The sequence below is a fragment of the Kitasatospora sp. NPDC058048 genome (assembly GCF_042885555.1).
GTDB classification, from domain to species: Bacteria; Actinomycetota; Actinomycetes; order Streptomycetales; family Streptomycetaceae; genus Kitasatospora; species Kitasatospora lactacystinica.
Genome location: NZ_JBHVRT010000035.1, coordinates 1 through 56079, shown reverse-complemented (window position 1 = coordinate 56079; position 56079 = coordinate 1). Strand labels below are relative to the sequence as shown.

50 protein-coding genes, 1 rRNA gene and 2 pseudogenes (1 of these 53 only partly in view) are annotated in these 56079 nt (G+C 72.3%); 39 read left to right on the top strand and 14 right to left on the bottom strand.

Annotated elements, in window-relative coordinates:
- The 9 genes from hisC to ACFVVA_RS30575 form a co-directional block, all read left to right on the top strand.
- Window positions 1–1041 carry the 3' portion of a histidinol-phosphate transaminase gene (gene hisC, locus ACFVVA_RS30615; protein WP_359905131.1) on the top strand. 39 nt of this gene lie to the left of the window's left edge, so only the last 1041 of its 1080 coding nucleotides appear in the window; the start codon falls outside the window, past its left edge; its stop codon occupies window positions 1039–1041.
- A gap of 309 nt (window positions 1042–1350) precedes the next feature.
- The gene (locus ACFVVA_RS30610) at window positions 1351–2733 is read left to right on the top strand and encodes an efflux RND transporter periplasmic adaptor subunit (RefSeq protein WP_387694005.1); all 1383 of its coding nucleotides are present in this window, start codon (window positions 1351–1353) and stop codon (window positions 2731–2733) included.
- An 8-nt stretch (window positions 2734–2741) separates the two neighbouring features.
- Complete coding sequence (locus ACFVVA_RS30605) at window positions 2742–3566, top strand: ABC transporter ATP-binding protein (protein WP_387694004.1); 825 nt, start codon at window positions 2742–2744, stop codon at window positions 3564–3566.
- Complete coding sequence (locus tag ACFVVA_RS30600; RefSeq protein ID WP_387694003.1) at window positions 3563–4774, top strand: ABC transporter permease; 1212 nt, start codon at window positions 3563–3565, stop codon at window positions 4772–4774. The genes ACFVVA_RS30605 and ACFVVA_RS30600 overlap by 4 nt, the downstream gene beginning before the upstream one ends.
- 12 nt (window positions 4775–4786) lie before the next feature.
- Window positions 4787–5473, top strand: coding sequence for a hypothetical protein (locus tag ACFVVA_RS30595; protein ID WP_387694002.1), 687 nt, complete (start codon window positions 4787–4789; stop codon window positions 5471–5473).
- Window positions 5474–5652: 179 nt separating this feature from the next.
- Window positions 5653–6414, top strand: coding sequence for a Scr1 family TA system antitoxin-like transcriptional regulator (locus ACFVVA_RS30590; protein ID WP_387694045.1), 762 nt, complete (start codon window positions 5653–5655; stop codon window positions 6412–6414).
- A complete protein-coding gene (locus ACFVVA_RS30585) occupies window positions 6407–6613 on the top strand; it encodes a DUF397 domain-containing protein (RefSeq protein ID WP_387694001.1) in 207 nt (68 codons plus the stop codon). Before ACFVVA_RS30590 ends, ACFVVA_RS30585 begins: the two co-directional genes overlap by 8 nt.
- 102 nt (window positions 6614–6715) lie before the next feature.
- Entirely contained in the window at window positions 6716–6919 is a 204-nt protein-coding gene (locus ACFVVA_RS30580) for a DUF397 domain-containing protein (protein ID WP_387694000.1), read from the top strand.
- An 88-nt stretch (window positions 6920–7007) separates the two neighbouring features.
- Entirely contained in the window at window positions 7008–7595 is a 588-nt protein-coding gene (locus tag ACFVVA_RS30575; RefSeq protein ID WP_387694044.1) for a GNAT family N-acetyltransferase, read from the top strand.
- A gap of 63 nt (window positions 7596–7658) precedes the next feature.
- On the opposite strand, the gene ACFVVA_RS30570 is transcribed toward ACFVVA_RS30575, so the two are convergent.
- Entirely contained in the window at window positions 7659–8045 is a 387-nt protein-coding gene (locus tag ACFVVA_RS30570) for a hypothetical protein (protein WP_387693999.1), read from the bottom strand.
- A 134-nt stretch (window positions 8046–8179) separates the two neighbouring features.
- A pseudogene (locus ACFVVA_RS30565) lies at window positions 8180–8434 on the bottom strand (VOC family protein); the annotation flags it as partial.
- Window positions 8435–8680: 246 nt separating this feature from the next.
- Here ACFVVA_RS30565 and ACFVVA_RS30560 point away from each other — a divergent pair.
- The 3 genes and pseudogenes from ACFVVA_RS30560 to ACFVVA_RS30550 all read left to right on the top strand — a co-directional run.
- Window positions 8681–8884, top strand: a complete 204-nt coding sequence (locus ACFVVA_RS30560) for an EF-hand domain-containing protein (RefSeq protein WP_387693998.1) — start codon at window positions 8681–8683, stop codon at window positions 8882–8884.
- 218 nt (window positions 8885–9102) lie between these two features.
- Window positions 9103–9504 (top strand): hypothetical protein, encoded by a 402-nt coding sequence (locus ACFVVA_RS30555; protein WP_387693997.1) that lies wholly within the window; start codon window positions 9103–9105, stop codon window positions 9502–9504.
- A 516-nt stretch (window positions 9505–10020) separates the two neighbouring features.
- Window positions 10021–10668 (top strand): annotated as a pseudogene (locus tag ACFVVA_RS30550) (alkyl/aryl-sulfatase); the annotation flags it as partial.
- Between the two features lie 69 nt (window positions 10669–10737).
- On the opposite strand, the gene ACFVVA_RS30545 reads toward ACFVVA_RS30550, so the two are convergent.
- Window positions 10738–12975: a transglycosylase domain-containing protein gene (locus ACFVVA_RS30545; protein WP_387693996.1), complete on the bottom strand. Its 2238-nt coding sequence runs from the start codon at window positions 12973–12975 to the stop codon at window positions 10738–10740.
- Window positions 12976–13215: 240 nt separating this feature from the next.
- Window positions 13216–13821 carry a YceI family protein gene (locus ACFVVA_RS30540; RefSeq protein WP_387693995.1) on the bottom strand — a complete coding sequence of 202 codons (606 nt, stop codon included), beginning with the start codon at window positions 13819–13821 and terminating at the stop codon, window positions 13216–13218.
- Window positions 13822–14058: 237 nt separating this feature from the next.
- Here ACFVVA_RS30540 and ACFVVA_RS30535 point away from each other — a divergent pair, with 237 nt between their 5' ends.
- A complete protein-coding gene (locus tag ACFVVA_RS30535; protein ID WP_387693994.1) occupies window positions 14059–14412 on the top strand; it encodes a UBP-type zinc finger domain-containing protein in 354 nt (117 codons plus the stop codon).
- Between the two features lie 262 nt (window positions 14413–14674).
- A complete protein-coding gene (gene aspS, locus ACFVVA_RS30530; protein ID WP_387693993.1) occupies window positions 14675–15982 on the top strand; it encodes an aspartate--tRNA(Asn) ligase in 1308 nt (435 codons plus the stop codon).
- 111 nt (window positions 15983–16093) lie between these two features.
- Here the strand turns inward: aspS and ACFVVA_RS30525 are convergent, their stop codons facing one another.
- Window positions 16094–16807, bottom strand: a complete 714-nt coding sequence (locus ACFVVA_RS30525) for an IclR family transcriptional regulator (RefSeq protein ID WP_030246527.1) — start codon at window positions 16805–16807, stop codon at window positions 16094–16096.
- Window positions 16808–17088: 281 nt separating this feature from the next.
- Window positions 17089–17205 (bottom strand): 5S ribosomal RNA (gene rrf / locus ACFVVA_RS30520).
- A 410-nt stretch (window positions 17206–17615) separates the two neighbouring features.
- Between rrf and ACFVVA_RS30515 the strand changes: the two genes are divergently transcribed.
- The 17 genes from ACFVVA_RS30515 to ACFVVA_RS30435 all read left to right on the top strand — a co-directional run bounded on the left by ACFVVA_RS30515 (window position 17616) and on the right by ACFVVA_RS30435 (window position 42026).
- The gene (locus tag ACFVVA_RS30515; protein WP_359914346.1) at window positions 17616–18404 is read left to right on the top strand and encodes a response regulator transcription factor; all 789 of its coding nucleotides are present in this window, start codon (window positions 17616–17618) and stop codon (window positions 18402–18404) included.
- 12 nt (window positions 18405–18416) lie between these two features.
- Window positions 18417–19916: a sensor histidine kinase gene (locus tag ACFVVA_RS30510; protein ID WP_387693992.1), complete on the top strand. Its 1500-nt coding sequence runs from the start codon at window positions 18417–18419 to the stop codon at window positions 19914–19916.
- A 237-nt stretch (window positions 19917–20153) separates the two neighbouring features.
- Entirely contained in the window at window positions 20154–21059 is a 906-nt protein-coding gene (locus tag ACFVVA_RS30505; RefSeq protein WP_387693991.1) for an LAETG motif-containing sortase-dependent surface protein, read from the top strand.
- 521 nt (window positions 21060–21580) lie between these two features.
- Window positions 21581–23125, top strand: coding sequence for a cytochrome ubiquinol oxidase subunit I (locus tag ACFVVA_RS30500; RefSeq protein WP_387693990.1), 1545 nt, complete (start codon window positions 21581–21583; stop codon window positions 23123–23125).
- A 33-nt stretch (window positions 23126–23158) separates the two neighbouring features.
- Window positions 23159–24184 (top strand): cytochrome d ubiquinol oxidase subunit II, encoded by a 1026-nt coding sequence (cydB, locus tag ACFVVA_RS30495; RefSeq protein WP_387693989.1) that lies wholly within the window; start codon window positions 23159–23161, stop codon window positions 24182–24184.
- A gap of 4 nt (window positions 24185–24188) precedes the next feature.
- On the top strand, window positions 24189–27725 hold the full coding sequence (cydD, locus tag ACFVVA_RS30490) for a thiol reductant ABC exporter subunit CydD (RefSeq protein ID WP_387693988.1): 3537 nt from the start codon (window positions 24189–24191) through the stop codon (window positions 27723–27725).
- 93 nt (window positions 27726–27818) lie between these two features.
- A complete protein-coding gene (locus ACFVVA_RS30485) occupies window positions 27819–29633 on the top strand; it encodes a GAF domain-containing protein (protein WP_387693987.1) in 1815 nt (604 codons plus the stop codon).
- Window positions 29634–29855: 222 nt separating this feature from the next.
- Window positions 29856–30269 carry a hypothetical protein gene (locus tag ACFVVA_RS30480; protein ID WP_387693986.1) on the top strand — a complete coding sequence of 138 codons (414 nt, stop codon included), beginning with the start codon at window positions 29856–29858 and terminating at the stop codon, window positions 30267–30269.
- Complete coding sequence (locus ACFVVA_RS30475) at window positions 30259–30663, top strand: hypothetical protein (RefSeq protein ID WP_359914327.1); 405 nt, start codon at window positions 30259–30261, stop codon at window positions 30661–30663. The genes ACFVVA_RS30480 and ACFVVA_RS30475 overlap by 11 nt, the downstream gene beginning before the upstream one ends.
- A gap of 423 nt (window positions 30664–31086) precedes the next feature.
- On the top strand, window positions 31087–32130 hold the full coding sequence (locus tag ACFVVA_RS30470; RefSeq protein ID WP_387693985.1) for a PstS family phosphate ABC transporter substrate-binding protein: 1044 nt from the start codon (window positions 31087–31089) through the stop codon (window positions 32128–32130).
- Window positions 32131–32369: 239 nt separating this feature from the next.
- Entirely contained in the window at window positions 32370–32963 is a 594-nt protein-coding gene (locus ACFVVA_RS30465) for a hypothetical protein (RefSeq protein ID WP_387693984.1), read from the top strand.
- A 385-nt stretch (window positions 32964–33348) separates the two neighbouring features.
- Complete coding sequence (locus ACFVVA_RS30460) at window positions 33349–35829, top strand: hypothetical protein (RefSeq protein WP_387693983.1); 2481 nt, start codon at window positions 33349–33351, stop codon at window positions 35827–35829.
- Window positions 35830–35941: 112 nt separating this feature from the next.
- A complete protein-coding gene (gene pstC / locus ACFVVA_RS30455) occupies window positions 35942–36973 on the top strand; it encodes a phosphate ABC transporter permease subunit PstC (protein WP_387693982.1) in 1032 nt (343 codons plus the stop codon).
- Between the two features lie 109 nt (window positions 36974–37082).
- The gene (pstA, locus tag ACFVVA_RS30450) at window positions 37083–38321 is read left to right on the top strand and encodes a phosphate ABC transporter permease PstA (RefSeq protein ID WP_359898080.1); all 1239 of its coding nucleotides are present in this window, start codon (window positions 37083–37085) and stop codon (window positions 38319–38321) included.
- Window positions 38322–38359: 38 nt separating this feature from the next.
- Window positions 38360–40177: a phosphate ABC transporter substrate-binding protein PstS gene (locus ACFVVA_RS30445; RefSeq protein WP_387693980.1), complete on the top strand. Its 1818-nt coding sequence runs from the start codon at window positions 38360–38362 to the stop codon at window positions 40175–40177.
- Complete coding sequence (locus tag ACFVVA_RS30440; protein ID WP_387693979.1) at window positions 40174–41085, top strand: sortase; 912 nt, start codon at window positions 40174–40176, stop codon at window positions 41083–41085. Before ACFVVA_RS30445 ends, ACFVVA_RS30440 begins: the two co-directional genes overlap by 4 nt.
- Window positions 41086–41108: 23 nt before the next feature.
- Window positions 41109–42026, top strand: coding sequence for a phosphate ABC transporter ATP-binding protein (locus ACFVVA_RS30435; protein ID WP_387693978.1), 918 nt, complete (start codon window positions 41109–41111; stop codon window positions 42024–42026).
- 103 nt (window positions 42027–42129) lie between these two features.
- Here ACFVVA_RS30435 and ACFVVA_RS30430 read toward each other — a convergent pair whose 3' ends face one another.
- Window positions 42130–42972 (bottom strand): HAD family hydrolase, encoded by an 843-nt coding sequence (locus tag ACFVVA_RS30430; RefSeq protein ID WP_387693977.1) that lies wholly within the window; start codon window positions 42970–42972, stop codon window positions 42130–42132.
- 161 nt (window positions 42973–43133) lie between these two features.
- Here ACFVVA_RS30430 and ACFVVA_RS30425 point away from each other — a divergent pair, with 161 nt between their 5' ends.
- Window positions 43134–43322: a hypothetical protein gene (locus ACFVVA_RS30425; RefSeq protein WP_387693976.1), complete on the top strand. Its 189-nt coding sequence runs from the start codon at window positions 43134–43136 to the stop codon at window positions 43320–43322.
- 103 nt (window positions 43323–43425) lie between these two features.
- On the opposite strand, the gene ACFVVA_RS30420 is transcribed toward ACFVVA_RS30425, so the two are convergent.
- From ACFVVA_RS30420 to ACFVVA_RS30410, 3 genes are all read right to left on the bottom strand, one after another.
- Window positions 43426–44103 carry a hypothetical protein gene (locus ACFVVA_RS30420; RefSeq protein ID WP_387693975.1) on the bottom strand — a complete coding sequence of 226 codons (678 nt, stop codon included), beginning with the start codon at window positions 44101–44103 and terminating at the stop codon, window positions 43426–43428.
- A 94-nt stretch (window positions 44104–44197) separates the two neighbouring features.
- Complete coding sequence (locus ACFVVA_RS30415) at window positions 44198–44770, bottom strand: hypothetical protein (protein ID WP_387693974.1); 573 nt, start codon at window positions 44768–44770, stop codon at window positions 44198–44200.
- Between the two features lie 272 nt (window positions 44771–45042).
- A complete protein-coding gene (locus tag ACFVVA_RS30410; protein WP_387693973.1) occupies window positions 45043–45588 on the bottom strand; it encodes an RNA polymerase sigma factor in 546 nt (181 codons plus the stop codon).
- Window positions 45589–45673: 85 nt separating this feature from the next.
- Here ACFVVA_RS30410 and ACFVVA_RS30405 point away from each other — a divergent pair, with 85 nt between their 5' ends.
- The 3 genes from ACFVVA_RS30405 (at window position 45674) to ACFVVA_RS30395 (ending at window position 48267) form a co-directional block, all read left to right on the top strand.
- Window positions 45674–46585 carry a serine/threonine-protein kinase gene (locus ACFVVA_RS30405; RefSeq protein WP_387693972.1) on the top strand — a complete coding sequence of 304 codons (912 nt, stop codon included), beginning with the start codon at window positions 45674–45676 and terminating at the stop codon, window positions 46583–46585.
- A gap of 87 nt (window positions 46586–46672) precedes the next feature.
- The gene (locus ACFVVA_RS30400) at window positions 46673–47560 is read left to right on the top strand and encodes an LLM class flavin-dependent oxidoreductase (RefSeq protein ID WP_387693971.1); all 888 of its coding nucleotides are present in this window, start codon (window positions 46673–46675) and stop codon (window positions 47558–47560) included.
- Between the two features lie 92 nt (window positions 47561–47652).
- Window positions 47653–48267 carry a hypothetical protein gene (locus ACFVVA_RS30395; RefSeq protein WP_387693970.1) on the top strand — a complete coding sequence of 205 codons (615 nt, stop codon included), beginning with the start codon at window positions 47653–47655 and terminating at the stop codon, window positions 48265–48267.
- Between the two features lie 27 nt (window positions 48268–48294).
- Here the strand turns inward: ACFVVA_RS30395 and ACFVVA_RS30390 are convergent, their stop codons facing one another.
- Genes ACFVVA_RS30390 through ACFVVA_RS30375 form a run of 4 tightly spaced genes read right to left on the bottom strand, consistent with a single transcriptional unit; the run spans window position 48295 to window position 52157 of the window.
- Window positions 48295–48822, bottom strand: coding sequence for a hypothetical protein (locus ACFVVA_RS30390; protein WP_387693969.1), 528 nt, complete (start codon window positions 48820–48822; stop codon window positions 48295–48297).
- Entirely contained in the window at window positions 48819–49424 is a 606-nt protein-coding gene (locus ACFVVA_RS30385) for a hypothetical protein (RefSeq protein ID WP_387693968.1), read from the bottom strand. The genes ACFVVA_RS30390 and ACFVVA_RS30385 overlap by 4 nt, the downstream gene beginning before the upstream one ends.
- A complete protein-coding gene (locus ACFVVA_RS30380) occupies window positions 49421–51703 on the bottom strand; it encodes a hypothetical protein (RefSeq protein ID WP_387693967.1) in 2283 nt (760 codons plus the stop codon). The genes ACFVVA_RS30385 and ACFVVA_RS30380 overlap by 4 nt, the downstream gene beginning before the upstream one ends.
- Before the next feature lie 13 nt (window positions 51704–51716).
- Entirely contained in the window at window positions 51717–52157 is a 441-nt protein-coding gene (locus tag ACFVVA_RS30375) for a hypothetical protein (protein WP_387693965.1), read from the bottom strand.
- Window positions 52158–52372: 215 nt separating this feature from the next.
- Between ACFVVA_RS30375 and ACFVVA_RS30370 the strand changes: the two genes are divergently transcribed.
- From ACFVVA_RS30370 to ACFVVA_RS30355, 4 genes are read left to right on the top strand one after another with little or no spacing between them, the layout of a single operon-like run.
- Complete coding sequence (locus ACFVVA_RS30370; protein WP_387693964.1) at window positions 52373–53350, top strand: ABC transporter ATP-binding protein; 978 nt, start codon at window positions 52373–52375, stop codon at window positions 53348–53350.
- Window positions 53334–54233, top strand: a complete 900-nt coding sequence (locus ACFVVA_RS30365) for an ABC transporter permease (RefSeq protein ID WP_387693963.1) — start codon at window positions 53334–53336, stop codon at window positions 54231–54233. The genes ACFVVA_RS30370 and ACFVVA_RS30365 overlap by 17 nt, the downstream gene beginning before the upstream one ends.
- Before the next feature lie 30 nt (window positions 54234–54263).
- Window positions 54264–55181, top strand: coding sequence for an ABC transporter ATP-binding protein (locus ACFVVA_RS30360; RefSeq protein WP_387693962.1), 918 nt, complete (start codon window positions 54264–54266; stop codon window positions 55179–55181).
- A 58-nt stretch (window positions 55182–55239) separates the two neighbouring features.
- Complete coding sequence (locus ACFVVA_RS30355; protein ID WP_387693961.1) at window positions 55240–55956, top strand: ABC transporter permease; 717 nt, start codon at window positions 55240–55242, stop codon at window positions 55954–55956.
- Window positions 55957–56079: the final 123 nt, after the last annotated feature.

Here is a 56079-nt window from a genome sequence, read left to right as displayed (position 1 = left end):
CCGACCCTCGACGGCATCCCCACGTACAAGCCCGGCAAGCCGGCCGGCGCCGACGCCTACAAGCTGTCCTCGAACGAGAACCCCTACGAGCCGCTGCCCGGTGTCCTGGAGACCGCGGTCAAGGCGGCCGGTTCGCTCAACCGCTACCCCGACATGGGGGTCACCGAGCTGACCTCGGTGCTGGCCGAGCGCTTCGGGGTGCCCGCCGAGCACATCGCCACCGGCACCGGCTCGGTCGGCATCGCCCAGTCGCTGGTGCTCGCCACGGCCGGCCCGGGCGACGAGGTGGTCTTCGCCTGGCGCTCCTTCGAGGCGTACCCGATCGTCGCCACGGTCTCCGGGGCGACGCCCGTCCCGGTGCCGCTCAAGGCGAACGGCGACCACGACCTGGACGCGATGCTCGCCGCGGTCACCCCGAACACCCGGCTGATCTTCGTCTGCAACCCCAACAACCCCACCGGCAACGTGATCCATCGCGCCGAGCTGGAGCGCTTCCTGGACGCCGTCCCCGGCGACGTCCTGGTCGTGGTGGACGAGGCCTACATCGAGTTCATCCGCGACCCCGAGGTGCCCAACGGCATCGACCTCTACCGGGACCGCCCGAACGTGTGCGTGCTGCGCACCTTCTCCAAGGCGTACGGCCTGGCGGGCCTGCGGGTCGGATTCGCCATCGCGCACGAGCCGGTGGCGGCCGCGCTGCGCAAGGTCGCCACCCCCTTCGGCGTGAGCCGGATCGCCCAGGACGCCGCCATCGCCTCGCTGCGCGCCGAGGAGGCGCTGCTGGAGCGGGTCGAGGCGCTGGTCGAGGAGCGCACCCGGGTGGTGGCCGGACTGCGCGCCCAGGGCTGGGAGATCCCGGACTCGCAGGCCAACTTCGTCTGGCTCTGGCTCGGCGAGCGTTCGCCGGAGTTCGCCGCCGCGTGCGCCGAGGCCGGCGTGATCGTGCGGCCGTTCCCGGAGGGCGTGCGGGTGTCGATCGGCGAGGCCGAGGGCAACTCGATCTTCCTGTCGGTGGCGGAGGCCTTCCGCAAGTCGCTCTGACGTCCTGCTGGTGATCGCAGGGGCGTGCCGGTCTTCCGGCGCGCCCCTGCGGCGTTTCCGCGCCCCTGGGGTGTCCCGGGCGGCCGCCGCAGGCCCGGCCCGACTCCGTGAGAACGCCCTCAGAACGTCCTGCCGGATGCCTGGAGGTCGCTGGGAGCCCGCTGGGAGTTGCGCCAACGGCCTCCCACGGGGCGGCCAAGGCGCCCGCACGGGAGGGGCGCTCTGTCCGCAATGCCCGGATCCGGCCGGTCAGGTTTCTCCCAGCCGGCGTCCAGGACGACGCAAGAGGGCCCCGGGAAGCTGTCCGGCATGAAGGTGCTCCCACGGCGGCGAGGCGCCGTCCTCGTCAATTCCGCGCTCGGCGTGGCCCTGCTGGGCGGTGCCGCCCTGGTGTACGCCACGGTCAGCGGCAGTTCCGGCCCGGCTTCCGCGAAGCCCGTGGCCCGTACCGCGACGGTGTCCAAGGGCACCGTCCTGGCCACCGTGTCCGGATCCGGCACCCTGGTCTCACCCACCGACGCGGCCCAGGACTTCACCACCGGTGGCAGGCTCACCGCGGTCGAGGTCGCGGTCGGGGACGCCGTGAAGAAGGGTCAGGTGCTCGCCACCGTCGACACCGCGGCGGCCCAGCAGCAGGTGGACGCGGCCCGGTCCGCGCTCACCACGGCCCAGGCCAACCTCACCAAGGCCCAGGCCGGGGTCACCACCACGACCACCGAACAACTGCCGGGCGCCACCTCCGCCGCCTCTCCGGGCGCCGGGGCCGGCAGCGGTGGCCGCGGGGCGGGCGGGAGCAGTACGCCCGCCCCGCAGACCACCACCATCACCACCACCAAGGTCGACGACGCGGCCGTGGCCCAGGCCCAGCAGCAGGTCGCCACCGCGCAGACCGGCCTCGCCAACGCCCAGGCGGCGCTGACCGGCACCACCCTGACCGCCTCGGTGGACGGCACGGTCGCCTCGGTCTCCGGCAAGGTCGGCGACACCGTCGGGGCCACCGGCTCCGGCTCCTCCTCGTCCTCCTCCACCAAGTCCACGGGCAGCGGCGCGAGTTCGACGTCCGCTCCGAGCGGCTTCATCGTGCTCACCAACCCGACCGGGATGCAGGTCACCGCGAACTTCTCCGAGCTCGACTCGCTCAAGCTGAAGAAGGGCGAGGCGGCCACCGTCACCCTGAACGCCCAGTCCGACACCAAGCTCAACGCGACGGTCCTGTCGGTCAGTTCGCTGCCCACCAGCAGCGGCTCCGGTGGCGCGGCCGGCTCCGCCGCCGTCCAGTACGCGGCCACGCTCCAGATCACCGGCGACACCAGCACGCTGCGCACCGGCCTCAGCGCCACCGTCCAGGTGATCACCGGCGAGGCCGACAACGCGCTCTCGCTGCCCACCTCCGCCCTGTCCGGCACCGGAACGTCGCGCACCGCGACCCTGGTGCAGCCGGACGGCGCCTCCGAGCGGGTCACCGTCGGCGTCGGGGTCGAGGGCGACAGCACGGTGCAGGTGGTCTCCGGGCTGAAGGAGGGCGACAAGGTCGAACTCCCCACCACCAGCGGCGGAAACGGCTTCCCGAACGCCTCCTTCCCGGGCCTCGGCGGCAACCGGGGCGGGGCCGCGGGCGGCGGGGTCTTCCCGGGCGGCGGCTCCGGCGGCGGTGGCGCCGGTGGCGGGGCCGGTCGCGGCGGCAAGGGCTGAGACCGGTCATGCGTCACGTCATCGACAAGCGCGTCCCCGCGCATCCCGTCCCGGTGATCCGGATCCGCCGGCTCACCAAGGCGTACGGGCACGGCGACGCCACCGTGCACGCGCTGCGCGGCCCCTCCGACCCGGAGACCGGCGAGCCGCAGGGCGTCGACCTGGACATCGAGCAGGGCGACTTCGTCGCCGTGATGGGCAGCTCCGGCTCCGGCAAGTCCACCCTGATGAACATCCTCGGCTGCCTGGACGTCCCGACCGCCGGCCGCTACCTGCTGGACGGCACCGACGTCGGACACCTGGACGAGCAGCAGCTCGCACTGGTGCGCAACCGCAAGATCGGCTTCGTCTTCCAGTCCTTCAACCTGGTGCCCCGCACCACCGCCCTCGCCCAGGTCGAGCTGCCGCTCGCCTACGCGGGCGTCCGCACCGCCGAACGGCGCCGCAGGGCGATGGCCGCGCTGTCGCTGGTCGGGCTCGCCGAACGGGCCGGGCACAAGCCCAACGAGCTCTCCGGCGGCCAGCAGCAGCGCGTCGCGGTGGCGCGGGCGCTGGTGACGGCGCCCGCGATGCTGCTCGCCGACGAGCCGACCGGCAACCTCGACAGCCGCTCGACGGAGGAGGTGCTCGCCCTGATCGACGGGCTCAACGCCACCGGCCGCACGGTCGTGCTGATCACCCACGAGGACGAGGTCGCCCGGCACGCCAAGCGGGTGCTGCGGCTGGTCGACGGGCAGATCGTGAGCGACCTGAGGCAGGCGCCCGTGGAGGGGCCGCCGCCCTTCCTGGACGCGGCGTTCGCGCAGACCGCGGTCGCGGAGGTGTCGGCGTGATCCTCTGGCAGACGCTCCGCTTCGCGGTCGGCGGCCTGGCCGCCAACAAGGTGCGCTCGGCGCTCACCATGCTCGGGGTGCTGATCGGCGTGGCCTCGGTGATCCTGCTGCTGGCGGTCGGCAACGGCTCGTCCGTGGCGGTCAAGGACTCGATCACCTCGCTCGGCACCAACTCGCTGACGGTCAGCTCCGGTTCGGCGAACGGCGGCTCCCGGGCCACCTCCGCGGTCAAGAAGCTCACGGTCGCCGACGCCAAGGCGCTGGCGAGCGACGGCGACTCGGGCGCCATCAAGTCGGTCGCCCCGGTGGTCACCACCAGCGGGACGGCGCTGTACGGGAACATCTCGTACAGCCCCGGCTCGATCGTCGGCACCTACCCGTCGTACTTCGAGACCGCCAACCAGAAGGTCGCCCACGGCGAGTACTTCACCGACGACGACGTGCTCAACTCGCGCAAGGTCGCGGTGCTCGGCGCGACGACCGCCAAGCAGCTGTTCGACACCGAGAACCCGGTCGGCAAGTCCGTCGTCCTCGGCGGCACGCCGTTCACCGTGGTCGGCGTGCTCCAGGCCAAGGGCGGCAGCGGCTTCACCGACCCGGACGACGTGGTCGTCGCCCCGCTCCCGACGGTGCAGAACGCCTTCACCGGCTTCGGCTCGGTCAACCAGATCCTGGTGCAGGCCTCGAACGCCGACAGCACCACGGCGGCCCAGTCCGAGATCACCCGGGTGCTGCTCGGCACGCACGCCATCGCCGACCCCGCCAAGGCGGACTTCCGGATCACCAGCCAGGCCTCGCTGCTCACGGCGCGGGAGAGCACCACCAAGACCTTCACCGTGCTGCTCGGCGCGGTGGCGGCGATCTCGCTGCTGGTCGGCGGGATCGGCATCACCAACATCATGCTGGTGACGGTCACCGAGCGGACGCGCGAGATCGGCATCCGCAAGGCGCTCGGCGCGCCGCGCGCGGTCATCCTCGGGCAGTTCCTCACCGAGTCGACGCTGCTGTCGGTGATCGGCGCGGGGCTGGGCGTGGCGGCCGGGATCGCCGGCTCGCACTTCAGCATCGTCGGCATCAAGCCGGTGGTGATCCCCGAATCCGTGCTCGGCGCGTTCGCCATCGCCGTCGCCATCGGGCTGTTCTTCGGCAGCTACCCCGCCAACCGGGCCGCCTCGCTGCGGCCGATCGACGCCCTCCGGCACGAGTAGGACTCCACTGTCATGAGCAAAGAGATCGCCACGGTCAGCCCGGACACCGGCACTCCGGCCGAGCAGGTCGCCCTGCTCGCCACCCCGCCGGACGCCCGCGACGTGAGCGCCGAACTGGCCGCGCCGCCCCGCCGGAAGCTGCCCTGGCTCAGCCTGGTGCTGGCGGGCGGCGTGATCGCCACCGGGGCCTTCGCGGGCGGGGTCTGGTACCAGCAGAACAACGGGACCCCGGGCGGCGGGAAGTCCTCCGCCCGGCCGGCCGCCGCCGCGGCGGCTCCGGGCGGCGGCTACGGGCAGGGGCAGAACGGCTCCCGCCGTGGCGGGCAGGGGCAGGGGCAGGGTGCGGGCCAGGGCGGCCAGGGCCAGGGCGGGCAGGCCGGCTTCGCCCGGGGCACGGTCAAGGCCGTCGACGGCAACACGGTGTACCTGACCGACACCAACGGCAACACCATCAAGGTCACCACCGGCGACGCGACGAAGGTCCAGCTCAACAAGGAGGGCAAGGTCGGAGACCTGCAGCCCGGCCAGAGCGTGACCGTCGTCGGCACCCCCGACGCCAGTGGTGGCTACACGGCCAGCCAGCTCGTCGAAGGCGCCGCCGGCGCGGGCGGCTTCGGAGGCTTCGGCGGTGGCGGTGGTGGCTTCGGCGGCGGTGCCGGGGCCGGTGGCGGCGCTCCCAGGAACCCGTCCGGCGGCTGACCCGGAACCGACGGACGACCGCGAGGCCCTCGCCCCTTCGGTGGGCGGGGGCCTTCGCATGTGCTCAGCGCGGTTCGAGGCGCCTCACCGGTTCCACACCGATTCCCGGTCCAGGTCCCGGAGCAGGTGGAGGAGGTTGAGGAGAGCAGGCTGGCTTCGGCGGCAGCCACCTCGCCAGCCTGCTCGGGGTGACGCCCGCCCTCGTGACCCAGATGGAGAACGGGAAGTCCGCGGTCAGTCCGGAGCGCCTGAGCGAGATCGCGGAAGCCTGCATGTGCCTCAACGAGCCCTCGGTCTCCACGCTCGCCGGCATGGCCAGTGAGCGCGAGGCGGCCTGGTGGGAGGAGTATCGAGGGGTGCTCGTTGCGGCTCCGATCGATCTGGCAGAGATCGAAGGCCATGCGAGACGGCTCAGGAGCTTCACCATTGGCTTCATCCCTGGATTGCTGCAGACAGCTGCCTACGCCACCGCCGTGTTCGCGAAGGGCTACACACCCCTTGCTGATCACGAGGTCGCTCGAAGGGTGAACTTCCGCCTGCGTAGGCAGCGGATTGTTCGATCCGGCGATACGCCGTACTTGGCGCTCATTCACGAGGCAGCACTACGTATCCAATACGGCGGCCACGCGGTTCTCAGGGAACAACTTGAGTCACTCATCGAGGATGCCGAGCTTCCGGGGGTCTCGCTACGAGTCGTGCCGTTCGACACAGCAGACTTCCCCGGGCCCAGCGAGAATCTGGCCTACGCGGAGGGGCCGGTGCCAGAGCTGGACACCGTCCAGGCCGACTCGTCCCACGGCTCTCATATCTTCGATTCTCCCGCCCAGCTGGCGGGCTATCGCGCAATCTTCGGGCGCATCGAAGCCGTTGCTCTGGAGGAGAGCGAGTCGCGAGACTACATCCGCTCGATCATGAAGGAAATGAACGACAGGTATGCATAGCTCAGAGTGGCAGAAGTCCAGCTTCAGTGAGGCGAACAACAACTGCGTCGAGATGCGGGCCATCGATGGAGTGATCGAACTCCGCGAGTCCGACGAGGGTGACGTCATCGTCCGCACCACCGCCCCCAACTTCGCGGCCTTCCTTCAGGGCGCGAAGGCGGGCGAGTTCGACCGCCTAATCACCGACACTGTCCAGTGAACCGTGCGGGCGGCCCCTTGCTCTTCCGTAGGGGGCCGCCGGAAGATGGAGTGGTGCTTGCTCCTGCTTCCCTTCAGCCATCCGTAGACAGATCGTGTCATCATGCGTAACTCCACCTGGCGGAAGTCCAGTTACTCTGGCGCGAACTCCGAATGCGTAGAGGTGCGGATTGTCGCTGGTGTGATCGAACTCCGCGAGTCCGACGAGGGTGACGTCATCGTCCGCACCACCGCCCCCAACTTCGCGGCCCTCCTCCAGGGCGCGAAGGCGGGCGAGTTCGACCGCCTGGCCACCTCCCGCGCTTAGCGAACCGTTCCGGCGGCCCCTTGCTCCTCCGCAAGGGGCCGTCGGAAAATCGATGGCCGGTTCGGCGGCACCCGATGAAGATCGCTGGATGCATCCCTTCCTGCAGACCGAGCGTCTCCTCCTGCGGCCGTTCACCGAGGCCGACGTCGACGACCTCTTCGCGCTGGACAACGATCCCGAGGTCATGCGCTTCATCAACGGTGGCAAGCCGGCGGACCGCGAGGCGATCCGTACGCGGACCCTGCCCCGCCTCCTCCACGTCCACCCGTGTTCGGGCACCCGGGGCTTCTGGGCGGCCCAGGAGAAGACCACCGGGACGTTTCTGGGCTGGTTCGAGCTCCGCCCGCTCGACGACCACGATCCGGCCGTGGTCGAACTCGGCTACCGGCTGAACCGGTCGGCCTGGGGCAGGGGTTGTGCCACGGAGGGTTCGCTGGCCCTGATCGACAAGGGGTTCGCCGACCTCGGGGTGGAGCGGGTCACCGCGAACACCATGGCGGTGAACACGGGCTCCCGGCGGGTGATGGAGAAGTCGGGCCTGTCGTTCCTCCGCAGCTATTTCGGGGACTGGCCGGAGTCGATCCCGGGGTCCGAGCACGGCGAAGTCGAGTACGAGCTCCTCAAGGAGACCTGGGAAGCGCGGGAAGTCGGCCGGTCCGACTTTCCGCGCGCGTAGCGGTAGTTCGTGCCGGTGGCCCCTCGCGCCTCGCGAGGGGCCACCGGTCGATGCGGGCGGTGCCTACGGCTGGATCACGAAGTACACCACCATGCCCGCGGTCAGGCACAGGAAGAGCTGCACCATGAAGCCCCAGGTGAGCGGCACTTCGTCCGTGTCGCCGGCCTTGTCGGCCGCGAGCTGCCGGCGCGCGAGCTTCCCGAGGTGCCCGGCCGTCCCGAGGGCCATCGACAGCATCGCCAGCGAGTACATGGACAGCGCACCGGCCGGGTTCATCCCGTTCGTGTGGTAGCGGCCGATCAGGAAGAGCGCTCCGGCCAGCGGCGCCAGGGACACCATGATCCGGTACGTCCGCGTCGGCTGCGGCGGTACCGCCAGCGCCCAGAACAGCACCGTCGTCAGCGCGACGATCCACCACCAGGTGGCCACGCTCAAGCCCAGTGGAGTCATTCCCCCACCCCCCAGGTCACGGACGTTCGTTCACGTCCACTCCCGAGCAGAGTAGCCACGCCTCCCAGGGCCCTGCGCCGACCGAATCCCGCAAGATCCCGGCCGAGTTGCTTGCCGGATCCCGGCAAGAACGCTCAGTCGAGGCAGAACTCGTTGCCCTCGACGTCCTGCATCGCGAGGCAGGACTCGTTCTTGTCGTCGGCGACCAGCAGTTGCACCCGTGTCGCGCCGAGCGCGACCAGCCGGGTGAATTCGGCCTCCAGCACCGCCACGCGCTCCTCGCCGAGGAGTCCGGTGCCCACCCGCACGTCGAGGTGCACCCGGTTCTTCACGGCCTCGCCCTCGGGGACGCGCTGGAAGTACATGCGTGGGCCCGCGCCCGCGGGCTCCCGCCGCTCAATTTCCGCCGTGGATCCGCAGGTTGTGGGGGCTCTGGGGCTCCTGATCCCCGGTCTCCAGCAGCCCTGGTGCTGGCTTTCGCCGCGCGGCCGAGCCTCGTGAGGTTGGAGCGATCCGAACACGGAAGCAATTATCAAGTTATGGCAATTAAATATCCGTAATTCACTTCGGCGGAACTCGTGGATTTGTGCTCTATGCTTCGGAATCGCGGAAGAATCTCCTCTCAAAGGAATCCCATGAGCAGCGCGGACAACAAGAAGTCCCAGTTCGACGAGATTGACACCGACGGCGACGGCTACATCAGCGCCGTGGAGCTCAAGGCCCACCTCCAGGAGAACCCCAAGGTGAGCGACGCCAACGCCAAGGCGCTCTTCAAGTTCGCGGACGACAACGGCGACGGCCGGATCAGCTTCGAAGAATTCGCCGCGATCGTCAGGTAGTCGCTTTATTGGACGGTCGCTCCATGCGCAGGAAGTCGGCCATGCCGACTTCTCGCGCGCGGCAGTCGCGTCGGCGGCTCCTTGTTTCCCGCAAGGGGCCGCCGGTGTTCCCTCCGGGGGGTGGGTCCAGCCCCACCCCGTTGTGGGGCTGGACCCATACCCGGCCGCCCGTCCGCTCCGTAGCGTCGTTCCCACAACGACACGGAGGGGAAAGAACCATGGCGACCACGACCGACCAGGACACCTTCACCACGGTGAAGAAGTGCATCGGGCTCTTCGGCGCAGCCGGCGCCGTCGTCCTCGGCACAGTGGCCGTGATGGCGGCCACCGGCCACCCGACGACCCCGTTCATGTGGATCCGCGGGGTGATCTTCCTCGCCATCGCCCCGATCCTCCACCGGCTGGCCACCCGCGCCGCCGGCGGCTCCTTCAAGGCCTTCGACCGGGTCCGCACCCTGTCCACCGTCATGCCGATCGCCATCATCGCGGTCGACGCGATCCCCGGCCTCTGCCCGGTCTGGTACGCGGTCCTCCAGGGCCTCTCCGCCCTCGCCCTGGTCGCCGTCGCCGTCCTCACCCGCACCCCCGCCCTGCGGGCCGCCTTCCCCAAGGCGGGCTGACGCCCCGCCCACCAACTCGGCGCAGGAAGTCGGCCGTTCCGACTTCCCGCGCCGAAGCTTCTCCCCACGGTCGTCGACGTCCAGCAGATCATCGCCGCGGTGGGCATGGACGCTCACCGCACGGGAAGTCGGCGGCATGGACTTCCTGTGCGCGCGGATGCGGCATTGCACCGGGTTCCGGCCGTTCTGGTCCGGATAGTGGCTCGATCGGCGCGCTTGTGAGTGACCAGGTGCGTGCATAGCGTGACCAGGTCGCACTGCGACGCTCGCACACAGCGATGTGGAGGTGGCTTCGCCATGCCCGAAATGCTCGAGTACACCGAGCCCGTCGAGCCACGGCCGCCGTCGCCGCGGCGAACCGGAAGTCCGCGGAGGAGTCCCGGGCCGCCGATGGGAAGGACGGCCGGGACTTCGCCAACGCCGGCCGGTTCATGATCGCCCAGCCGGACGTCCCGGTCATCGTGTCCCGCAAGAGCGGAGAGAAGGTCGTCCGGGAATTCACCACGTACGAGTTCCGTCGTCGCGCCGGAGGGCTTTCTTGAGCACGCCGTCAGCGAGAACATCTGTGCCGGCCCGGCGATGGCGCGGCGCGCCCAGTGGATGTACGCGGCGCAGCTGGACAAGGGGCCGACGGGGCAGGTCGGTGCCGGCCTGGGTCTGACCATCTCCACCGGCGAGGTGACCCTCGTCCCGCCGACCGTCCACATCGGCGGGCCCGAGCACCAGCCGGTTCCGAAGGCGCAGTGGAACGAGCAGGCCCACGTCATCCCCTGGCGGCCGGGGCTGTACCAGTACGAGCCGGCCGGCGTGCAGCTGCTGTTCCAGCTCACCCCGGGCACCGAGGCCCCGGCGGAGATGAACATCTACCTGCCGGGCGCCAGGGCGCTGTGCATCGCCGAGAACGCCACCCACACCATGCACAACATCCTCAGCCTGCGCGGCGTGCGGGTCCGGGACGCGCACGCGTGGTCGAAGTACCTCACCGAGGCGATCCAGACCCACGAGGAGCCGGGCGAGAAGCTGAGCAACGCGCGCATCCTCGAATTCCTCGACGAGCAGCGCGACAGGTACGGCTACCTCAACGACCAGAGGCTGCGGCTGATCAACGCCGGCCAGACCGGCATCGAGATCGCCGAGGAGCTGAAGACCCTTCCGCCGGGCCTGAACGACCACTGGTACCTCGCCCCGCCGAGCTGATGCTCGGCGGGGCGAGGTGCTGCGCGGGACGCGCGGTCAGGGCTGCTGCGGGTCGGGCTGCTGCGGGTCCGGCTGGGGTGCGGTCGCCGGGCCCGCGCCGGGTGCCGGGCCGGTGGGGGCCCCGGTCCCGGTGCTGTTCGGGTTGGTCTTGGGTGCCGGGTCGGGGATGTCGGCCATCGGCAGGGACTGCTTGGGGGTGCCGCGCAGGGCCTGGTTCATGGCGTCCCGCCAGATCGGGCCGGGGCCGTCGGCGCCGAAGACCTCGGTGCGGTACTTCCCGTTGATGGTGATGTTGCGCATCTCCACGCCGCCCTGGGGGCCGCCGATCCAGACGGCGGTGGCGAGCTGCGGGGTGTAGCCGTTGAACCAGGCGGCCCGCTTGCGGTCCGAGGTGCCGGTCTTCCCGGCGATCTGCCGGTTGTCCTCCAGGCTGAGCGCCGCGCCGGTGCCGTTGTTCTCGGTCACGCCGTTCAGGACGGTGTTCAGCGCCCGCGCCGTCGAGTCGGAGAACACCTTCTCGCACTGGCCGGCCGGGACGGGGACGTCCTTGCCGTCGACGGTGGTGATCCGGTTGATGGCGACCGGGGCGCAGTGGGTGCCCTGGGCGGCGAAGGTCGCGTAGACGTTGGCCATGGTCAGCGGGCTCATCTCCTCGACGCCCAGGGCCATCGCGGGGACCTCCTCCAGGGGCTTGCCGCTGGCCTTGGTGGTGATGCCGAGCTTGTTGGCCATCTGCTTGACCGCGCAGAGGCCGATCTCCTGCTCCATCTGGATGAAGTAGGTGTTGACCGAGAGGGCCATCGCCATCTTCAGCTGGTACGGGCCCTTCTCGCTCGCGGACTCGTTGGGGACGACCGTCTTGGGCCGGGCGTCGTTCTTCCAGGTCCCTTCGCAGGTCTTCATCGTCGGGTACTCGAGCTTGTTGGGGGACGAGTACTCCTGCGTCGCCGGCAGGCCGGCCTCCAGTGCCGCGGCCGCGACGACCGGCTTGAAGGTGGAGCCGGGCTGGAAGCCGTTGCCGCCGCCCATCGCCGCGTCGACGTTGAGGTTGACGACGGTCTGGTTCTGGTTGGTGTCCAGGCCGTACGGGCGGGTCTGGGCCATCGCCAGGATCTTGCCGGTACCGGGCTCGACCATGGAGGCGGCGGCGGACACGGTGTCGGTGACCCGCACGTTGCTGCTCACCGCGTTCTGGGCGGCGGCCTGCTTGTCCGGGTCCAGCGTGGTGTAGATGTTCAGGCCGCCCTGGTTCCAGAACTTCTTGCGCTCGTCGGCGCTCTTGCCGAAGACCGGGTCCTGCTTGACCACGTGGCGCACGTAGTCGCAGAAGAAGCCCATGCCGGCCTGGGCGGTGATGCAACCGTTCTGCGGGGCCTTGAAGTTGAGGCCCAGCGGGGCGGCCTTCGCCTCCTTCGCCTGCTCGGCGGTGAGGTGCTTGTTCTCCAGCATCTTGTCGATGACGGTGTCGCGGCGGTTCTGCGCGGCCTGCGGGTGCAGCTTCGGGTCGTACTGGGACGGGTTCTGCACCAGCCCGGCGAGCGTGGCCGCCTCGGCGACGGTCAGGTCCTTGTTGCTCTTGCTGAAGTAGCGCTGGGAGGCGGCTTCCACGCCGTAGGCGCCGTTCCCGTAGTACGTGATGTTGAGGTAGTTGGTGAGGATCTGGTCCTTCGGCACCTCCTCCTCCAGCTTGATGGCGACCTTGAGCTCCTGGATCTTGCGGCCCAGGGTCTTGCGCTGCGCCTCCAGGACGGCGTCCCGGTCGTCGCCGGCCTGTTCCACGTTGACGTTCTTTACGTACTGCTGGGTCAGGGTGGAGGCGCCCTGGGAGGCGGTGCCGCTCTCCGCGTTCTTGCTGATGGCGCGCAGTACGCCCTTGAGGTCGACGGCGCCGTGCTCGTAGAAGCGGGCGTCCTCGATGTCGACCTGGGCCTGCCGCATGAACGGCGACATCTGCTCGGCGGTGATGACGGTGCGGTCGCGCTCGTAGACCTTGGCGATCAGCCCGCCCTTGGCGTCGAAGATCTGGGTGGCCTGGGTGAGCGGCGGGGTCTTGAAGTCGGTGGGGACGTCCTCGAACCCCTCCGCCGTGTTCTTGGCCGCCAGCCCGATGCCGCCGGCGACGGGCAGGGCGAGGCCGGCCAGCAGGACGCCGGACACCACGCTCACCCCCAGGAAGGTCGCACCGAAGCGGGCCAGCCGGAGCGGCGCCTTGCGGGGCGGCTTGGGGGCCGCGTCCTCGGCGGAACTCCATATCGGGGGGTGGTTCGAATCCATTCCGGAATGCTAACCGGTGAAAGTCACCGGCCGAACGGTTTTTCGGGCGTGGTTGTCACGGCTGTGCAACAGGCGGGGGACCGGCTCCGGCGGGGCGGGTCGTGTACGCACTGAATGAATGCGGGGGAATTGAGTGGTCCGTACGCAATGCGGACCGATCCGTGTGCGGCGCCCGCCCCCTCCCGTGGTCCTGCACTCACTGTGATGCGGTGGGCGGGCCGAAAGGTTGCGGGCGTCCGGTCAGGCGGCGGCACCTCCGGTCCCGGGGGCGGCGTCCCCGGTCCCGGGGGCGCTCTCCAGGACCGCTTCGACGTCGACCTCGACGTCGACCAGGTTGCCGACCACCGTGCCGCCCCGGTCCACCACGTCGTTCCAGCTCACGCCGAAGTCCTGGCGGTTGATCCGGGTGCTGGCGGTGAATCCGGCGCGCCGCCGGGGGCCCAGGTCGCGCCCGTCCTCCCACCACGGGGTGTCCCACTGCCCGAGGTAGGCCACGTCGAAGGTGACCGGGCGGGTCACGCCGCGGATGGTGAGCCGGCCCGTGACCTCGAAGCCGCTCGCGCTCACCTGGTGGACCTGTGATCCGACGAAGCTCCAGGTCGGGTGGTGCTCGACGTCGAAGAAGTCGGCGCTGCGCAGATGCGCGTCCCGCTCGGGCGAACCCGTGTACACCTGGGTCGCGTCGATGGTCGCCTCGACCCTGGCCTGCTCCGGAGCGTCCGGGTCGACCTCCAGGAAGCCGTGCACGTTCTTCAGCTGGCCGCGCACGTAGGTGACCATCATGTGTCTCGCGCGGAACTCCGCACCGGTGTGGCTGGGCTCGAAGAACCATTTCGTGGTGGCCATGGCGACTCCGTGAGGTGGTGGCCGGCGGGTCCCCGGGATCCCCTCCAGCCAGCGTAGGACGAAGCCGGCCCGCGGTCGTCCGGACGGCGGCCGACCCGCACCGCCGCCTCCCCCGGACCGGCAGCACCGCCACCTCCGCCGGACCGGCGGCACCGCCGCGGCCGCCCGCCGGACTGGCAGCACCCCCGCGACCGGGCCAGGCTGGTGGGGACGGACCGCCCAGCCGAGGAGGCAGGTATGACCGGCGAGCCGATCCCGGGGATCGACCCCACCGCGATGCCCAGCGGCGAGGGCTGCGCGGAGTGCCTGGCCGGCGGCGGGTGGTGGTTCCACCTGCGGCGCTGCGCGGCCTGCGGCCACATCGGCTGCTGCGACTCCTCCCCCGCCCAGCACGCGACGAAGCACGCCCGCGGGGCAGGCCACCCGTTCCTGGTCAGCTTCGAGCCCGGCGAGGACTGGTTCTGGAACCTGGAGACCGGCGCGTACTACGAGGGCCCGCCGCTGGCGCCGCCCACCGCCCACCCGGCCGACCAGCCCACCCCGGGCCCGGCCGGCAAGGTCCCCGCCGACTGGCAGTCGCGGCTGCACTGACGGCCCCGCGGCATTCGGCAGGTCACAACCGAGCCGGTCACAGCCGAGCCGGGCACAGCCGAGCCGGTCACAACCGAATCGTTCCGGCGGCCCCTTGCGCCTCGCGAGGGGCCGCCGGGCGCTGTCCGCCCGCCCGGACACGGCGGAAAACCGGGCGACTCCCGCGGGCTTGATCCTCTACGGTGAACGCGCCCAGGGCGGCCGTTTACCGCCCGTCGACGTGGCGCGACCAACGCGCCCGCACCCCAGGGGGTCCCCTGTCATGACGCGCACCCTTGTCGTAGAGCTCCACGCGCACCTCGGAGAGGCGGTCACCGTCTACGGGTGGGTGAACACGCTCCGACTCCAGCGGCGCATCCAGTTCGTGCTGGTCCGGGACCACACCGGTCTCGTGCAGGTCACCCACCTCCGCGGTGGGGAGGGCGACGCCGTCGAGGCCGCCTTCGAGGGCGTGACGGTCGAGTCCGCCGTGAAGATCACCGGAAGGGTCGTCGCCAACCCGCAGGTCAAGCTCGGCGGGCTGGAGATCGTCCCGTCCCGGGTGGAGGTGGTCTCACCGGCCGAGCCGAAGCTGCCGATCGACGAGAAGACCGGTATCGACCAGCGCCTGGACTGGCGCTTCCTCGACATCCGGCGCCCCTCCCAGCACCTGGTCTTCGACGTCCAGACGACCGTCGAGCGGGCGATGCGCGAGGTGGCGGCCGAGGAGGGCTTCACCGAGCTGCACACGCCGAAGCTGATGGGGACGGCCTCCGAGTCGGGCGCCGAGGTGTTCGAGGTCGGCTACTTCGGCCGCACCGCCTACCTCGCCCAGTCCCCGCAGTTCTACAAGCAGATGGCCATCGCCGGCGGCATCGACCGGGTCTTCGAGATCGGGCCGGTGTTCCGGGCCGAGCCGTCCTTCACCTCCCGGCACGCCACCGAGTTCACCGGGGTCGACGTCGAGATCGCCTGGATCGACGGGGTCGAGGACGTGATGGCCTTCGAGGAGCGGATGCTGCACCGCGTCCTGGCAGCCGTGGCCGAACGCCACGGTGCGGCGATCGCCGAGCACTTCGGCACCGCGGTCACGGTCCCCGGGCTGCCGTTCCCCCGGATCACGATGGCCGAGGCGCTGGCCCGGCTCCGCGCCACCGGCTGGGACCGGGAGGGCGTCAAGGACGACCTCGACCCCGAGGGCGAGCGCGCGCTGTGCGCCCTGATCGCCGAGGAGACCGGGCACGAGTTCGTCTTCGTCACGCGGTTCCCGGCCGCCGTACGGCCGTTCTACCACCTGCGGCCCGAGGACGACCCGACCGTCACCGAGTCCTTCGACCTGCTGTGGAAGGGCGTGGAGATCACCACCGGTGCCCAGCGCGAGCACCGGTACGACCGCCTCGTCGCCCAGGCCCGGGAGAAGGGCATGGACACCGGGCCGCTCTCCGGATACCTCGACTGCTTCCGCTACGGCACGCCGCCGCACGGCGGCCTCGGTCTGGGGCTCGGCCGGCTGCTCATGCTGGCGCTGGGCCTGCCGTCGATCCGTGAGGCGACGTTCCTCTTCCGGGGCCCGCACCGGCTCGAACCGTAGGACTCGAACCGCACGGAACGACGGAACGGGCCGCGCCCGAGGAAGAGACCTCCTCGGGCGCGGCCCGTTCTTTCGTGTCCGTCGGCCGTCGTGTCTGTCGGCCGGATTCCGTCAGCTGCGGCGCAGGGCCTCGGTGAGCCGGTTGGCGGCTTCGATGATGGCCTGGGCGTGCAGCCGGCCCGGGTGGCGGGTCAGGCGCTCGATGGGGCCGGAGACGGAGACGGCGGCCACCACGCGGTTGGACGGCCCGCGGACGGGGGCGGAGACGGACGCGACGCCCGGCTCCCGCTCCCCGATGGACTGGGCCCAGCCGCGGCGGCGGACGCCGCTGAGCGCGGTGGCGGTGAAGCGGGCGCCCTGGAGGCCCCGGTGGAGGCGCTCGGGCTCTTCCCAGGCCAGGAGGACCTGGGCGGCGGAGCCGGCCTTCATCGGCAGGGTGCTGCCGACGGGGACGGTGTCGCGCAGGCCGGAGAGTCGTTCGGCGGCGGCGACGCAGATGCGCATTTCGCCTTGGCGGCGGTAGAGCTGCGCGCTTTCCCCGGTGACGTCGCGCAGGTGGGTGAGGACGGGGCCCGCGGTGGCGAGCAGTCGGTCCTCGCCGGCGGCGGCGGAGAGTTCGGACAGGCGGGGGCCGAGGATGAAGCGGCCCTGCATGTCGCGGGTGACCAGGCGGTGGTGTTCGAGTGCGACGGCGAGTCTGTGGGCGGTGGGGCGCGCCAGACCGGTGGCGGCGACCAGCCCCGCCAGCGTGGCGGGGCCCGACTCCAGTGCGCTGAGCACCAGAGCGGCCTTGTCGAGAACGCCGACGCCGCTAGTGTTGTCCATAGCATGATATTGCAGTCTCAGGTAGCGAGACGCAAGTCCGTTTCGATGTTCGCCATCCTCTCAGATACCCGCAAAGCGGCTCTTCCGGGACTTCGGGTCTCACATGCTGGATGTGCCAGAGGGCGTGCCGCGGCACCGGAACCGCAGGCGGCGAAACGGCGGGGGGAGCGGCGGAGGGAGCGGCGGGGGGAATGACGGGAGAAGCGGTGGGGGGAATGACGGGGGAAATAAAAAAAGCCCCTGCCGTGTCACTGTCGGACACGGCAGGGGCCGTAAAAAGAATTCGGCGGCGTCCTACTCTCCCACAGGGTCCCCCCTGCAGTACCATCGGCGCTGAAAGGCTTAGCTTCCGGGTTCGGAATGGAGCCGGGCGTTTCCCTCTCGCTATGACCACCGAAATGATCGGGCCGGGCAATTGCTCGAAAGCATTGCCTTCGCCTCGCTGCAAATCATAGCAGGAGGGAAAACGAGGGGATTCCGCGGCCTCAGCGGCCCGGCGGCCGCCGGCCGGCGGCCGCCGGGCCGGTCCGTCGGGTCGGCGGACCCCCGAGCCCGGCCGTGGGCGCAGGGGCGGCCGGCCCGGAGCGGTGCGCGGGTGTGAGGCGCGTCGCGCCGGGCGGACGGGGGCCCCGTCCGGCGCGCGTCCGTCGTGTCCACGCCCGTGCGCACACCATCGAGCCTGCCCCTGTGCGCCGATCGTCCAAAAACCGACCGATAAGGTGTTAATCCAACATTCATCCATGCCGCATAGCCTCCGGGGGCTAGCCTCATGCTGAACGTCATCGTCCGACCGGGAGGCGAAAGCCCCGTGCAAGGCACTGTCACCACACCAGGCGGCTCCACGGTGGCCGGGGGCCAGGGCGAAGCGTTCCTGCTCGTCGTGGACGACGAACCCAACATCCGCGAGCTGCTCTCCGCCTCGCTGCGCTTCTCCGGCTTCCGCGTCGCCTCCGCCGCCAGCGGGACCGAGGCGCTCGAACTGGTCGCCGCCGAGCGCCCCGACCTGGTCGTGCTCGACGTGATGCTCCCTGACCTCGACGGCTTCACCGTCGTCGAGAAGCTGCGCGAGCGCACCAGCCGCGGACAGATAGCCGGCCCGGCCCACGGGCACCCCGGCGACCACCTGCCGGTGCTCTTCCTCACCGCCAAGGACGGCGTCGGCGACAAGGTGCAGGGCCTGGCCGCCGGGGCGGACGACTACGTCACCAAGCCGTTCAGCCTGGAGGAGCTGATCGCCCGGATCCGCGCCATCCTGCGCCGGGCCGGCGGGCCCGCCGAGGACGGCCGGCTGATCGTCGCCGACCTCAGCCTCGACCCGGTCGCCCACGAGGTCACCCGGGGCGGCACCCCGGTCTCGCTCTCCCCGACCGAGTTCAAGCTGCTGCACTACCTGATGGCCAACGTCGGCCGGGTGGTCTCCAAGTCGCAGATCCTCGACCACGTCTGGGCCTACGACTTCGGCGGGGACCTCTCCATCGTCGAGTCGTACATCTCCTACCTGCGCCGCAAGCTCGACTCCGGCCCGGCGCACGGCCCCAAGCTGATCCACACCGTGCGCGGCATCGGCTACGCCCTGCGCCGCCCCCCGCAGGGCTGACCGGGTCCGCTCGTGCTCGCCCGCTTCTCCGCCCGGATGTCGCTGCGCGCCCGGCTGCTGGTGCTCGTGCTCGCCCTGGTCACCACCGGGCTCGCGGTCAGCGACACCTTCGTGCTCGGCACCGTCCGGAGCCAGCTGGTGCAGCAGCTGGACGAACAGCTCCAGCGCTACGGGCCGCCGCTCTCCCGCAAGCCCCCGGGCCAGCTGACCGCGCAGACCGCCGGCCGGCCCGCCGTCGCCGGCCGGCGGGTCAGCCTGCCCAGCCAGTACCTGGTGCAGTACCTCTCCTCGGACGGCAAGGTCCAGGCGCTGATGCGCCAGCCCGTCTCGGACAGCGACCCGGCGCCCCAGCTGGAGGGACTGGACCCGACCCGGACCGCCCCCGACGTCCCCTTCGACCTGCCCGACCAGCGCGGCCAGCACCGCTGGCGGGTCCTGGTGCTGCCGCTCCAGACCCCCCGCGGGCAGGCCGCCAACCCCAGCGCGTACGCCTCGCCGGCGGTCACCCCGACCCACGTCATGGTGGCGGTCTCCCGCGAGGACATCGACGCCACCCTCGGCAAGCTGCGCACCTCCTTCCTGGCCATCGGCGGCGGCGTCCTGGTGGTGATCGCCGCGCTCGGCCTCTTCGCCGTACGGGCCGGGCTGCGGCCGCTGCGCCGGATCGAGGAGGGCGCCGAGCGGATCGCGGCCGGCGAGCTGTCGCACCGGATGCCGGAGCTCTCTCCGGGCACCGAGGTCGGCCGGCTGTCGGTCGCGCTCAACGGGATGCTCACCCAGATCGAGGCGGCCTTCGCGGCCCGCGCCGAGTCCGAGGCCCGGATGCGGCGCTTCGTCGCCGACGCCTCGCACGAGCTGCGCACCCCGCTGGCCGGGATCCGCGGCTTCGCCGAGCTGTACCGGATGGGCGCGCTGCCCGCCGAGGCCGACGTCAAGCGGACCATGACCCGGATCGAGAGCGAGGCCGACCGGATGGGCGCCCTGGTCGAGGACCTGCTGGTGCTCGCCCGGCTGGACGAGGAGCGCCCGCTCGACCTCGCCCCGATGGACCTGCGCACCCTCGCCGCCGACGCGCTGCACGACCTCACCGCCCTCGACCCGAGCCGCCCGGTCGCGCTCACCGGCCCGGCCGGCACCGGCGCGCCCGGCGCCGCGCCCGTCATCGGCGACGAGGCCCGGCTGCGGCAGGTGGTCACCAACCTGGTCGGCAACGCGGTCAAGCACACCCCGCCCGGTACCCCGGTCCGGATCGGGGTGGGCACCGACCCCGGTGGCGTCTGCCTGTTGGAGGTCGCCGACTCCGGCCCGGGCCTCACCGAGGAGCAGGCCCAGCGGGTCTTCGACCGCTTCTTCCGGGTCGACCCCTCCCGCAGCCGGGACAACGGCGGCGGCGCCGGCCTCGGCCTCGCCATCGCGACCGCCCTCACCCGCGCCCACGGCGGCACCCTCACCCTGCACACCGCCCCGGGCGAGGGCGCCACCTTCCGCGTCGAACTGCCCTGCCAGCACTGACCGGATTTCCTGCGGGTTCGCCCGAATGTCGGGAATTCCGGCCTTTGCGCAGCGGTCCGCTCCCGACTTTGTCGACTCGTCAATTCCCTGGCGAACCAGGAAGACATGGCGCCCGGTCGTTGCCGGAATCCGGCATGGAGCGTCAAGAATGCGTATGCCTATGATCGGTGCTGCCCGGCCGTCGGACTCCGTTCCGGCCGAGGCTTTTGCTTTCCTGCAGGCCCGAAAGGGGTCATTGTGAAACTCCGCCGTTCGCTGGTCTCGGCCGCCCTCGTCGCCGCCGTCGTCTCGCCCGCCGTGGTGCTCTCCGCGGCACCCGCCTTCGCGGAGTCGGCCGCCGCGGCGCAGACCCGGAGCGACAACGGCTCGATCGCCGAACTGGAGCAGGCCGCCGCCGACGCCGCCAAGGCGTACACGGCGGCCGTCGCCAACGCGGCCAAGGTGCAGGCCGAGGCCTCCGCCTTCCTCGACGACTCGCAGCCCTACCAGGGCAAGTACCAGGAGGCCAAGGCGGCCGCGGTGAAGGCCGCTGCGGCCAAGGACGCCGCCAACAAGGAGGCCGAGGAGGCCTCCTTGGCGTACGGCTCCGCCAAGGAGGAGGACCTGCCCAAGGCCAGGGAGCGGATGCTCAAGGCGATCGACGCCGCCAACGCCGCCATCGCCGCGGACGCGAAGGCCAAGGCCGCCGTGACCGCCGCCCGGAACGCCCTGGACGACGCCCGGGTCGAGGCGTTCCGGCGGATCCACACGGCGGATCAGGCCACCAAGGCCGCGGCCGCCGCCAAGGCCGCCGCGGACCAGGCCCTCGCCGAGGCGAGGGCGGCCGCGGCGAAGCCGGTCGAGCAGCCCGCCGAGCAGCCCGCCGAGAAGCCGGCGGAGCAGCCCGCGGCGGTCACCCCGGTCTCCAACACCACCACCGCGGCCAAGGCCGGCACCACCGGCAAGTCGACCGCCTCGACCACGTCGACCACCTCGACCACGTCGAGCACCCGGGCCACCACCGGCTCGACCACCGAACTCGCCGAGACCGGCTCCAACCCGGCCACCCCGTACCTCGCCCTGGGCGCCGGCCTCGCGATCAGCCTCGGCGCCGCGGCCCTCTACGTCTCCCGCCGCAAGCCGGCCACCCGCCCCACCTCCTGACCCACCCCGGTCGCGCCCGCTCGGGAGGGCGACGCGACCACCCCGGAACCGCAGGACAGGCCCCGGCCCGTCCTGCGGTTCCGGCGTTCCCGGGCCCCGGCCCCTGGACCTCGGACCCCGGACCCCCGGATCGGGTGCACCCGGCGGAGCCGTCGCGCGGCTCCCGCCGGCCGGACGGACGCCGGTAGCACGCGGATCCGGCCGGGGCGACCGGGTCGCGAGCCTGTCAAGCGCCGGTTCGGCCAACAACTTCCGGCCGTCCGCCCCGTCGTTCGTTGCCCCGGCCCGCGGGGGGTCCGCAGACTGTGCGGACCGCACCGCGGCCGTGGCGCAGCGCACCGGGCTGTCAAACCCACCCCACCTGCAGTTCCCTCGTAAGGATGGTGGATACTGCTCCTTGTGAACGTGTTCACGTTCACAAGCGGACAAGCTTGCGTGGTTGAGCAACGGTCTACGGCTATAGATGAAGTTTGTCCGGAAGATGCCCGTCGTCACGCGGGCAGGTTGGGAGAGAGGGCGACGTGGAACTGGCAATCGCTCACGAGACCATCGCGCGATGGCAATTCGGCATCACCACCGTCTACCACTTCCTCTTCGTCCCGCTCACGATCAGCCTGGCCGCGATCGTGGCCGGTCTGGAGACCGCCTGGGTGCGGACGAACAAGGAGAAGTACTTCCACGCCACCAAGTTCTGGGGAAAGCTCTTCCTCATCAACATCGCGATGGGCGTGGTCACGGGAATCGTCCAGGAATTCCAGTTCGGCATGAACTGGTCCGACTACTCCCGCTTCGTCGGTGACGTCTTCGGCGCCCCGCTCGCGATGGAGGCGCTGATCGCCTTCTTCTTCGAGTCCACCTTCATCGGCCTGTGGATCTTCGGCTGGGACAAGCTGCCGAGGAAGATCCACTGTGCCTGCATGTGGATGGTGGCCCTGGGCACCGTGCTCTCCGCCTACTTCATCCTGGCCGCCAACTCCTGGATGCAGCACCCGGTCGGCTACGCGATCGACCCGGTCACCGGCAAGGCCCAACTGACCGACGTCGTCAAGGTGCTGTTCCAGAACACCACCCTCGTGGTCGTCTTCCACACCCTGACCGCCGCCTTCCTCACCGGCGCGGCCTTCGTCGTCGGCATCGCCTCCTTCCACCTCTGGAAGGCCAAGCGCAAGCCCGGGACCGCCGACCCGAGGAAGACCGCCGCGATGCGGACCTCGCTGCGGCTCGGCCTGGTGCTCGCGGTCGTCTTCGGCGCCGGCACCGCGCTCAGCGGCGACACCCTGGGCAAGGTCATGTTCGAGCAGCAGCCGATGAAGATGGCCGCCGCCGAGGCGCTCTGGGAGACCCAGGCGCCGGCCCCGTTCTCGGTCTTCGCGGTCGGCGACGTCAGCAAGGGCCACAACTCGGTCGCTCTGGAGATCCCCGGAATACTCTCCTTCCTCGCCCACAGCGACTTCAGCTCCTCCGTCCCCGGCATCAACGACACCGCCGCCGCCGAGGCCGCCCAGCACGGCGGCGACCCCAAGGACTACATCCCGAGCATCTTCGTCACCTACTGGGGCTTCCGCCTCATGATCGGCTTCGGGATGACCTCCTTCGTGGCCGGCCTGATCGGCCTGTGGACCACCCGGAGGAAGCTCTTCCTGCGCCCCGAGTTCCGCACCGGCGAGACCGAGGTGCCCAGGCTGATGCTCACCCCCAAGCGCGAGCTCGGGCCGCTGCTGACCAAGTGGAGCTGGCGGATCGGCATCCTGACCATGGGCTTCCCGCTGATCGCCAACAGCTTCGGCTGGATCTTCACCGAGATGGGCCGTCAGCCCTGGGCCGTCTTCGGCCTGATGACCACGGCCAGCGCCGTCTCCCCCAACGTCGGTGTCGGCACCCAGATCGGGGCACTGGCCACCTTCACCACCCTGTACGCGATCCTCGCGGTCATCGAGGTCCGGCTGCTGGTCAAGTACGCCAAGGCCGGCCCGGTGGTGACCGAGCAGCCGCCCACCAAGGACCCGTCGCTGCGCGGACCGTCCTCGGACGAGGACGCCGACAAGCCGCTCGCCTTCGCCTACTGAGGCGCCGGGACACCGGGGAACTGAGGATCTGACATGCAACTCCACGACGTCTGGTTCGTGCTGATCGCGGTCCTGTGGATCGGCTACTTCTTCCTGGAGGGCTTCGACTTCGGGATCGGCGTGCTCACCAAGCCGCTGGCCCGCAACACCGCCGAACGGCGGGTGCTGATCAACACCATCGGCCCGGTCTGGGACGGCAACGAGGTCTGGCTGCTGACCGCCGGCGGCGCCACCTTCGCGGCCTTCCCGGACTGGTACGCGACGCTCTTCAGCGGCTTCTACATCCCGCTGCTGGTCATCCTGGTCTGCCTGATCGTCCGCGGCGTGGCCTTCGAGTACCGGGCCAAGCGCGACGGCGCCCGCTGGCAGCGGAACTGGGAGGAGGCCATCTTCTGGACCTCCCTCCTCCCGGCCTTCCTCTGGGGCGTGGCCTTCGCCAACATCGTGCGCGGCGTGGACATCGACGCGCAGAAGAACTACATCGGCACCCTCTGGGACCTGCTGAACCCGTACGCGCTGCTCGGCGGCCTGGTGACGCTCGCCCTGTTCACCCTGCACGGCTCGGTGTTCGCCGCGCTCAAGACGGTCGGCGAGATCCGTGAGCGGGCCCGCAGGGCCGCCCTGCTGTCCGGTCTGGTGACCGCCGTGCTGGCGCTGGCCTTCCTGATCTGGACCCAGGCCGACCACGGCAACGGCCGCAGCCTCGCCGCGATGATCGTCGCGGTGGTCGCCCTGCTCGGCTCCCTGGCAGCCAACCAGCTCGGGCGCGAGGGCTGGGCGTTCAGCCTCTCCGGGGCGACCATCGTGGCCGCGGTCGCGATGCTCTTCCTGGCGCTCTTCCCGGACGTCATGCCCTCCACCCTGAACCCGGACTGGAGCCTGACCGTCAGCAACGCCGCGTCCTCGCCGTACACGCTGAAGGTGATGACCGTCGTGGCGGCGATCTTCACCCCGCTGGTTCTGCTCTACCAGGGCTGGACGTACTGGGTGTTCCGCAAGCGGATCGGCGTCCAGCACATCCCCGGGCACAACCCGGCCGCCCCGCTCGACCAGGCCTGACGCCATGAAGCCGGTCGACCCCCGACTCCTCGGGTACGCCCGCACCACCAGGGCCTTCCTCGTCGGATCCGTGCTGCTCGGCGCGGTCGGCGCGGCCCTGGTGGTCGCCCAGGCGAGTCTGATCGCCGAGATCGTCGTCCGCGCCTTCCAGCGCGGGGCGACGCTCGGCGAGCTGACCACGCCGCTGCTGCTGCTCGCCCTGACGGCGGTCGGGCGCGGGCTGGTCGGCTGGCTCACCGAGCTCACCGCGCACCGGTCCGTCGCCCGGGTGAAGTCCACCCTGCGGCGCCGGCTGCTCGACCACGCCACCGCGCTCGGCCCGTCCTACCTGGCGGGCCGGCGCACCGGCGAACTCACCACCCTCGCCACCCGCGGCATCGACGCGCTGGACGACTACTTCGCCCGCTACCTGCCGCAGCTGGCGCTGGCCGTGGTCGTCCCGGTGATCGTGCTGCTGCGGATCGTCGGCGCCGACTTCACCTCGGCCGCGATCATCGCCGGGACGCTGCCGCTGATCCCGCTGTTCATGGTGCTGATCGGGATGGCCACCCAGTCCCGGATGGACCGGCAGTGGAACACCCTGGCCCGGCTCTCCCACCACTTCCTCGACGTGGTCGCCGGACTGCCCACCCTCAAGGTGTTCAACCGGGCCCGCACCCAGGCCGCCACCATCGCCCGGATCACCGCCGACTACCGCCGCGCCACCCTGCGCACCCTGCGGATCGCCTTCGTCTCCTCCTTCACCCTGGAACTGCTCTCCACCCTGTCCGTCGCGCTGGTCGCCGTCACCGTCGGCTTCCGGCTGGTGGACGGCACGCTCGACCTGGAGACCGGGCTGCTGATCCTGGTGCTCGCCCCCGAGGTGTACTTCCCGATCCGCCAGGTCGGCGCGCTCTACCACTCCAGCGTCGAGGGGCTGACCGCCGCCGACGAGCTGTTCCGGGTGCTGGAGACCCCGCTGCCCGCCGTCGGCACCACCCCGGCGCCGGACCTCGCGGGTGCCGAGATCGCCGTCGACGGCCTGGTCGTCCGGCACCCCGGGCGCACCGAGCCCGCCCTGGACGGCGCCGGGCTGACCTTGAGTCCGGGCTCCAGCACGGCGCTCACCGGTCCCAGCGGCGCCGGCAAGTCCACCCTGCTGGCCGTCCTGCTCGGCCTCACCGCCCCGGACTCCGGCACCGTCCGGATCACCGCCGCCGACGGCCGCGTCCACGACCTGGCCGAGCTGGACCCGCAGAGCTGGCGGCGGCAGATCGCCTGGGTGCCGCAGCACCCGCACCTGTTCGCCGGGACGGTCGCCGAGAACCTGCGGCTCTACCGGCCGCAGGCCACCGACGAGCAGCTGTGGACGGCGCTGCGGTCCGCGCACGCGCTCGACTTCGTGACCGACCTGGCGGCCGTCCTGGGGGAGGACGGCGCCGGGCTCTCCGCGGGGCAGCGCCAGCGCCTCGCCCTCGCCCGGGTGCTGCTCGCCGACGACCGGCCGCTGGTGCTGCTGGACGAGCCGACCGCCAACCTGGACGGCGCCTCCGAGGCGGCCGTGGTGGACACCGTCCGGGCACTGGCCGCCGATCCGGCGCGCACCGTGCTGGTGGTCGCGCACCGGCCGGCCCTGCTGGCCGCCGCCGACCGGCGGGTACGGTTGGCGGGGCCCGCCGCCGCCCCGCCCGCCCCGCTCGCGGACGGCGGTCACCACGGCGGTCACCACGATGGTCACCACGATGGGAAGCGCGGCTGGAAGCACAGCGGGAAGCCGACCCCCGCCCCCGCCGTCGCCGAGGAGACCGGCCCCGAGGGCGGCACCACCCCCCGGCTGGCGCTCTCGATCCTGCTCGGCGCGCTCGCCCTCGGCTGCGCCGTCGCCCTGATGGCCACCTCCGGCTACCTGATCTCCCGGGCCTCCGAGATGCCGCCGGTGCTCTACCTGATGATGGCCGTCACCTCGGTACGGGCCTTCGGCATCGGCCGCAGCGTCTTCCGCTACGCCGAGCGGCTGGTCTCGCACGACGCGGTGCTGCGCACCCTCGGCACCCTGCGGGCCGCCGTCTACCGGCGGCTGAGCGCGCTCGCCCCGGCCGGACTGCCCGCCTTCCGGCGCGGCGACCTGCTCTCCCGGCTGGTCGCCGACGTGGACGCGATCCAGGACCACTACCTGCGCTGGCGGCTGCCGGCCGCGGTGGCCGGCCTGGTCGCGCTGGCCTCGACGGCGGCGATGACCGCCTTCCTGCCCGCCGCAGGCCTGGTGCTCGGCCTCGGGCTGCTGCTCGCGGGCGTGCTGGTGCCCGCCCTGGCCGCCCGCTGGTCGGCCGGTGCCGAACGGCGCCAGGCCCCGGCGCGCGGGCGCCTGGCCACCGCCGTGGTGGACGCCTTCACCGGCACCGCCGAGCTCACCGTGGCCGGCGCCCTGCCCGGCCGGCTGGCCGCCGTCCGCACCGCCGACGCCGCGCTGACCGGGCTGGCCGCCCGCTCGGCCGCCACCACGGCACTCGGCACCGGGCTGATCGCCCTGCTCACCGGGCTGACCGTGACGGCCGCGGCCGCCGTCGGCGTCCAGGGAGTGCGCGACGGGGTGCTGGCGCCGGTCTGCCTGGCCGTGGTGGTGCTGACCCCGCTGGCCGCCTTCGAGGCCGTCACCGGGATGCCGCTCGCCGTCCAGGCCCGCCAGCGCAGCCGCGCCGCGCGGGCCCGGCTGGACGAGGTGCTGAACGCTCCGGCGCCGGTCACCGAGCCGGCCGAACCGGTGGCGTTGCCCGAGCAGCCGCTGCCGGTCGCGGTCCGCGGGCTGACCGTCCGGCACCCCGGGCAGGCGGTGGACGCGCTCGCCGGGGTGGACCTCGACCTCGCCGCCGGGCGCCGGATCGCCGTGGTCGGCCCGTCCGGCTCCGGCAAGACCACCCTCGCCCAGGCGCTGCTGCGCTTCCTGGAGCCGAGCGCCGGGTCGGTGCGGTTCGCCGACGGCCGTCCACAGGCTGTGGACAGCCGCGCGCTGGCGGGCGAGTCCGTCCGCCGGGTGATCGGGCTCTGCGCCCAGGACGCCCACGTCTTCGACAGCTCGCTGCGGGAGAACCTGCGGCTGGCCCGGCCGGAGGCGGCGGAGGACGAGCTGCGCGCCGCGCTCGCCGGTGCCCGGTTGCTGGAGTGGACCGAGGGCCTGCCGGACGGCCTGGACACCATGGTCGGCGAGCACGGCGCCCGGCTCTCCGGCGGCCAGCGCCAGCGGCTGGCACTCGCCCGGGCCCTGCTCGCGGACTTCCCCGTCCTCGTCCTGGACGAGCCCGCCGAGCACCTCGACCTGCCCACCGCGGACGCCCTGACCGCCGACCTGCTGGCCGCCACCGAGGGCCGCACCACGGTGCTGATCACCCACCGGCTGGCCGGGCTGGACGACACCACGGTGGACGAGGTGCTGGTGCTGGACGGCGGGCGGGTGGCCGAGCGGGGCCGCTGGTCCGAGCTGGTCGCCGACCCGGACGGGCGGCTGCACGCGATGTGGCGGCGGGAGCGGGAGGCGGACGGGCTGCTGGAGCCGGTGGGCCGGTAGCCGCGCGGCCCGCTGTACTGCCCGCCGTACTGTCCGCCGTACTGCCCGTCGCGCCGCCCTTCGGCTGAAAAGCGTACAAACTAGGCTTTCTCCATGGACCCCACGCCGGACCTCCCCGAGGCCACGCCCGAGCCGACACCCCATCGGGTGCCCGAGATCGCCTCGCTGGGGCTGGACACCCTGGTCACCGAGGTCGCCGAGCGCCTCCAGTCGGCCGCCGCGGTCACCGACCGGATGCAGCGGCTGCTGGAGGCGGTGGTCTCGATCGGGGCCGGGCTGGACCTGCACGCCACCCTGCACCGGATCGCCTTGGGCGCGGCCGAACTGGTCGACGCCCGGTACGCGGCGCTCGGCGTGATCGCCCCCGGCGGCACCGGCCTGGCCGACTTCATCCACGTCGGGGTCGACAACGGGACCGCCGGCGAGATCGGCGAACTGCCCGCCGGCCGGGGCATCCTCGGCGTGCTCATCGACCGCCCCGAGCCGCTGCGGCTGACCGACCTCGGCGCCGACCCGCGCTCCTCCGGGTTCCCCCCGCACCACCCGCAGATGAGGACCTTCCTGGGCGTGCCGATCCGGGTCCGCGCGGAGGTGTTCGGCAACCTCTACCTCACCGAGAAGAAGGGCGGCGGGGCCTTCACCCCCGAGGACGAGCAGGTGGTGCACGCGCTCGCCGCGGCGGCCGGCGTGGCCATCGAGAACTCCCGGCTGTACGAGGAGGGCCGCCGCCGCGAACGCTGGATCGCCGGGGCCGCCGCCGTCACCACCGCCCTGCTCTCCGCCGAGCAGGCCGAGACCGCGCTGACCGTCGCGGCCGAGCAGGTGCGGGAGCTGGCGGACGCCGCGCTCGGCATGATCCTGCTGCCGACCGGCCCGGAGGACGGGGACGAGGGCGACGGGCAGATGCGGATCGCCCACGCCTCCGGTGAGCTGGCCGAGTTCGTGCGCGGCGAACTGCTGCCCAGGGAGAGCTTCGCGGCCCGGCTGCTCGCGGGGGAGAGCGTCTACCTGGACGACATGTCCAGCGACCCGACCGTGGTGATCAGGCTCGCCCGCCGCTTCGGCCCGTCCATGGCGGTGCCGATGGTCGCCGCCGGGCGGGTGCTCGGCGGGCTCTGCGTCTGGCGCCCCTGCGGAGCGGTGCCGTTCACCGACAGCGAGAAGCAGCTCGCCGAGACCTTCGCCTCGCAGGCCGCGCTCGCCCTGCGGCTCGCCGAGGGCCAGCGCGACCAGCAGCGCCTGGCCGTCTTCCAGGACCGCGACCGGATCGCCCGCGACCTGCACGACCTGGTGATCCAGCGGCTGTTCGCCACCGGGATGATGCTGGAGAGCGCCGCCCGGCGGGCGGTCGTCCCCGAGGTGAGGGTCGGCATCGGCAAGGCGGTGGACGAGCTGGACGCCACCATCCAGGAGGTCCGCACCACCATCTACGCCCTCCAGCACGACAACCACGGCGACGCGCCGGACACCCTGCGCACCCGGGTGCTGCGCGAGGCCAGCCAGGCCGCGGCCGCGCTCGGCTTCAAGCCCGCGGTGAGCTTCGTCGGGCCGGTGGAGAGCCTGGTCGGCGAGAACACCGGCCGTCAGCTGCTGGCCGCCCTGCGGGAGATGCTCTCCAACACGGCCCGGCACGCGCGCGCTTCCCGGGTCGGGGTGGAGATCGACGCCACCACCCACCTGGACGAGGACGGCCGCCCGGTGGGCGGCGACCCGGAGTCGCTGGACCGGGGCGGGCGGCCGGGCGTCCTGCTCACCGTGACCGACGACGGGGTGGGCATCCCGCAGGGCGGCCGGCGCAGCGGCCTGCTCAACCTCACCCGGCGCGCCGAGGCGCTCGGCGGCGACGCCTGGCACGAGAGCGGGCCGTACCGCAAGGGGACGATGGTGCGCTGGACGGCCCGGCTCTGAGCGTTCCAGGGCGGTTCCCGGCCGGTGGCCGGTCGGTTCCGGGTCGGTTCAGGGCCGCTTCCGGAGCGGTTTCCGATCGAGACGCGTGAAAGTTAAACGAGAGAGAACTTCCCGACCAACGGCGCAAGTTGTGAACGTTCTGGGCTTTCGGGGGCTCCGTGTGCACACATAGCTTTACTCCGCTCGGAGGGGAATCCGGAGGGCAACCGGACGGAGGGGGCAGTGAACGCTGCCGGCCGCGGCTACACCGCAGCAGGGGCAAGTCGAGGGGGGTTCCGCGCCGAACGGGCGGCGGACGGGCGCTACCGCTGGCAACTGAAGGCGCCCAACGGACGGGTGGTCGCGATCACCCCGGCCGCGTTCGAGACGGCCGGCGAGGCCGAGCGGGGCTTCGACGGCCTGCGGGTCGTGGCGGTCGACCTCACCGCGCGGATCACCCACGTGCGGGAGGGCATCGGCTGGATCTGGGTCGTCCCGGGTTCGCGGGCCCTGCCCGAGGTGCGCTCCAGCCGCGCGTACGAGCGGTACGCGACCTGCCAGAACGCCTTCCGGCGGTTCGTGGTGCTGCTCTCCAAGCAGCCGCCACGCGAACTCCCGGAGCCCGTGGTGCCGTTGAGACGCACCGATGGCCGCTGAGCGGCGCGGTCCGCGGCTGCTGATCGTGCCGGCGGCCGACCGCTGCCTCGGCTGGGCGCTGCGGGCCGCCAACGGCCGGCCGCTCGGGGTCGGCGTGCGGACCTACCGGAGCGAGGAGGAACTCGCCGAGTCGGTCCGGGAACTGCTGATCGAGCGGGCCGCGCTGCGATGTTCGGTCGGACAGTCCGAGGGGCGTCAGTGGGTCTGGGCCGCCTACCTGCCGGTGCGCAGCACCCGGCGGGGGGCGGCCGACGCCGTTCCGGTGGCCCGCAGCGCGCGGGGGTACCTGCGGCGGGACCAGTGCCAGGCGGGGGTCGAGGGGTTCCTGGCCGGACTCCAGTGGGTGGGGCAGGAGTTGCGGCGGTCCGGGCGGGACGGCCGCTGGCCGCTGTGAGCGTTTGAGTCGATGACGGTCCGAGTCGGATGACGGACCGTCATTCCGGCGTTTCCGGACGGGGATCCTCCAGTGGATCCCGTTCCCGGAAGGGGATCCTCCAACGGATCTCCGTCCGTGCTGTTCCGGTGAAGGACAGGTTTCCGGCAACACTCCGAGCAGCCTCCTGGAGAAGAACGTCGACCGGGCTCGGAGCCCCGGCAGTGCCCCTGTCACGTGCACGCTGACCAGTGGCTAAACCTCGCTGAACCGATGAGTCGACATTCACCGGCCGGGCTCGACCTCTCTTCCGGCGGAACCTCCCCGGCGGACAGGATCGGCACTGCCGGCGAGGCCGCAGCGGACGCGGCCACACGGCCCCGAACTCCCGAACGGAGTACGGGTTTCACGCGATGTACGTCTCTCCCCCGGAGGAAGAGGAACATGCGTAAGACCGCTGCCAAGCTGCTCACCGTCGCCGCCCTGGCGACCTCCCTCGCCACCGTCGCCGGCGGCACCGCCGTCGCCGACCCGGCCACCGGTGTCACCCCGCGCGCCATCGACATCGTGGGTGTCGGCTCCGACACGACCCAGTCGGTGCTGAACCAGCTCGCCGCCGACTACAACGCGTCGCTGACCAGCTCCACCTCCCCGCGCCTCTACAGCTGGGACGCGATCCCGGCCGGCACCATCACCACCAAGACCGGTGCCACCGCGATCACCCGCCCGAACGGCTCCGGCGCCGGCATCACCGCGCTGAACGCCAACACCAGCGCCACCGTGGACTTCGCCCGTTCCTCGCGCGGCCCCGTGGCCACCGACCCGACCACCGACGACTTCGTCGCGCTGGCGCAGGACGCGGTCTCCTGGGCCGCCAAGAGCGGTGGCAACGCCCCGGCGAACCTGACCACGGCGAACCTGAAGGGCATCTACTCCTGCACGATCACCAAGTGGAACCAGATCAACGCGTCGCTCCCGAACGCCACGATCAAGCCCTTCCTGCCGCAGACCGGTTCGGGCACCCGTTCCTTCTTCCTGACCGCCATCAACGGTGGCGTCACCCCGCTCACCCCGGGCGCCTGCGTCAACAGCAGCGTCCAGGAGAACCAGGGCAGCGACACCCAGCTGAACGACATCAACGCGCTGGTCCCCTACTCCGTCGCCCACTACATCGGCCAGGTGTACTTCGGCAAGGGCACCGGCGCCGACGTCCAGGGCCCGCTGACCATCCGCAACATCGACGGCAACGCGCCGGTCGACACCGTGAACAAGGTCATCAGCGACACCTTCGTGGCCACCCAGTACGGCCGCGTGGTCTACAACGTCTTCCGTGACGCCGAGTGGAACGCCACGGACGCCCACGGCACCGCCCTGCGCGCCATCTTCGGCGCCGGTGGCTGGATCTGCACCAACGGTGCCACGGACATCCAGAGCTACGGCTTCCTGCCGCTCTCGCCCTTCGCCTGCGGCAGCGTCACCCACTCCTGATCGAACCCGCACCGCACCGGCGGCCGCAGGGGCCTCGCCCCTGCGGCCGCCGGCCGGGCTGAACCCTCGGACCGGGGAGCAGAGCGCACCACGGCCGTACTGCCGGGACCGTCCCCCCGGCACCCTCACCGGGCCCGTGCCGCCGGCCGCGTTCCGCCCGCGGCGGCGCCACCCCCGCACGAGCTTCCTCGAACCGCACCACCGATCACCCCTCCTCTCCCTCTCCCAAGGAGTTCGGCATGTCCCGCATCAGTGCCCGCCTGGCCGCGACCGGTGCCACCGTCGTCCTCGCCCTGACCGGTGTGAGCGGTGCGGCCGTCGCCGACACCACCGCCACCCCGGCCTCCGGCCAGGCCGTGATCACCACCGACGTGAGCTTCCTGGCGGACGCCGCGCTCAACGGCATCCTGGTCATCCCGCTGCAGCCGGCCGACCCGAAGCTCGACGCCGACACCGGCCTCACCGTGACGCTCCCGGTGACCGACGGCGCCGCGAACATCCCCGGCTTCTACGGGCACGTGCAGTTCGGCGGCGGTCTGCTCTTCATCAACCTCTCGACCGGCAAGAGCGTGACCTTCAAGCAGCTCGACTTCTCGGTGGCCAAGGGCTACTTCACCGCCGTGCCGAACGGTTCGACCACCCCGGTGCCGCTGCTGGACCCGCGCGGCAACAACGTGATCGGCCGCACCGGCACCACCCAGACCCTGAACTCCTCCAGCTTCCAGGTGGACGCGGCCGGCGCGAACTACCTGGACACCAACCTCGGCACCACGTACTTCAAGGGCGGCCAGCAGATCGGCTCGCTCGCGCTGTCCTTCACCCCGGCGAGCTGATCCCAGCTCCACCCGGCCGCAGATCGGAGGGCCCGCGCCTCGGCGCGGGCCCGCCGCATGCGGATCTTCCAACTCCGGTACGGAGTCGCCGCGTTGTGGTCTCGTACACCTGGCCGACCGGATCCCGCCATGTCCGGCTGGCCGAATGGTACGCACGGAATCGTCCGTCCCCAGCGCGATCCGACGCCCTCGCGCCGCTCCCTCGGCGGCCCGCAACTCCCGGAGGCCTCGCATGAGAACCCGCGTACCCGACCGAAGAGGTCGGGGAAGGTGGCGCCGTCGACTACCGGCCCTGGCCCTCGCCAAGGCGGTGGTGGCGGCGCTCGCTGTCGTTCCGATCGGGTTGGGCGCGGCGCCGCAGGCTCACGCCGACTCCTCGACGACCGTGACCGGCCCGAAGGTGTGGATCCCGGCCGCCGGAACGTACGGCGACGAGGGCAGTGTGACGGTCTCCCAGACGGCCAACCTGACCAACCAGGTGCTCCAGGTCTCCTGGAGCGGCTTCACGCCGACCGTCACCCAGAGCGGCGGCCCGGTGACGACCACGCCCGTGGAGTCGACCCTCAACCTGTACGCGGTCCGGGTCTACCAGTGTCGCGGCACCGACCCCGCCGTGACGGACTGCTACGGCAGCACCCTCTACGGCGGCGACCGCGAGGCGGGCTTCGAGCAGCCGGCCCGCCCGGTGCACACGGAGACGCCGGACTGGCCCACGAACATGGTGCTGGCCCCGACCGGCCCGGACGGCTCGGGCACCGCCTCCATCGAGGTGTGGAGCGCCAAGGAGAGCACCACGCTCGGCTGCGACGCCACCCACCCCTGCTCGATCGTGGTCGAGCCGAACTACGGCGGCGACCCGACGGACCTGTACAACATCCGCGGCGGCAAGGCCGACTGCAACGACCACCGGATGGACAAGGACAGGTTCTACAACGCCGCTTCGGACGGCGTCATGAAGCCCGGCCGGATCAACTCGAAGACCAAGAACCGCACCAGCGAGCAGTGCGCCTGGCTGAACAGGACCGTGGTCCCGCTCTCCTTCGCGCCCACCCCGGACTCCTGCGTCGCGAGCGCCCAGGACTTCGGCGCCGCCGGTCTGGAAATGGCCAACCGGGCGATGCAGCAGTGGCGTTCGGGCCTGTGCCTGGGCGAGTCCCCGATGACCGTGGGCTACATCCCGGCCGGTGGCGAGCCGCAGGCCCGGTCGGCCTTCCTGGGTGGCAGCAGCAGCATCGACCTCGCGCTGACGGCCCGGCCGGACACGTCACCGCCCCCGCGGCCGTACGTCTACGCCCCGCTGGCGACGACCGGGATCTCCGTGACCTTCGTGGTCGACGACCCGAACACCGGTCGGCAGATCAAGGACATGAAGCTGAACGCGCGGCTGCTGGCCAAACTGCTGACCCAGTCCTACGCGTCGCCCGGTGCCGACATCCCGTCCGTGGCCGGCAACCCGATCTGCCTCTTCACCGACCCCGAGTTCAGGCAGCTGAACCCGGAGACCCCGGAGAACGGGATCAGCTGGCCGACCAGCTGCGGCGGAGCCCTGACGATCTTCCCCGGTGTCCCCGGCGGCACGACGGACTTCACCTACCTGCTGACCTCCTGGATCGCGGCCGACCCGGACGCCGCCCGCTTCCTCGACGGTGAGCCGGACCCGTGGGGCATGCACGTCGACAGCTTCTACCTGAAGCCCCGGTTCACCGGCTACCCGGCCGAGGCCTTCCAGCCCCAGGACATGTCCGGGACGAGCACGCCGCAGGACGGCGCCGACACGGCGCACTGGAAGCAGTTCGAGTGGGTGCCCTCCACCGAGGGCCTCTCCCGGGTCGCCCGCAACCAGGTCCAGAACCGCCCGAACTGCCAGCAGCCGACCTACAACGCCAACGGCGGGCACGACGCCTGCGCCGCGCAGCCGGCCGGCCAGCGGATGATGCTCGCCATCATGGACACCGCCCAGGCCAAGGCGTTCTCGCTGCCCGAGGCCACGCTGCTCAACCCGGCCGGCTCCTACGTGTCGCCGTCCACGGCCGGCTTCCAGGCCGCCGTCGCCGACATGCCGACCGACCCCGCCACCGGGGTCCAGCAGCTGCCCTACGGCACGCCCGACACCGCGTTCTCCCGTGACCAGCGGGCGTACCCGCTGAGCTACGTCCAGTACGCGATGGTCCCGACCGGCGGGGTGCCCGCCGCGAAGGCGGCCGTGATCTCCCGCTTCCTCAAGACGGTGACCACCACCGGGCAGACCTACGGCATCGCGCCCGGCCAGCTGGCCCAGGGCTTCCTCGCCCTGAACAACGCCCAGCGCCAGCAGGCCCAGCAGGCCGTCCAGCACGTCGAGGCCCAGGACGGCAAGCTGCCCGGCAACCAGACCGCCCCGCCGGCCGAGAAGCCCGAACCGGGCACCCCGGAGAGCGGCAACGGCGGCTCGGGCTCCGGCGGCACCGTCGACGGAACCGGCCCGGTGAGCACCTCCGGCACCGGCACCACCGGCGCGGACGGCAACTCCGGCGGCACCGGCTTCGGTTCCTCCGACGGCCTGTCCGGCGGCGGGCTCTCCGGCACCGGCTCCACCGGCTCCACCGGGACCGGCACGGCCGGCGGCGCCGCGGTCCCCGGCACGGCCGCCGGCGGCAAGCCCGCCGCGAGCGCCGCGCCCTCCGGCGGCCCGCTCGCCGCGGCCCCGGTCGGCACCCCGGTGCCCGACCGGCCCGGCACCGCCCGGCTGCTGCTGCCCGTCGCGCTGATCGCCGGCCTGGTGCTGCTGGTCGGCGGACCGGCCGCGCTGTTCCTCGGCGGCACCCCGGCCGGGGCGAAGGTGCTGACCGGCGCCCGCACCCAGTGGTCGCGGCTGCGCCGCAAGTAGGAACCCGCGCGCGGCGGGGCCGCCGTTCCGGCCCCGCCGAGCGCTTCCTCCCGCCGAGGCAGCGCCCCGGACCCTCACCGAGCACGCCCGTTCCCGAGCACGGAGAGCACACATGACATCCGCCGCTGAGCCCGCGGCACCGTACGCCGGGGCGCCGCACCAACCCGACCACGGGCCCGATCAGGACGTCCCGCGCACCATCACCGCCCCCGCAACCCCGGGGGACCGGGTGTTCCGCGGCGTGCTGCGGCTGGCCGGCCTCTCGGTCTTCGCGATCATGGGACTGATCGCCTTCTTCCTGGTCCTGCGCGGCACCGACGCGCTGCGCGCGGTCGGCTGGTCCTTCCTGACCGAGCAGAAGTGGCAGACCGCCGCCCACAACTTCGGCATCGCCGCCGTCCTGCCCAACGGTCTGCTGATCGCGGTGATCGCGCTGGTCATCGCCGTCCCGGTGGCACTCGGCACCGCGATCTTCATCTCCGAGTACGCCCCCGTGCGCCTGCGCGCCGCGCTGATCTCGCTCGTCGACCTGATGGCGGCGATCCCCAGCATCGTCTACGGCCTGTGGGGCCTGTTCTTCCTCCAGCCGCGGATCATCGGCTTCGTCCGCTGGATGGCCAACCACCTGGGCGACGCCATCCCCTTCCTCAAGGTGCGCATCGGCGACATCGGCACCTCGTACACCTCCTCGACCTTCATCGCCGGCGTGGTGGTCTCCCTGATGATCATCCCGATCGTCACCTCGCTCAGCCGGGAGGTCTTCTCCCAGGCCCCGCAGGGCGAGCGGGAGGGCGCGTACGCGCTGGGCTCCACCCGCTGGGGGATGGTCCGCGCCGTGGTCCTGCCGTTCGGCAAGGGCGGCGTCATCGGCGCGGTGATGCTGGGCTTCGGCCGCGCGATGGGCGAGACCATCGCCGTCGCGCTGATCATCTCGCCGAACTTCAAGGCCATCACCCACATCCTGGAGAACGGCGCCAACTCGATCTCCGCGCTGATCGCGCTGCGCTTCGGCGAGTCGGACTCGCTGTCGCTCTCCGCGCTGATGGCCGCCGGTCTGGTGCTGTTCGCGCTCACCCTGCTGGTCAACGTGCTGGCCGGGGTCGTCATCAACCGCTCGCGCTCCGGCGCCGCGACGGCGGACTGAGCATGACGAACCCCCGAACCGCCCGCGGGGACAGGGCCCGTCCCCGGACACCCGCCCGCGGGGCGACGACAGGCCCACGCAGCCACCCGAACCGTGAAGGGACCATCCGATGACCACGCTCGACCTGCCGCCGGTCGCGGTGTCCGGGCCCGCCGGTGAGCCCGCGCCCCCGGGGCCAGCCGCGGCCGGGGCCCCGGGCCCCGAGAAGAAGCTCCGGATCGGCGGCGTCACCCGCGACGACGTCCTCACCGTGGCGGGCGCGACGGCCGGCTCGCTCGCACTGGACTGGGTGCTGTACGAGCGGGTGCTGCCGTTCAGCGGCGCCTTCGGCTTCCTGCTCTGCTGGTACCTGCTCTTCCTGGCCGGCTACTACCTGCTCGGCCGGCTCCAGTGGAACCCGATGATGGTGCGGGACCGGCTGGTCGCCGTGGTCGCCTGGAGCTCCGGGCTGCTGGTGGTCGCGCTGATCGCCGACCAGATCGGCTACGTCGCCAGCCGCGGCTGGGAGGCGGCCCAGCACCTCAACTTCTTCACCGAGTCGATGGAGCACACCGGCCCGCTCGACCAGCTCACCTCCGGCGGCGCGCTCAACGCGATCGTCGGTTCGCTCGAACAGCTCGGCCTGGCAACCCTGTTCGCCGTTCCGCTGGGCATCGCGGCGGCCGTCTTCATGTCCGAGGTCGGCGGCCGGATGGCCCGCCCGGTGCGGACCCTGGTCGAGGCGATGACGGCGCTGCCGTCCATCGTGGCGGGCCTGTTCATCCTCGGCGTCGTGATCATCACCTTCGGTTTCGAGAAGAGCGGCTTCGCGGCCTCGCTCGCGCTCACCGTGATGATGATGCCGATCGTCACCCGGGCCGCCGAGGTGGTCATCCGGCTGGTGCCCGGCACCCTGCGCGAGGCCTCGTACGCGCTCGGCGGCAGCCAGTGGCGCACCGTGTGGAACGTGGTGCTGCCGACCGCCCGGCCCGGCCTGGTGACCGCGGTGGTGCTCGGCATGGCGCGCGGCGTCGGCGAGACCTCGCCGGTGCTGCTCACCTCCGGCTTCACCTCGCAGTTCAACGGCAACCCCTTCGAGGGGCACCAGGTCTCGCTGCCGCTCTACATCTGGAACTACGTCAAGCAGCCGTACGACGGCATGATCGCGCGCGGCTTCGCGGCCGGCCTGACGCTGATGGGCGTCGTGCTGGTCCTGTTCGTCACCGCGCGCGTGCTCGGCGGCCGCCGGCCCGGGCAGCTGACCCGGGCCCAGAAGCGCCGGATCGACCGGGACGCCCGCCGACAGGAGGCGGCCGCGCTCGGCGCCATCGCCCGTCCGTACGCCCTCCACTCGCAGGCGAAGCACTGATGTCCGGACCAACCACCCTCCGTCCCCGAGGAGTTCACATGTTCCGGGAGGCCGCAAGGCGCTCCACGGCCCGGCTGCTGGCAGGGGCCATGTCCCTGTCGCTCGCCACGGCCTCCCTGCTGATCGGGCAGACCCCGGCCCACGCCGCCTCGATCTCGCTGAGCGCGGACGGCTCCAGCTGGGCCGGCCCCGCCATCGACCAGTGGCGCCAGGACGTTTCCCCGCAGGGCATCCAGATCAACTTCAACCCGGTCGGCTCGGCGGCCGGCCGCACCCAGTGGTCGATCGGGCAGGACGACTTCACCGCCTCCGACGTGCCGTTCCGCTCCTCGCCGGACACCGGCCTCGGGCAGAACGGCCACGCGAACGGCGGCGGCGAGCGGGAGAACCCGGTCTACGGCTACTCCTACGTGCCGATCACCGCGGGTGGCACCACCTTCATGTACAACCTGGTGGTCGGCGGCAAGCAGGTCCGCGACCTGCGGCTCTCCCCGCAGACCATCGTGGACATCTTCACCGGCAAGATCACCAACTGGAACGACCCGAAGGTCACCAGCGACTACGGCAAGGCCCTGCCCAACCTGCAGATCACCCCGGTGATCCGCTCCGACGGCTCCGGCGCCACCGCGCAGTTCACCCGCTGGATGGAGCACACCCACAAGGACCAGTGGGAGTCCTACTGCAAGGCCGTCAACGGGGTGAGCTGCGGCGACTACACCGAGTTCTTCCCGCCGTCCGGCCGGATGGTCGCGCAGAACGGCTCCGACGTGGTGGCCGGCTACATCAAGTCCCCGGGCAACGTCGGCACCATCGGCTACGACGAGTACGCGTTCGCCAAGCGCAGCAACTGGCCGGTCGTGAAGGTGCTCAACCAGGCCGGCTACTACTCGCTGCCGACCGCCTCCAACGTCGCCGTCGCGCTCACCGCCGCCAAGATCCGCGGCGTGGACGACGGCACCCCGGCGGACGACCCGAACTACCTGCAGCAGAACCTCGACGGCGTCTACACCATGGACGACCCGCGTGCCTACCCGATCTCCAGCTACAGCTACCTGATCGTGCCGCGGGCCGGGGCGGCCAACCCGCCGCCGCCGCGCTTCAACAACGACAAGGGCTCCGCCCTCAGCCGCTTCCTCTCGTACGTGCTGTGCGAGGGCCAGGGCAAGGCGGACGACCTCGGCTACTCGCCGATCCCGCGCGGCCTGGTCAAGGGCGGTCTGCTGCAGACCAGGAACATCCCCGGCAACGCCAGCCCGGTCGACCCGAACACCCTCTCCAACTGCGCCAACCCGACCTTCAACTCGGCCGGGGAACTGACCGTCCTCAAGAACGCCCCGATGCCGAGCCCCTGCGACAAGGCCGGCACCCCGCTGGACTGCACCGTGCAGAACGGCCAGCCGGTCAAGACCGGTTCGGGCGCGGGCGGTTCCGGTGGCGCGGCCGGCGGCTCCGGCGGTGCGGCGGGCGGTTCCGGCGGCACCGGCGGGTCCGGTGGCTCCGGAGGCGGTACCGGCGGCGGCGCGGGTGGCGCCGGTACCGGTACGGGCGCGGGAACGGCCGGCGGTGCCGGCGACCCGAACGCGGCCGGCGGCGCGGCCGGCGGTGACCCGAACGCGCCCGGTGCCGGCGACGCCACCGAGGACGTGGTCGACCCGCAGACCGGCCAGGTGGTCGCCCGCGGCCGCGGCGGCGCCGCCACCGAGGTGGCGGCCAACGTGGTCGAGGTCAGCGGCAAGCCCGAGGACTGGATGCTGTCCTCCCTCACCGCGCTGGAACTGCTCGCCGTGGTGCTCGTCCCGCCGCTGCTCGGCCGCCGGCTGCTGCGCCGCCGCAACGGCTCGGGCGGTACCTCGTGACGGCCCCGGTGCTGGAGAAGCCGGTCGCGCCGAGCGCGCCGGAGCAGCCGGTCGCCCCCGTCCGGCCCGCCGCCCCGGCCCGGCCCGCCGTCTCCCCCGGGCGGCGGCGGTTCCTCCAGGGCGCCTGGGCGGTCAGCCTGGCCGCGGCGCTGGTGCTCGGCTTCGTCGGGTACCTGTTCACGCTCTCGCACGTCCAGCAGAAGCACTACCAGTCCACCGCGTACAAGACCTTCCGCGACCAGCTGGCCCGGGCGGTCGCCCCGACCGGCGCGGCCGCCGACGGCGACCCGGTGGCACTGCTGGACATCCCGGCGATCGGCCTGCACCGGGCCGTGGTGGTCGAGGGCACCACCGGCCGGGACCTGATGCGCGGCCCCGGCCACCGCCGGGACACCGCACTGCCCGGCCAGCGCGGGGTCGCCGTGGTCTTCGGCCGCGGCGCCACCTTCGGCGCGCCGTTCGCCGAGCTGTCCAGGCTGCGGGTCGGCGACAAGATCGAAGCCACCACCGGCCAGGGCACGTTCACCTACACCGTCAACGTGTACGGCGACGGCGACCACCCGATCGTCGACCAGGCCCGCAACCGGATGGTCCTGGTCACCGGCGACTCCGACTGGATCCCCGGCTCCACCGTGCTGATCGGCGCCCGGCTGGACGGCGACCCGCAGCAGAACCCCGGCGGCCGGCCCGCGACCGTCCCGTACGACAAGGCACTGGCCGCGGACAAGGGCGCGCTGGCCACGCTCCAGCTGTGGTCGCTCGGCCTGCTCGGCGCGGTGGCCGGCGCCCTGCTGCTGGCCCGGTACTGGCGGCGCTCGGCCGCGTACCTGAGCCTCGCGCCGGTGGTCGGCGCGCTGCTTTGGGCGGTCTACGAGAACGCCGCCGCCCTGCTGCCCAACCTCTACTGACGCGCGCCCGGAGGACCGTTCCGATGACCGACGCACCACTGACCGAAACCCCGATGGCGGCCCCCTCACCGGCCGACCCGGTCGCCGACACCATCACCCTCCCCCCGGTCGCCCCCGTCCCGTACGCCGACCGGCAGTACGCGGACGGCCACCCCGGCGACGAGCCGCTCGCCGGACTGGAGACCCGCGACGTCTCCGCCTGGTTCGGCAGCCGCAAGGTCCTGGAGCGGGTCTCGCTGGCGATGCCGGCCGGTGAGGTCACCGCGCTGATCGGCCCGTCCGGCTGCGGCAAGTCCACCTACCTGCGGATCCTCAACCGGATGCACGAGATGGTGCGCGGCGCCGCCCTCTCCGGCGAGGTGCTGCTGGAGGGGGACGACGTCTACCGGCCCGGCCGCCGGCCCGCCGAGGTGCGGCGCCGGATCGGCATGGTGTTCCAGCGGCCCAACCCGTTCCCGGCGATGTCCATCCAGGACAACGTCTCCAGCGGGCTCAAGCTGGCCGGGATCAAGGTGTCCAAGGACGAGCGCCAGCACCTGGTCGAGACCAGCCTGCGCCGGGCCGGGCTCTGGGACGAGGTGTCCACCCGGCTGCACACCCCGGGCGGGGCGCTCTCCGGCGGCCAGCAGCAACGCCTGTGCATCGCAAGGTCGTTGGCCGTCTCGCCGGACATCCTGCTGATGGACGAGCCGTGCTCCGCGCTCGACCCGACCTCCACCCGGCGGGTCGAGGAGACGATCGCCGAACTGCGCGGGCGGCTCACCATCGTGATCGTCACCCACAACATGCAGCAGGCCCAGCGCGTCTCGCAGACCTGCGCGTTCTTCCTGGCCACCCACGACACCCCGGGGCGGATCGTCGAGGCCGGGCCGACCGAGCAGATCTTCGGCAGCCCGCGCGACCAGCGGACCTCGGACTACGTCAACGGCCGCTTCGGCTAGACCGGTCCGACCGCTGCGACCGCTGCGACCATTCCGACCGCTGCGACCATTCCGACCGCTCCGGCCGCTCCGGCCGTTCCCGGCCGGAGCGGTTCCCGTTGTCCTACCGGCCGAGGAGCCGCTCCAGCACCGCCGCGACGCCGTCCTGCTCGTTGCTCAGGGTGTGCAGCGGCACCGCCGCCAGCACCTGCGGGTGCGCGTTGGCGACGGCGTACGCGGTGCCGGCCCAGGCCAGCATCTCCAGGTCGTTCGGCATGTCGCCGAAGGCCACCACCTCGCTCCGGTCGATCCCGCGCCCGGCGCACCAGCGGGCCAGCGTGCTGGCCTTGGTGACGCCGGGCGCGCTGATCTCCAGCAGCGGGATCGCCGCCGAGCGGGTGATCTCCGCCAGGTGCCCGGCCGCCTCCCTGGCCTCGGCGAGGAACTTGTCCGGGTCGAGGTCCGGGTGCTTGGCCAGCAGCTTGAACAGGCCCCGCACCGACCCGCCGGCCCCCAGCAGCTCCTCCGCCGTGCCGACCTCGTGCTCCAGCTCGTCGCCCCACATCGGCACCGCGTACCCGGGCTCGCGGGCCCAGCCGCCCGGGTGCTCGAAGGCGAACGCGGTGCCCGGCAGCTTGGCCCGCAGCGCCTCGACCACCGCCAGGGTGGTCTCCACCGGCAGCGGGAAGGTCTCCAGCAGCTCGCCGCGCCGCACGTCCACCACCGCGCCGCCGTTCGAGCAGATCGCCACCCCGTGGCCGCCGATGTGCGGGCTCACCTGCTGCATCCAGCGCGGCGGCCGCCCGGTCACGAACACCACCTGCACCCCGGCCGCCTCGGCCGCCGCCAGCGCCGCGGCGGTGCGGTCGGTGACGGTGCCACCGGAGCAGAGCAGGGTGCCGTCCAGGTCGGTGGCGATGAGGCGGGGCGCGGTACGGGGTTCGGTCACCGGTCCATCTTCGCCCATCGGCGCGGCAGGGTCACCGGCCCGGGCCCGCACCCACCGGCCGTCCGCGCCGTGATCAAGCCCTTCGTGCGCCGTTTCCGGCCGATCCCCAGGCCCCCGCGGTGCCCGGGCGGCCGCGGCGGGCATGACCGCTCACGGCCACCCCGTCGGCAGGAAGAGCCATGCCCACACGCCAGCTCCGCGACCAGCCGTCCTCCAGCGCCCGCCCCGACACCCGCGACCCGCAGGCCCCCGGCGCCTCGCGCGACCCGGTCCTGCTCGGCGACGTCCTCTTCCACACCCTCGCCGAACTCGCCCGCCGCACCAGCGCCCCGTCCCTGCCCGCCCAGCGCACCCGCCCGCACCCGTAGCACCGCCGTGCGGCCCGCCCGCACCCGTAGCACCGCCGTGCGGCCCGCCCCCGCCCGGCGGCGCGGGCGGGGCGGGGCCGCCGGGCGGGGGCGGGGCCGCCGTTCAGGAGGAGAGGCGGTTCAGTGCCGCGGTGGTGATGCCTTCGACGGCGGCCGGGGTGGAGCCGGGCTGGCCGGTGAGCTCGACGATGGCGACCCTGGTGCCGCTGCGCAGGACCGCGACCCCGCCGGCGGCGGTGCCGTCGCCGTTGTAGGCCGGGTACCAGCGGGCGGTGCCGCCGGTGACGGTCAGGCTGTGGGCCGCGCCGTAGTACCAGTGGCCGGCGGGCTCGTCCTGGCAGCCCTCGACGAGCGCGACGAGCTGCTGCTCCCAGGTGGCGGCCGCGGTCCCGGTGGGGGCGTTCGCGGCCGACTCGATCAGCATGCCCTTGGTGTCCAAGGTCCAGTGCACGGACGCGTACGCGGTGGCCTTGTCCTTGGTCAGGTCGTGCATCGTCTCCTCGCCGGAGCATGCGGACAGCCCCTGGCGTCCGGTCAGCTCGATGGTCGCACCGACCGGGTTCATGCCCTTCTGGAAGTCCTCGCTCTGGACAAGGTGGGCGGAGCCGAGTCCGGGCGCGGCGACCGCGGTGCGGTGCGGTGCGCTGTGCGCGGCCCCGTCGGCGGTGGCCGCCTGGGTGCCGACGACGCTGGCCGTGATCAGCGCGGCGGCGAAGCAGGCCGCGGCGGCGATCCGGTTGCGGCGAACGGACTTCTGCTGGACGGCCTGGTTCTCGGTCATCTGGTCCCCCTGCTGGTCGGGACGCCTGCTGCGTCCTCGTACAACCGGGGAGATGCCGCCGGGGGAGGGAAAGCCGGAGCCCGGACCGGCTGTTTCACAGCTGTGACAGAGCGGCCCTGACGACGTGGTCCATCGCGGCCGTGCCCAGGCAGGCGTGGACGTTCAGCACTCCGTAGTGGCTGCCGCTGCGCAGCACGGCGATGCCGCCGCAGGGCTCCTTGCCCTCGGGCGCTCTGCCGGTGGTATTGAGGGTTCCCTCGTAGGTACCCATCCAGCTCGCGGTGGCGTCCGGGGCGAGCTGCAGTGTCGTGGTCCTTCCGTAGACCCAGTGCCCTGGCGGTTCCTCCTTGCAGGGCACCTCCTCCAGCAGCAGGCGCTCGGTGAAGTTCTGCGCCAGGGAAGGGCTCGGGGCCTCGGCGGCGACCTCGCGGGCGACCTGGTCGACGCGGTCGGCGGCCGGCGGGGGGTCGCCTGGTTCGGTGCGGGGGCTGGTCGTCAGTCCGCGGAAGTGGGCGCCGGTCCCGCTCAGGGTCTGTTTGAGGGTCGTCTCGCCGGAGCAGGCCGAATTGGCGTCAAACCCGTCGCCGTACCAGTCGGTGACGTGGATCTGCCCGATGCGGATGTCCGGGCTGAACGCCGCGGGGTCCACAAGGTTCGCGGTCGTCATCGGCCCGGTCGCACCGGTCGGAGAGGCGGAGCCGGAGGCCGAGGACGCGGGCGTCGGGCCGGACCCGCCGGGCGTCGCGGGAGCGGACGCGCCCTGGGACGCCCCGCCGACCGCGGCACCCGACCGTGCTGCCGGGGGCGGGGTGGCGCCGGGGGGCGGTGGCAGGACGAACCGGCCGGCCGCCAGCCCGAGCGCGGCGGCCGCCACCAGGGCGGCGACGGCGGACCGGCGCCGGACGGCGACGCGGCCGCGGCCCGCCGGAGGGGCGCCGTTCACAGGCCGGTGACCAGGCGCTCGCGCATGAAGTGGCGGGCCCGGTCGATACGGTCCTTGACCGTGCTCAACGGCGCGTCCAGCTGCTCGGCCACCTGGACGTAGGTCAGGTCGCCCAGGTCGCGCAGCACGAAGGCCTCCACCAGGGTGGGGTGCTGCCGCTCCAGCGCGGCCAGCGCCTCCATCAGGTCGAGCCGGGTCCCGGCGATGACGCTGGTGGTGCGCGGGTCGACGGACTCGGGGAGGTCGGCGTGGCTGTCCTCGGCGCGCCGGCGCATCGAGCGGTAGGCGGACCGGGCGGCGTTCGAGGCGATCACCGTCACCCAGCCCTGGAAGGAGCCGCGGCCGCCGTACTGGCCCAGGTGCGTGCTGACGGACAGCAGCGCGTCCTGCGCCGCCTCCTCCGCGTCGGCGTGGTGGGGCAGGAAGCGCGAGCAGCGGCGCAGCACCACCGGCCGCAGCTTGGCCAGCAGGTACTCCATCGACCCCGGGTCGCCCGCCTGAGCAGCCGCCACGAGCCGTTCCAGCTCACCTTCCTCGAACACCCGGATCCCCCGTCTCGTCCCGCCCGGCACCCCACCGTCGAACGGGAGTTCCGCGCTCCCCCCGACTCCGGCAGAATGCTGCCACATGCGCAAGCTCGGCCGTTACCTCCTCCTGGAGCGGCTCGGAGCCGGCTCCTTCGCGACGGTCTGGAAGGCCTACGATCCGGAGCTCGACACCGACGTCGCGGTGAAGGTGCTGGCCGAGAACTGGGCCGCCAACGCCGATGTGCGCGAACGGTTCCTGGCGGAGGCGAGGCTGCTGCGCCGGATCGCCAGCCCCCGGGTGGTCCGGGTGCACGACGTCGGGGTGCAGGAGGACCGGCCCTACTTCGTCATGGACTACGTCCGCGGCGGCACCCTGGCGGACCGGGTCGGGCAGTGCGAACCGCAGGAGGCGCTGCGGCTGGCCGCGGAGGCGGGCTACGCGGTCCAGGTCCTGCACGAGGCGGGCGTGGTGCACCGCGACGTCAAGCCGTCCAACCTGCTGCTCGCCACCGGCCCCGCGCCCGCCGCGGTGCTGGTGGCGGATCTGGGCAGCGCGAAGCAACTGGCCGACGCGTCCGGGCTGACGGTGACCACGGGCACGCCCGCGTACATGGCACCGGAACAGGCCTTCCAGACCGGCGGGTTCGACGGGAGGGCCGACGTGTACGCGCTGGCCGTCGTGGCCTACGAGCTGCTGACCGGGCAGAAGCCGTTCGGCCCGGGCGGACGCGCCACAGCCCTGATGACCGGCCGGCCGACCGCCTCGACGCTGCCGGCGCTCCCGGCCGGATCGGAGCTCCCGCCGAACGTCGCCCTGCTGCTGCGGACCGCGATGTCCGTCGAGCCGGCGGACCGACCGCCGACCGCCCAGGCCTTCGCGGACGCGCTGCTGGCTCCGGTCCCGCAGTCCCGGCCCCCGGAAGGCCCCGGGTGGCTGACCCCGCGCGCGGTCTGTCTGGCGGCGGGCACGGTGTTCGCGGCGACGACCCTGCTGAGCTGGCTGCAGCGTTGAATCCGGCAGGGAGCCGGCCCGCACCGGCCCGAACGGCGGCCCCGAGGAGCAGGCCCGGCCGCTGACGGCTGCCGTAGGGTCGGTGGCATGCGACTGAGCACCGTGATCCTCCCCGTCCACCGGTGGAGCGAAGGGCAGAAGATCTGGCGGCGGGCCGAGGAACTCGGCTTCCACGCCGCGTACACCTACGACCACCTGAGCTGGCGGTCCTTCCAGGACGAGCCGTGGTTCGGCTCGCTGCCGACGCTGACGGCGGCGGCCTGCGCCACCGAGCGGCTGCGCCTGGGCACGCTCGTGACCTCGCCGAACTTCCGGCACCCGGTGACGCTGGCGAAGGAGCTGATCACGCTGGACGACGTGTCCGGCGGCCGGTTCACGCTGGGGATCGGAGCCGGGGGGACGGGCTTCGACGCGACGGCGATGGGGCAGGAGGCGTGGCCGCCGAAGGAGCGGGCGGACCGGTTCGGGGAGTTCCTGCCGCTGCTGGACGAGCTGCTGCGCAGCGACGCCACGACGCGCGAGGGCACGTACTACTCGGCGGTCGAGGCGCGGAACATCCCGGGCTGCGTGCAGACGCCGCGGCTGCCGTTCTACGTGGCCGCCGCCGGCCCTCGCGGGATGCGGCTGGCCGCCGAGCACGGGCAGGGCTGGGTGACGTACGGCGACCCGAAGGGCCCGGCGGACGTGCCCGTCGAGCAGGCGCCCGGTGTGATCGCGCGGCAGATCGAGAAGCTGACGGCCGCCTGCGAGGAGCGGGGCCGGGACGTCGCGACGCTGGAGAAGGTGCTGCTCCAGGGCTCGACCGCGGAGAAGCCGCTGCAGTCGGTGGAGGCCTTCGTGGACTGGGCGGGCACCTACCGGGAGCTGGGCGTCACCGAGCTGGTGATCCACTGGCCGATCCCCGACTCGATCTTCGAGAACGACCTCGCGGTCTTCGAGGAGATCGCCACCGAGGGCCTCGCCCGGCTGGGCTGAGCGCCGTCGGCGGGGCGGGCGTCGGTCCGGGGCGCTAGTCTGTCGGCCGCGTCACCTAACTGATCATGCGTCACCACGGGGGTTCCTTCGTCATGCCTTCTTCCAGCTCCGGCTCCAGGAGACTTCTCGCCACCGCCCTGGTCGCCGCCGCGGCGTTCGGCCTGGCCGCCTGCGGCCCCGACGACAGCGCGGACCAGGGCGCGGGAGGCGGGGCGACCACCGCCGCCTCCGCCGCGCCCACCGCCGCCCCGGCCGGCGCCGCGAGCCAGGCGCCGAGCGGCAAGCCCGCCGGGACCGGCAAGCCCGCCGCGACGGGCACGCCGTCCGCCGACGGCGAGCCGGAGGGCTTCTGCACCCACGGGCCGCTGCCCGCCGGGCAGAAGTGGGTCTACCCGGCGAAGGGCACCAGCGCGACGACCCTGGTCTACAAGGACACCAAGGACGCCTGCGGCGTGAACGACGTCGTCTTCGAGCCGGTCGGCGCGGACAAGAGCGCCGCGTTCGCGCCCACCGCCAAGGGCCACCTGAGCTCGGTGCTGGCCCCGCCGAAGGACGTCAACCTGGCCGACCTGGTGAAGCACGTCAACGAGTGCCTCGCCGCGCCGCACAACGAGAAGGGCTCGTACCCCTGCTCGGCCGGTGACTACAAGGTGGCGATCGACGCCTCCGGCAAGGTCACCGAGCTGTGGGAGCGGGCCCACAGCTGACGGGCGCCGGGAGCGGCGCCGGCCGGCTCACATCACGTCGAGCCGTTCGGCGCCGCCCGCGCAGCCGAGCTGCCGTTGGGCGGCCCGCTCGGCGAAGCCGCCCGCCAGTTCTCCCATCCGCTTCCGGCCGGGTCCGTCGGGAAGGTGCCCGCCGTCCTTCACGGTGATCCTGAGGACGGCCCGGTAGGCCTCGGTCCGGCCGTTAACCGAGCAGCCGAAGGCGGCCGCTCCGAGGGTGTCGCCGCCGGACCGCACGTCCCCGAACTCCGCGTCGGCGGTCAGCGTCCGCCCGTCCTCTCCGGAGATCCGGCAGTGCAGGGACGGCTTGACCTCGGCCGTCGCCGACGTGTACTCCGTGACCGCGAAGACCCGGGGGGCCCGGCCGAGCAGCTCGGCGACGGCCGGGTCGTCCAGCAGGCCCCGGCACTCCCCGTGCGACAGGGACACGGCCGGTGGCCGGTACGCGGCGTGGTCGAGGTACAGGTGCCAGCCGAGCAGGCCGCCGCCGAGCAGCAGCGCCGTCGCGCCGGCGAGCAGCGCCTGGGAGCGTTTCATGAGCACCGGTCCTTCCTCGCCTCCACCAGGGCGGCCCGGGTGAGCTCTTCGAGGTCGGCCCGGCCGCCGTCGCCGGAGGCGCGGGCGGCCTCCCCGGCGGTGACCTCCAGCTGGACGTAGTCGTTCGAGGTGTACTTCCCGCCCAGGCAGCTCGCGGCCACGGCCGCGCCGCCCGGCCACGACGTGCCGAGGCCGGCGATGTCGAAGGCGCGCGCCTGCGGGTGCGCGGCGCCCTCGGCGGTGAGGGCGAGCTCGCCCTGGCGCCGGACGGACGTGAAGGTGATCGCGCCGCGTCCGTCGACCCGGATGACGCAGGTCTGCGGGTCCTGGCCGATGAGGGCCTTCGTCTCCTCCTCCACGTCCTGGCCGCCGTCGGGGAGCAGTCGCGCGAGCGGGGTGCCGGCGCCGGTGGGCATCCGGCAGAGGTGGGCGGCCCGGCCGGGCGGGTCGGCGGGGCGGTGGCCCCGCCAGTCCAGGTAGCCGACGGTCCCGGCCCCCGCCACCGCGAGGACCAGCACGCGGGGGAGCCACCACCGGCTGTCGAGGCGCCACCCCCACCGGTTCGTCAGGAAGCGGCCCCACCGGGCCGCGAGGTCCTTCACGCGCCGCCCTTCGCGTGGTTGACGTGGTTGTTGACGACTCCGTTGCTGTAGCCGTTCATCACGTTGATCCCGGCGCTCTCGGCGAGGCGGTTGACGTCCTCGCGGCTCATCCCGGAGGTGCCGCCGGCGTCCTTGACGGCCTGCTTGACGCTGCCCACCGCCTGGTTCTGTCCGCTCGCGTTCTCGTCGCGCGCGGTCTGGTCGCCGGCCGCCGTGGTGTCCTGCTTGTTGGCCTCGATCACGCTCTCGGCGATCGAGTCGATGATCTGGTCGGCGACCTCGCCGCCCAGCGGGATCTTCTCCGTCACGGTGCCGATGACGGCGCTGAAGGCGTCCTTGCCGTAGCCGACGTTCTTCTCCAGCGCCTCGTTGAACTCCTTGTCGGACTCGGCGTGCTTGTAGTGCACCTCGTCGACCCGGGCCTCGTTGAGGATGCCGCTGGCGATCCCGCCGGCGTGGGCGATGTTGTTGATGTCGACGTTGAGCCGGGCGAAGTCGGTCTGCCCGCCGTCCATGTGGCCGCGGATGAGGGCGGTGGTGTACGCCTGGTTGGCGTTGACCACGGCGCCGTAGGACTCCGGATCGCGCCCGAGCGCGTCCATCAGCCCCTCCACGGAGGACTTGCCGAGGTTGGCCGGCGAGCCGTTGACCGGCAGCTCGTGGGTGAGGGCGAGCGCGTTCTGCACGTCGCCGATGTACTCGGCGGTCATGTGCCCGAGGCTGCCCCGCATGGCGGCGAGCTTGCCGTCGCCCTTGATGTCGTCCAGCCCGCCGTCGTCGCCGTGCCGGCCGAAGGTGTCCACGACCCGCTTCATCAGGTCGGCCTGCTCGGTGGTGTGCCGCTCCGGCGGGACGGGGCCGGGCTCGTCGTACGGGTGGCCGGTGGTGGCGGCCTCCAGGGCGCGGCCGAAGGCGGCCGGCCCGGCCTGCTTGCTCGCGTCCCACACCTTGGAGTCCCGCGAGGTCGTGTCCGGGATCCAGTCCTTGTCGTGGGCGTAGTAGTCGAAGTAGTCCGAGGGCTTGGGCTTGCCGCCCTGGTTGACCGTGCCGTCCTGGTTGTACGCGGTCGGCTGCTCGGTGAAGAACTTGTTGGCGGCCTCCGGGCTGTGCGCGAGCGCCTCCAGGACGGCGGTGGTGGGACGGAAGCCGGAGCCCGCCTCGTCGCCCCCGGTCAGGTTGAAGCCCTGGATCTTGGAGCCGGGCGGCGGGGCCGGCCAGTACCTGTCCTGGGTGTCGAGCTGGGTGACGTGCTCGGCGATCGGGTTGATGAAGTGGGCGTCGTAGTCGCCGTTCATCAGGATGCCGGAGAGCACCTGGTAGCCGTACGGCACGTAGTCGAGGCCGGAGGCCCGGTAGGGCTTGTCCCAGACCGGCTGGGATCCGGCCTTGCGCAGCGCGGCGGACCACTCGTCCGACAGGTGCGGCTCGTTGGTGGTGCGGGTGGCGGTGGCGAGGGTGAGTCCCAGGTTCTTCTGGAGGTCCTGGTAGGCCTTCCAGCGCGGGGACTTGTCGTCGCGGGGGTGCGCCGGGTCGCCGACCATGCCGTTCCAGGACTTGATCAGGCCGTCCGGCCCGAGGTCCTGGTAGAACTTGGTGGCGAACTTCGGGTCGTTGCCGTGCGAGGCCAGCAGCGAGTTCAGTTCGGTGAGTTCGGGCTCGGTGATGTCCCCGCCCTTGGCGGCGAGCTGGGCGGCGCGCTTGCCGTCGGCCTCGGGGCCGCCGCCGATGGCCTTGCCGTTGAAGGACTTCTGCCCGTCCGTCATGCTGTCGGCGCGCAGCGCGTAGGCGATCCGCTCGTCGGCGGCGGCGGCCTCGGCGACGGCGGCGTCGATCGCCTTGCGGGCGGCCTCCGCCTTGTCGCCCCACTCCTTCTGGTAGTCCCGGAGGGCCTCGTAGTCGTGCCGGGTGGCGTTGTCGGCCGGGGGCCAGCTGACGGTGCCGTTGTCGGTGACGGTCAGCCCGGCCGTGCGGGCCTGCGCGACCGCCTTGTCCAGCTTGGTCCTCGCCGCCTTGAACTCGGTCGACGCCTCCGTGAAGATCGAGGCGAAGGCGTTCGCCTCGGTGACGGCGGCGGTCAACTGCTCGTTGGTGCGCTGCAGGCCGGGGCGGGCCTGGTCGGCCGAGGGGCCGCTCCAGCAGGCGGAGTTGACCTGGGCGATCACCGTTCTGTCCCAGTCGTCGTCCATCGACTTGAGCTTCTGGGCCACGGTGGTCCAGGCGGTGGCGGCGGTGTCCAGGACGCCGAAGTCGGCGGTGCTGAGCTCGTGGAAGTCGACCATCGCTGCTCTTCTCTCAGGCGCCGAGGTCGTGCTGGACGGCCGACTCGTTCTGGCGGTAGTTGGTGGCGGTGGCGCGCAGCGCCTGGGTGGTCTGCCCGATGGTGCCGCCGAGCGCGGCGACGCACTGGTCCCAGGTGCCGGCGGCGCCCGCCGCGGCCTTGCCGGTGCTCCAGTTGGCGAGCGAGGTGGAGACCTTGGTGGTGGCCTCGTCGGCGCCCCGGCCGTCGGTGTTGAGGCGGGCGTGGATCTGGTCGGAGTTGTTCCCCGCGGTGGTCAGCGCGTTGGTGTCGGCGCTGAAGCCGGCTCCGCCCCCGCCTCCCCCGCCCGGTGCCGAGGCCGAGTTGATCTGCGTGCGGGCCGCCTCCTGGGCGCGGGCCCGGTCGGTCAGGTTCCCGTCCGCGTCGTAGGCCCAAGGGTTCATCATCCGGTCGAACGCGGTCGCCCGATCAGACATGTCGATCGATCCCCTCCCGCGCCGGAACGCTGTTCCGGCACCCCCGTTGGCAAAGAATGTGGCAAGTACGTCAAGAGTTCGACAAAGGGTACAGGCGGGTTCCGGTTTTGCCGAACCCCTAGGGGAGAGGGGGGCCGGCGTCATACCGCAGCAGCAGACGGGCTCGTCATTCGAGCTCATGACCCCTGTGGCACAAGACCGTTACGGTGGTCGGCGTGTCCACAGCTGTCATCAAGACGGACGGCCTCACCAAGAGGTTTCCCCGGGTCACCGCGCTCGACCAGCTCACCGTCGAGGTGCGGCCGGGTGTGGTCGGCCTGGTCGGGGCCAATGGCGCGGGCAAGTCCACTCTGATCAAGATCCTTCTCGGGCTCGCCCCGGCGACCTCCGGCCGGGGCGAGGTCCTCGGCCTGGACGTCGCCACCCGCGGGTCCGAGATCCGCGCGCAGGTCGGCTACATGCCCGAGCACGACTGCCTGCCACCGGACGTCTCCGCGACCGAGTTCGTGGTGCACATGGCCCGGATGGCGGGCCTGCCCGCCACCGCCGCCCGTGAGCGCACCGCGGACACCCTGCGGCACGTCGGCCTCTACGAGGAGCGGTACCGCCCGATGGGCGGCTACTCGACCGGCATGAAGCAGCGGGTCAAGCTCGCCCAGGCGCTGGTGCACGACCCGAAGCTGGTGCTGCTGGACGAGCCGACCAACGGCCTCGACCCGGCCGGCCGGGACGAGATGCTGGGGCTGATCCGCCGGGTGCACACCGACTTCGGCATCTCGGTGCTGGTCACCACCCACCTGCTCGGCGAGCTGGAGCGGACCTGCGACCACCTGGTCGTGATCGACGGCGGCAAGCTGCTGCGCTCCTCCTCCACCGCCTCCTTCACCGAGGCGACGGCCGTCCTCGCGGTCGAGGTCGGCGACCACCCGGAGGACCACGGCCTGGAGCCGGGCCCGGCGGTCCGCGAGCGGCTCGCCGCGGTCGGCCTGTCCGTCCAGTCCGAGGGTTCGCACCAGCTGCTGGTCCGGCTGGCCGACGAGTCGACGTACGACACCATCCGCGACGCCGTCGCCGAACTGGGCCTCGGCCTGGTCCGGTTGGAACAGCGCCGGCACCGGGTCGCCGAACTCTTCACCGACTCCCAGGACACCGAGCAGAGCAGGGGAGGGACGAACGATGGCGCTGCCTCCTGACACCAGGTCCGCCGACACCGGCGTCATCCACGACATCGGCTACCGCGGCTACACCGGCCCCCGGCTCGGCCGCTCCTACGCGACCCGCGCGCTCTTCACCCAGAGCCTGCGCGCCGCGTACGGCCTCGGCCGCTCCGGCAAGTCCAAGGTGCTGCCGATGCTGGTGCTGGGTGTGGTGACCGTACCCGCGCTGATCATGGTGGCGCTCTCGGTCGTGATGAAGCGCGAGGAACTGCCGGTCGAGTACGCCGGCTACCTCTCCATGCTCAGCCTGGTGGTCTCGGTCTTCCTCGCCTCCCAGGCGCCGGTACTGCTCTCCCGGGACCTGCGCTACCAGACTGTCCCGCTCTACTTCTCCCGCCCGATCACCCGCACCGACTACGTCCGGGCCAAGTTCGGCGCCATGGTCTGCGCCCAGCTGCTGCTGATGGCGGCCCCGTTGCTGGTGCTGTACATCGGCGCGCTGCTCGGCGGGATGGACTTCGGGCACAACACCGGGCACTTCCTGTACGGCCTGGTCGCGGCCGTCCTGTACGCGCTGGTGCCGACCTCGGTCGCCCTGGTGATCGCGGCCGCCACCCCGCGCCGCGGCTTCGGGGTGGCCGCCATCATGGGCTACCTGGCGGTCAGCGCCGCCCTGGGCGCCGCCGCGGTCGGGATCAGCAACCCCAGCACGACCGGCTCCGACACCGCGCAGTGGATGTCGCTGATCTCGCCCACCGACCTGGTGGAGTCCCTGGTCAACGAACTGTTCGGCCTCGGTGAGGGACTCGACCGCCGGCACGCGCCGGGCGGCCTGGGCCTCGCCGTGTTCGCGCTCGTCGCGGTGGCCATGGTGGTCGGCTCGTACCGGCTGCTGCTGCGCCGCTACCGCAGTGTCTAATCCAACTGCAGTGTCTGAGAGGGGAGCGGCATGGCCACCATCAGCATCGACAAGGTCTCCCGCTGGTTCGGGAACGTGGTCGCGGTCAACGACATCACCATGTCCATCGGCCCCGGCATCACCGGCCTGCTCGGCCCCAACGGGGCGGGCAAGTCCACCCTCATCCACATGATGAGCGGCTTCCTGGCCCCCTCCAGCGGCTCCGTCACCCTGGACGGCGCGCCGATCTGGCGCAACCAGCAGGTGTACCGGCAGATCGGGCTGGTGCCCGAGCGGGAGTCGATGTACGACTACCTGACCGGCTGGGAGTTCGTCCTCGCCAACGCCGAACTGCACGGCCTGCCCCAGCCGGGCGCCGCCGCCGGCCGGGCGCTGGACCTGGTGGAGATGGCCTACGCCAAGGACCGCCGCACCGGCACCTACTCCAAGGGCATGAAGCAGCGGGTCAAGATGGCCTCCGCACTGGTCCACGACCCGTCCGTCCTGCTGCTCGACGAGCCCTTCAACGGCATGGACCCGCGCCAGCGGCTCCAGCTGATGGAACTGCTGCGCCGCTTCGGCGCGGACGGCCGGACCGTGCTGTTCTCCTCCCACATCCTGGAGGAGGTCGAGCAGCTGGCCCGGCACATCGAGGTGGTGGTCGCCGGACGGCACGCCGCCTCGGGCGACTACCGCAAGATCCGCCGGCTGATGACCGACCGCCCGCACCGCTACCTGGTCCGCTCCAGCGACGACCGCCGGCTCGCCGCCGCGCTGATCGCCGACGGCTCGACCACCGGCATCGAGGTGGACGAGCGGGAGCGGGCGCTGCGGATCGAAGCGGTGCACTTCCAGGGCTTCACCACCCTGCTGCCCAGGGTCGCCCGGGAGGCCGGCATCCGGCTGTACACCGTCTCCCCGGCGGACGAATCGCTGGAGAGCGTCTTCTCCTACCTGGTCTCCGCATGAGCGGGCACGTGAGCACCGCCGCCAGGACCGTCGTTGCCCAGGAAGGGGCGGACCGACCATGAACCCCACCGTCGCCAGGCTGACCCTGCGCGGGCTGCTGGGCCGCCGCCGCGGCCTGCTGCTGCTGGTGGTCCCCGCCCTGCTGCTGATCGTCGCGGCCATCGCCAGCGTGTCCAGCGCCGACCCCCACGAGACGGCCGGCAACATCCTCGGGGCCCTCGGCCTCGGCACCCTGATCCCGATCCTCGGGCTGGTCGTCGGCACCGGGGTGATCGCCAACGAGATCGACGACGGCTCGATCGTCTATCTGCTCGCCAAGCCGCTGCCCCGGTGGCGGATCGTCACCACCAAGCTGGTCGTCGCGATCGGTGTCACCTGGCTGTTCTCGGTCGTCCCGACGCTGCTGGCCGGGCTGCTGCTGGTCGGCACCCAGGACGGCGTGGCGCTCGGCTACACCGTGGCGGTGCTGGTCGCCGGCGCCGCGTACAGCGCGCTGTTCCTGCTGCTCGGCGTGGTCACCCGGCACGCGGTGGTGGCCGGGCTCGCGTACGCCCTGATCTGGGAGTCGACGGTCGGCAACTTCGTCGAGGGCGCCCGCACGCTGAGCATCCAGCAGTGGGGCCGCTCGGTGGCCGAGGCGGTCGCCGGGCAGAACGCGATCAGCTCCGACGTCTCGCTCGCGGCGGCGGTGCCGCTGCTGCTGGTGGTCACCGTCGCGGCGACGGTGCTCGCCTCGGTGAAGCTGGCCGGGATGACGCTGGCCGGCGAGGAGTGAGCCCGGCCCGGCCCTGAGCCCCCGTACGGCGGTGGGCCCGGTCCGGCAGCGGAGCCGGTACGGAAGTGGACCCGGTACGGAAGTGGACCCGGTACGGCAGTGGGCCCCGGACACCTGAGGCTG

What these genes read in the sequence shown, in the direction of transcription:
- ACFVVA_RS30610 (WP_387694005.1), top strand. Translation starts at nt 1,351, where the DNA reads ATGAAGGTGCTCCCACGGCGGCGAGGCGCCGTCCTCGTCAATTCCGCG.
- ACFVVA_RS30605 (WP_387694004.1), top strand. Translation starts at nt 2,742, where the DNA reads ATGCGTCACGTCATCGACAAGCGCGTCCCCGCGCATCCCGTCCCGGTG.
- ACFVVA_RS30595 (WP_387694002.1), top strand. Translation starts at nt 4,787, where the DNA reads ATGAGCAAAGAGATCGCCACGGTCAGCCCGGACACCGGCACTCCGGCC.
- ACFVVA_RS30585 (WP_387694001.1), top strand. Translation starts at nt 6,407, where the DNA reads ATGCATAGCTCAGAGTGGCAGAAGTCCAGCTTCAGTGAGGCGAACAAC.
- ACFVVA_RS30580 (WP_387694000.1), top strand. Translation starts at nt 6,716, where the DNA reads ATGCGTAACTCCACCTGGCGGAAGTCCAGTTACTCTGGCGCGAACTCC.
- ACFVVA_RS30575 (WP_387694044.1), top strand. Translation starts at nt 7,008, where the DNA reads ATGCATCCCTTCCTGCAGACCGAGCGTCTCCTCCTGCGGCCGTTCACC.
- ACFVVA_RS30570 (WP_387693999.1), bottom strand. Translation starts at nt 8,045, where the DNA reads ATGACTCCACTGGGCTTGAGCGTGGCCACCTGGTGGTGGATCGTCGCG.
- ACFVVA_RS30560 (WP_387693998.1), top strand. Translation starts at nt 8,681, where the DNA reads ATGAGCAGCGCGGACAACAAGAAGTCCCAGTTCGACGAGATTGACACC.
- ACFVVA_RS30555 (WP_387693997.1), top strand. Translation starts at nt 9,103, where the DNA reads ATGGCGACCACGACCGACCAGGACACCTTCACCACGGTGAAGAAGTGC.
- ACFVVA_RS30545 (WP_387693996.1), bottom strand. Translation starts at nt 12,975, where the DNA reads ATGGATTCGAACCACCCCCCGATATGGAGTTCCGCCGAGGACGCGGCC.
- ACFVVA_RS30540 (WP_387693995.1), bottom strand. Translation starts at nt 13,821, where the DNA reads ATGGCCACCACGAAATGGTTCTTCGAGCCCAGCCACACCGGTGCGGAG.
- ACFVVA_RS30535 (WP_387693994.1), top strand. Translation starts at nt 14,059, where the DNA reads ATGACCGGCGAGCCGATCCCGGGGATCGACCCCACCGCGATGCCCAGC.
- aspS (WP_387693993.1), top strand. Translation starts at nt 14,675, where the DNA reads ATGACGCGCACCCTTGTCGTAGAGCTCCACGCGCACCTCGGAGAGGCG.
- ACFVVA_RS30525 (WP_030246527.1), bottom strand. Translation starts at nt 16,807, where the DNA reads ATGGACAACACTAGCGGCGTCGGCGTTCTCGACAAGGCCGCTCTGGTG.
- cydB (WP_387693989.1), top strand. Translation starts at nt 23,159, where the DNA reads ATGCAACTCCACGACGTCTGGTTCGTGCTGATCGCGGTCCTGTGGATC.
- cydD (WP_387693988.1), top strand. Translation starts at nt 24,189, where the DNA reads ATGAAGCCGGTCGACCCCCGACTCCTCGGGTACGCCCGCACCACCAGG.
- ACFVVA_RS30485 (WP_387693987.1), top strand. Translation starts at nt 27,819, where the DNA reads ATGGACCCCACGCCGGACCTCCCCGAGGCCACGCCCGAGCCGACACCC.
- ACFVVA_RS30475 (WP_359914327.1), top strand. Translation starts at nt 30,259, where the DNA reads ATGGCCGCTGAGCGGCGCGGTCCGCGGCTGCTGATCGTGCCGGCGGCC.
- ACFVVA_RS30470 (WP_387693985.1), top strand. Translation starts at nt 31,087, where the DNA reads ATGCGTAAGACCGCTGCCAAGCTGCTCACCGTCGCCGCCCTGGCGACC.
- ACFVVA_RS30465 (WP_387693984.1), top strand. Translation starts at nt 32,370, where the DNA reads ATGTCCCGCATCAGTGCCCGCCTGGCCGCGACCGGTGCCACCGTCGTC.
- pstC (WP_387693982.1), top strand. Translation starts at nt 35,942, where the DNA reads ATGACATCCGCCGCTGAGCCCGCGGCACCGTACGCCGGGGCGCCGCAC.
- pstA (WP_359898080.1), top strand. Translation starts at nt 37,083, where the DNA reads ATGACCACGCTCGACCTGCCGCCGGTCGCGGTGTCCGGGCCCGCCGGT.
- ACFVVA_RS30445 (WP_387693980.1), top strand. Translation starts at nt 38,360, where the DNA reads ATGTTCCGGGAGGCCGCAAGGCGCTCCACGGCCCGGCTGCTGGCAGGG.
- ACFVVA_RS30435 (WP_387693978.1), top strand. Translation starts at nt 41,109, where the DNA reads ATGACCGACGCACCACTGACCGAAACCCCGATGGCGGCCCCCTCACCG.
- ACFVVA_RS30430 (WP_387693977.1), bottom strand. Translation starts at nt 42,972, where the DNA reads ATGGGCGAAGATGGACCGGTGACCGAACCCCGTACCGCGCCCCGCCTC.
- ACFVVA_RS30425 (WP_387693976.1), top strand. Translation starts at nt 43,134, where the DNA reads ATGCCCACACGCCAGCTCCGCGACCAGCCGTCCTCCAGCGCCCGCCCC.
- ACFVVA_RS30420 (WP_387693975.1), bottom strand. Translation starts at nt 44,103, where the DNA reads ATGACCGAGAACCAGGCCGTCCAGCAGAAGTCCGTTCGCCGCAACCGG.
- ACFVVA_RS30415 (WP_387693974.1), bottom strand. Translation starts at nt 44,770, where the DNA reads ATGACGACCGCGAACCTTGTGGACCCCGCGGCGTTCAGCCCGGACATC.
- ACFVVA_RS30405 (WP_387693972.1), top strand. Translation starts at nt 45,674, where the DNA reads ATGCGCAAGCTCGGCCGTTACCTCCTCCTGGAGCGGCTCGGAGCCGGC.
- ACFVVA_RS30400 (WP_387693971.1), top strand. Translation starts at nt 46,673, where the DNA reads ATGCGACTGAGCACCGTGATCCTCCCCGTCCACCGGTGGAGCGAAGGG.
- ACFVVA_RS30395 (WP_387693970.1), top strand. Translation starts at nt 47,653, where the DNA reads ATGCCTTCTTCCAGCTCCGGCTCCAGGAGACTTCTCGCCACCGCCCTG.
- ACFVVA_RS30390 (WP_387693969.1), bottom strand. Translation starts at nt 48,822, where the DNA reads ATGAAACGCTCCCAGGCGCTGCTCGCCGGCGCGACGGCGCTGCTGCTC.
- ACFVVA_RS30380 (WP_387693967.1), bottom strand. Translation starts at nt 51,703, where the DNA reads ATGGTCGACTTCCACGAGCTCAGCACCGCCGACTTCGGCGTCCTGGAC.
- ACFVVA_RS30375 (WP_387693965.1), bottom strand. Translation starts at nt 52,157, where the DNA reads ATGTCTGATCGGGCGACCGCGTTCGACCGGATGATGAACCCTTGGGCC.
- ACFVVA_RS30365 (WP_387693963.1), top strand. Translation starts at nt 53,334, where the DNA reads ATGGCGCTGCCTCCTGACACCAGGTCCGCCGACACCGGCGTCATCCAC.
- ACFVVA_RS30360 (WP_387693962.1), top strand. Translation starts at nt 54,264, where the DNA reads ATGGCCACCATCAGCATCGACAAGGTCTCCCGCTGGTTCGGGAACGTG.
- ACFVVA_RS30355 (WP_387693961.1), top strand. Translation starts at nt 55,240, where the DNA reads ATGAACCCCACCGTCGCCAGGCTGACCCTGCGCGGGCTGCTGGGCCGC.